The 57,671-nt window shown below is 30.7% G+C and carries 48 protein-coding genes, 1 tRNA gene and 1 pseudogene; 33 read left to right on the top strand and 17 right to left on the bottom strand.

Going from position 1 to position 57,671, the window contains the following annotated elements; all coding sequences use genetic code 11:
• Positions 1 to 30: 30 nt before the first annotated feature.
• Positions 31 to 1,053: a DUF4407 domain-containing protein gene (locus tag EAH69_RS11375; protein WP_121935330.1), complete on the bottom strand. Its 1,023-nt coding sequence runs from the start codon at positions 1,051 to 1,053 to the stop codon at positions 31 to 33.
• Between the two features lie 103 nt (positions 1,054 to 1,156).
• Positions 1,157 to 2,224: a branched-chain amino acid aminotransferase gene (locus tag EAH69_RS11370; protein WP_121935329.1), complete on the bottom strand. Its 1,068-nt coding sequence runs from the start codon at positions 2,222 to 2,224 to the stop codon at positions 1,157 to 1,159.
• 81 nt (positions 2,225 to 2,305) lie between these two features.
• On the opposite strand from EAH69_RS11370, the gene mnmD reads away from it, so the two are divergent.
• A complete protein-coding gene (gene mnmD, locus EAH69_RS11365; RefSeq protein ID WP_121935328.1) occupies positions 2,306 to 3,019 on the top strand; it encodes a tRNA (5-methylaminomethyl-2-thiouridine)(34)-methyltransferase MnmD in 714 nt (237 codons plus the stop codon).
• The gene (locus EAH69_RS11360) at positions 3,012 to 3,443 is read left to right on the top strand and encodes an NUDIX hydrolase (protein ID WP_121935327.1); all 432 of its coding nucleotides are present in this window, start codon (positions 3,012 to 3,014) and stop codon (positions 3,441 to 3,443) included. Before mnmD ends, EAH69_RS11360 begins: the two co-directional genes overlap by 8 nt.
• Here EAH69_RS11360 and EAH69_RS11355 read toward each other — a convergent pair.
• Genes EAH69_RS11355 through greA form a run of 4 tightly spaced genes read right to left on the bottom strand, consistent with a single transcriptional unit; the run spans position 3,440 to position 5,304 of the window.
• Positions 3,440 to 3,823 carry a hypothetical protein gene (locus EAH69_RS11355; RefSeq protein WP_121935326.1) on the bottom strand — a complete coding sequence of 128 codons (384 nt, stop codon included), beginning with the start codon at positions 3,821 to 3,823 and terminating at the stop codon, positions 3,440 to 3,442. The two genes, EAH69_RS11360 and EAH69_RS11355, sit on opposite strands and share 4 nt — an antisense overlap.
• 5 nt (positions 3,824 to 3,828) lie before the next feature.
• Positions 3,829 to 4,404, bottom strand: a complete 576-nt coding sequence (locus EAH69_RS11350; RefSeq protein ID WP_121935325.1) for a DUF2892 domain-containing protein — start codon at positions 4,402 to 4,404, stop codon at positions 3,829 to 3,831.
• 8 nt (positions 4,405 to 4,412) lie between these two features.
• Positions 4,413 to 4,805, bottom strand: coding sequence for an HIT family protein (locus EAH69_RS11345; protein WP_121935324.1), 393 nt, complete (start codon positions 4,803 to 4,805; stop codon positions 4,413 to 4,415).
• Positions 4,806 to 4,824: 19 nt separating this feature from the next.
• Positions 4,825 to 5,304, bottom strand: a complete 480-nt coding sequence (gene greA / locus EAH69_RS11340; RefSeq protein WP_121935323.1) for a transcription elongation factor GreA — start codon at positions 5,302 to 5,304, stop codon at positions 4,825 to 4,827.
• 123 nt (positions 5,305 to 5,427) lie between these two features.
• On the opposite strand from greA, the gene EAH69_RS11335 reads away from it, so the two are divergent.
• From EAH69_RS11335 to EAH69_RS11300, 8 genes and pseudogenes are all read left to right on the top strand, one after another.
• Positions 5,428 to 5,868, top strand: coding sequence for a hypothetical protein (locus tag EAH69_RS11335; protein WP_121935322.1), 441 nt, complete (start codon positions 5,428 to 5,430; stop codon positions 5,866 to 5,868).
• Positions 5,869 to 6,135: 267 nt separating this feature from the next.
• On the top strand, positions 6,136 to 7,428 hold the full coding sequence (eno, locus tag EAH69_RS11330) for a phosphopyruvate hydratase (RefSeq protein ID WP_121935321.1): 1,293 nt from the start codon (positions 6,136 to 6,138) through the stop codon (positions 7,426 to 7,428).
• Between the two features lie 82 nt (positions 7,429 to 7,510).
• On the top strand, positions 7,511 to 8,794 hold the full coding sequence (locus EAH69_RS11325) for a citrate synthase (RefSeq protein ID WP_121935320.1): 1,284 nt from the start codon (positions 7,511 to 7,513) through the stop codon (positions 8,792 to 8,794).
• A gap of 122 nt (positions 8,795 to 8,916) precedes the next feature.
• Positions 8,917 to 9,585, top strand: a complete 669-nt coding sequence (locus EAH69_RS11320; protein ID WP_121935319.1) for a sterol desaturase family protein — start codon at positions 8,917 to 8,919, stop codon at positions 9,583 to 9,585.
• A gap of 86 nt (positions 9,586 to 9,671) precedes the next feature.
• Positions 9,672 to 10,580 (top strand): M28 family peptidase, encoded by a 909-nt coding sequence (locus tag EAH69_RS11315; protein ID WP_121935318.1) that lies wholly within the window; start codon positions 9,672 to 9,674, stop codon positions 10,578 to 10,580.
• A 5-nt stretch (positions 10,581 to 10,585) separates the two neighbouring features.
• Positions 10,586 to 10,771: a hypothetical protein gene (locus EAH69_RS11310; protein ID WP_121935317.1), complete on the top strand. Its 186-nt coding sequence runs from the start codon at positions 10,586 to 10,588 to the stop codon at positions 10,769 to 10,771.
• A 66-nt stretch (positions 10,772 to 10,837) separates the two neighbouring features.
• Positions 10,838 to 11,353, top strand: coding sequence for a DUF421 domain-containing protein (locus EAH69_RS11305; protein WP_121935316.1), 516 nt, complete (start codon positions 10,838 to 10,840; stop codon positions 11,351 to 11,353).
• A gap of 16 nt (positions 11,354 to 11,369) precedes the next feature.
• Positions 11,370 to 11,921, top strand: a pseudogene (locus tag EAH69_RS11300) (DUF1572 family protein).
• A 55-nt stretch (positions 11,922 to 11,976) separates the two neighbouring features.
• Here the strand turns inward: EAH69_RS11300 and gcvP are convergent.
• The gene (gene gcvP, locus EAH69_RS11295; protein ID WP_121935315.1) at positions 11,977 to 14,838 is read right to left on the bottom strand and encodes an aminomethyl-transferring glycine dehydrogenase; all 2,862 of its coding nucleotides are present in this window, start codon (positions 14,836 to 14,838) and stop codon (positions 11,977 to 11,979) included.
• A gap of 353 nt (positions 14,839 to 15,191) precedes the next feature.
• Here gcvP and hisE point away from each other — a divergent pair, with 353 nt between their 5' ends.
• From hisE to EAH69_RS11280, 3 genes are read left to right on the top strand one after another with little or no spacing between them, the layout of a single operon-like run.
• Positions 15,192 to 15,530 (top strand): phosphoribosyl-ATP diphosphatase, encoded by a 339-nt coding sequence (hisE, locus tag EAH69_RS11290; RefSeq protein ID WP_121935314.1) that lies wholly within the window; start codon positions 15,192 to 15,194, stop codon positions 15,528 to 15,530.
• Between the two features lie 24 nt (positions 15,531 to 15,554).
• Positions 15,555 to 16,337 (top strand): M48 family metalloprotease, encoded by a 783-nt coding sequence (locus EAH69_RS11285; RefSeq protein WP_121935313.1) that lies wholly within the window; start codon positions 15,555 to 15,557, stop codon positions 16,335 to 16,337.
• A 3-nt stretch (positions 16,338 to 16,340) separates the two neighbouring features.
• Positions 16,341 to 16,748, top strand: a complete 408-nt coding sequence (locus EAH69_RS11280) for a hypothetical protein (protein ID WP_121935312.1) — start codon at positions 16,341 to 16,343, stop codon at positions 16,746 to 16,748.
• On the opposite strand, the gene EAH69_RS11275 is transcribed toward EAH69_RS11280, so the two are convergent.
• Positions 16,745 to 17,146 carry a thiol-disulfide oxidoreductase DCC family protein gene (locus EAH69_RS11275; protein ID WP_121935311.1) on the bottom strand — a complete coding sequence of 134 codons (402 nt, stop codon included), beginning with the start codon at positions 17,144 to 17,146 and terminating at the stop codon, positions 16,745 to 16,747. The two genes, EAH69_RS11280 and EAH69_RS11275, sit on opposite strands and share 4 nt — an antisense overlap.
• Positions 17,147 to 17,220: 74 nt before the next feature.
• Between EAH69_RS11275 and EAH69_RS11270 the strand changes: the two genes are divergently transcribed.
• Together EAH69_RS11270 and EAH69_RS11265 are read left to right on the top strand one after the other, a co-directional pair.
• Positions 17,221 to 18,603 carry an HTTM domain-containing protein gene (locus EAH69_RS11270; RefSeq protein WP_121935310.1) on the top strand — a complete coding sequence of 461 codons (1,383 nt, stop codon included), beginning with the start codon at positions 17,221 to 17,223 and terminating at the stop codon, positions 18,601 to 18,603.
• Between the two features lie 34 nt (positions 18,604 to 18,637).
• Positions 18,638 to 19,159: a DUF2314 domain-containing protein gene (locus tag EAH69_RS11265; protein ID WP_121935309.1), complete on the top strand. Its 522-nt coding sequence runs from the start codon at positions 18,638 to 18,640 to the stop codon at positions 19,157 to 19,159.
• 30 nt (positions 19,160 to 19,189) lie between these two features.
• On the opposite strand, the gene EAH69_RS11260 is transcribed toward EAH69_RS11265, so the two are convergent.
• Together EAH69_RS11260 and EAH69_RS11255 are read right to left on the bottom strand one after the other, a co-directional pair.
• Positions 19,190 to 19,495: a hypothetical protein gene (locus EAH69_RS11260; RefSeq protein WP_121935308.1), complete on the bottom strand. Its 306-nt coding sequence runs from the start codon at positions 19,493 to 19,495 to the stop codon at positions 19,190 to 19,192.
• Positions 19,496 to 19,676: 181 nt separating this feature from the next.
• A complete protein-coding gene (locus EAH69_RS11255) occupies positions 19,677 to 21,809 on the bottom strand; it encodes a Tex family protein (RefSeq protein ID WP_121935307.1) in 2,133 nt (710 codons plus the stop codon).
• Positions 21,810 to 22,150: 341 nt separating this feature from the next.
• On the opposite strand from EAH69_RS11255, the gene EAH69_RS11250 reads away from it, so the two are divergent.
• Together EAH69_RS11250 and EAH69_RS11245 are read left to right on the top strand one after the other, a co-directional pair.
• The gene (locus EAH69_RS11250) at positions 22,151 to 22,570 is read left to right on the top strand and encodes an acyl-CoA thioesterase (RefSeq protein ID WP_121935306.1); all 420 of its coding nucleotides are present in this window, start codon (positions 22,151 to 22,153) and stop codon (positions 22,568 to 22,570) included.
• Between the two features lie 47 nt (positions 22,571 to 22,617).
• On the top strand, positions 22,618 to 23,823 hold the full coding sequence (locus EAH69_RS11245; RefSeq protein WP_121935305.1) for an RsmB/NOP family class I SAM-dependent RNA methyltransferase: 1,206 nt from the start codon (positions 22,618 to 22,620) through the stop codon (positions 23,821 to 23,823).
• 40 nt (positions 23,824 to 23,863) lie between these two features.
• Here EAH69_RS11245 and EAH69_RS11240 read toward each other — a convergent pair whose 3' ends face one another.
• Positions 23,864 to 26,101, bottom strand: coding sequence for an OmpA family protein (locus EAH69_RS11240; RefSeq protein ID WP_121935304.1), 2,238 nt, complete (start codon positions 26,099 to 26,101; stop codon positions 23,864 to 23,866).
• Between the two features lie 104 nt (positions 26,102 to 26,205).
• Here EAH69_RS11240 and EAH69_RS11235 point away from each other — a divergent pair, with 104 nt between their 5' ends.
• The 4 genes from EAH69_RS11235 (at position 26,206) to EAH69_RS11220 (ending at position 31,004) form a co-directional block, all read left to right on the top strand.
• Positions 26,206 to 27,072, top strand: a complete 867-nt coding sequence (locus EAH69_RS11235; RefSeq protein WP_121935303.1) for a cupin-like domain-containing protein — start codon at positions 26,206 to 26,208, stop codon at positions 27,070 to 27,072.
• 164 nt (positions 27,073 to 27,236) lie between these two features.
• A complete protein-coding gene (locus tag EAH69_RS11230; RefSeq protein WP_121935302.1) occupies positions 27,237 to 28,559 on the top strand; it encodes a Na+/H+ antiporter NhaC family protein in 1,323 nt (440 codons plus the stop codon).
• 63 nt (positions 28,560 to 28,622) lie between these two features.
• The gene (gene mnmA / locus EAH69_RS11225) at positions 28,623 to 29,816 is read left to right on the top strand and encodes a tRNA 2-thiouridine(34) synthase MnmA (RefSeq protein ID WP_121935301.1); all 1,194 of its coding nucleotides are present in this window, start codon (positions 28,623 to 28,625) and stop codon (positions 29,814 to 29,816) included.
• 144 nt (positions 29,817 to 29,960) lie between these two features.
• Positions 29,961 to 31,004 (top strand): alpha/beta hydrolase, encoded by a 1,044-nt coding sequence (locus EAH69_RS11220; protein ID WP_121935300.1) that lies wholly within the window; start codon positions 29,961 to 29,963, stop codon positions 31,002 to 31,004.
• Positions 31,005 to 31,033: 29 nt separating this feature from the next.
• On the opposite strand, the gene EAH69_RS11215 is transcribed toward EAH69_RS11220, so the two are convergent.
• The gene (locus tag EAH69_RS11215) at positions 31,034 to 31,525 is read right to left on the bottom strand and encodes a metallophosphoesterase family protein (protein WP_121935299.1); all 492 of its coding nucleotides are present in this window, start codon (positions 31,523 to 31,525) and stop codon (positions 31,034 to 31,036) included.
• Between the two features lie 34 nt (positions 31,526 to 31,559).
• Between EAH69_RS11215 and truA the strand changes: the two genes are divergently transcribed.
• From truA to EAH69_RS11195, 4 genes are all read left to right on the top strand, one after another.
• Entirely contained in the window at positions 31,560 to 32,315 is a 756-nt protein-coding gene (gene truA / locus EAH69_RS11210; RefSeq protein WP_121935298.1) for a tRNA pseudouridine(38-40) synthase TruA, read from the top strand.
• A complete protein-coding gene (locus EAH69_RS11205) occupies positions 32,302 to 34,068 on the top strand; it encodes an ABC transporter ATP-binding protein (RefSeq protein ID WP_230466796.1) in 1,767 nt (588 codons plus the stop codon). The genes truA and EAH69_RS11205 overlap by 14 nt, the downstream gene beginning before the upstream one ends.
• Before the next feature lie 65 nt (positions 34,069 to 34,133).
• The gene (locus EAH69_RS11200; RefSeq protein WP_121935296.1) at positions 34,134 to 34,538 is read left to right on the top strand and encodes a hypothetical protein; all 405 of its coding nucleotides are present in this window, start codon (positions 34,134 to 34,136) and stop codon (positions 34,536 to 34,538) included.
• A 142-nt stretch (positions 34,539 to 34,680) separates the two neighbouring features.
• Positions 34,681 to 35,631 carry a LysR substrate-binding domain-containing protein gene (locus EAH69_RS11195; RefSeq protein ID WP_121935295.1) on the top strand — a complete coding sequence of 317 codons (951 nt, stop codon included), beginning with the start codon at positions 34,681 to 34,683 and terminating at the stop codon, positions 35,629 to 35,631.
• A 51-nt stretch (positions 35,632 to 35,682) separates the two neighbouring features.
• On the opposite strand, the gene EAH69_RS11190 is transcribed toward EAH69_RS11195, so the two are convergent.
• A complete protein-coding gene (locus EAH69_RS11190; protein WP_121935294.1) occupies positions 35,683 to 36,147 on the bottom strand; it encodes a hypothetical protein in 465 nt (154 codons plus the stop codon).
• 79 nt (positions 36,148 to 36,226) lie between these two features.
• A complete protein-coding gene (locus EAH69_RS11185; protein ID WP_121935293.1) occupies positions 36,227 to 36,565 on the bottom strand; it encodes a cysteine-rich CWC family protein in 339 nt (112 codons plus the stop codon).
• A 104-nt stretch (positions 36,566 to 36,669) separates the two neighbouring features.
• Here EAH69_RS11185 and EAH69_RS11180 point away from each other — a divergent pair, with 104 nt between their 5' ends.
• Entirely contained in the window at positions 36,670 to 37,140 is a 471-nt protein-coding gene (locus tag EAH69_RS11180; RefSeq protein ID WP_121935292.1) for a nucleoside deaminase, read from the top strand.
• 499 nt (positions 37,141 to 37,639) lie between these two features.
• On the opposite strand, the gene EAH69_RS11170 is transcribed toward EAH69_RS11180, so the two are convergent.
• The 3 genes from EAH69_RS11170 to EAH69_RS11160 all read right to left on the bottom strand — a co-directional run bounded on the left by EAH69_RS11170 (position 37,640) and on the right by EAH69_RS11160 (position 39,400).
• The gene (locus EAH69_RS11170; protein ID WP_147439139.1) at positions 37,640 to 38,002 is read right to left on the bottom strand and encodes an acyl--CoA ligase; all 363 of its coding nucleotides are present in this window, start codon (positions 38,000 to 38,002) and stop codon (positions 37,640 to 37,642) included.
• A gap of 12 nt (positions 38,003 to 38,014) precedes the next feature.
• On the bottom strand, positions 38,015 to 39,172 hold the full coding sequence (locus EAH69_RS14135) for an RHS repeat-associated core domain-containing protein (protein WP_394338580.1): 1,158 nt from the start codon (positions 39,170 to 39,172) through the stop codon (positions 38,015 to 38,017).
• Between the two features lie 143 nt (positions 39,173 to 39,315).
• A tRNA-Ser gene (locus tag EAH69_RS11160) sits at positions 39,316 to 39,400 on the bottom strand.
• A 217-nt stretch (positions 39,401 to 39,617) separates the two neighbouring features.
• Between EAH69_RS11160 and EAH69_RS14095 the strand changes: the two genes are divergently transcribed.
• From EAH69_RS14095 to EAH69_RS11125, 7 genes are all read left to right on the top strand, one after another.
• Positions 39,618 to 42,404, top strand: coding sequence for a T9SS type B sorting domain-containing protein (locus EAH69_RS14095; RefSeq protein ID WP_121935290.1), 2,787 nt, complete (start codon positions 39,618 to 39,620; stop codon positions 42,402 to 42,404).
• A 210-nt stretch (positions 42,405 to 42,614) separates the two neighbouring features.
• On the top strand, positions 42,615 to 44,060 hold the full coding sequence (locus EAH69_RS11150; RefSeq protein WP_121935289.1) for a glyceraldehyde-3-phosphate dehydrogenase: 1,446 nt from the start codon (positions 42,615 to 42,617) through the stop codon (positions 44,058 to 44,060).
• Positions 44,061 to 44,201: 141 nt separating this feature from the next.
• On the top strand, positions 44,202 to 47,456 hold the full coding sequence (locus tag EAH69_RS11145; RefSeq protein ID WP_121935288.1) for a hypothetical protein: 3,255 nt from the start codon (positions 44,202 to 44,204) through the stop codon (positions 47,454 to 47,456).
• 229 nt (positions 47,457 to 47,685) lie between these two features.
• Positions 47,686 to 51,213 (top strand): putative Ig domain-containing protein, encoded by a 3,528-nt coding sequence (locus EAH69_RS11140; protein ID WP_121935287.1) that lies wholly within the window; start codon positions 47,686 to 47,688, stop codon positions 51,211 to 51,213.
• Positions 51,214 to 51,498: 285 nt separating this feature from the next.
• On the top strand, positions 51,499 to 55,212 hold the full coding sequence (locus tag EAH69_RS11135) for a T9SS type A sorting domain-containing protein (protein WP_147439138.1): 3,714 nt from the start codon (positions 51,499 to 51,501) through the stop codon (positions 55,210 to 55,212).
• 260 nt (positions 55,213 to 55,472) lie between these two features.
• Entirely contained in the window at positions 55,473 to 55,814 is a 342-nt protein-coding gene (locus EAH69_RS11130; RefSeq protein ID WP_230466795.1) for a T9SS type A sorting domain-containing protein, read from the top strand.
• Positions 55,815 to 56,390: 576 nt separating this feature from the next.
• A partial coding sequence (locus EAH69_RS11125) for a hypothetical protein (RefSeq protein ID WP_147439137.1) occupies positions 56,391 to 57,671 on the top strand: 1,281 nt, incomplete at its 3' end.

The raw sequence follows: 57,671 nt of genomic DNA, 5'->3' as shown, positions 1-57,671 counted from the left end.
GATAAACAATTTGAACGTTGATTTGATCAATTATATTTGACTAATTTCTTTTTGTATGCGTCGATCTGATTTTATATCCATGATTTCGATGCTTTCTTTTGCAAAGATTTTAAAACTATGTTCGTGTTTTTCTAACAAGAAATCATAAGGTCCTTTTGGTGCAATTAATTTGACTAAAACCGGAGCAGTTTCTAATGAAATAAAAACCAGAGCGATAAAAATAGCAGCTGTACCAAGAATTGGATTATTCGCACTTAATTCGTTCAAGGCCTGCATTCGAGCAGCAAAACCATTGTAGTTTTCTTCTGTTGGTTTTGCATCTGTCAATTCTTTTTCCTTTTGAGCGATTAATTTATCTATTTCTTTATTCAGTTCATCTAAACGAGGTTTCATTTGGTCAGCATATTGTTGCATTTCTGCAAATTTTTGCTCTTTTAATTCAGCCTTACGTTTTGCATTTGGACCGTAACCTTCGCGTCCAGTTGTAGTTTCAGTTTGTGTACCAACAACTTCTTTTTCTAATTCGGCAGAAGCTAAATTGTATTGATTACGGAGTGTATCAATTTGCGCGTAAATTTTCTTTCGTTCTTCATCAACAGGTTTTGCTAAATCAACATATCTGGCATCTATGCTTTTTTGTAATTCTGCTTTGTTTCGGTTGACGATTACGTTTAATTGCTTATTGATTTCTTTTTCGAAAATTTTTAATTCTAAAGGTTTTGAAATGACAATTCCTAATAAAATAGCAACGGCAATACGTGGTAATGCAATAAAAAATTGACGAAACCAATTCCCTTGTTTTTTCATTGAGGTTACGATATATCGGTCTAAATTAAAAATCATTAAACCCCATAATGCTCCAAAACCAACGGCAGCATACATATTATCAAAAATGGTATACAGCGCATATCCAGAAGATAATGCGGCTAAAATACCTGTAAAAAGAATAACACCACCAATCCCTACATGTTTGTTAACATCAGTTGGAGTTTTCTTTAATATTTCTGTGCTGCTACCTGAGCAAATCACTAAAAATTTTTGAATTACATTCATAAGTATAAAGATAGTACTTTGTATAACATAATAATAAAAATTGTGCCAAAAAAAGCTGACATCTAAAATGTCAGCTTATTATATTGTTAAATCTTTTCGAAAATTAAGCTGTTACACTTTCTTCGATTTTGATTCTCCATCCGTAAGGATCTTCAATTAATCCGTACTGAATGTCTTTTAATTTATTCTTTAAAATAGAAGCGAAAGATTCTGTTTCTGATAATAATTCAATTTCAGCTCTTTCTTCTCCAAATCCAACTGCATTATATGCATTAATAACAACAGCTGTACCACATCCGAAGACTTCTTTTAATTGACCTTCTTTGTGAGCGTCGTACATTTCTTGAACAGAAATTGGACGAACTTCTACATCTAAACCTGCATCTTTAGCTAATGTTAAGATAGAATCACGAGTTACACCATTTAAGATTCTTTCTGAAGTAGGAGCAGTTAATAATTTGTCACCGATACGTACCATTACGTTCATTGTACCAGCTTCTTCAATGTATTTGTGCTCGATAGAATCTGTCCAAATCACTTGGTCATAACCTTCTTTTTGTGCTTGCGTAGCAGGGTAAAAAGATGCAGCGTAATTTCCTGCACACTTAGCGAAACCAACACCACCTTGAGCCGAACGGCTAAAGTAATCAGCAATTTTTACTGATAAAGGTTTATCGTAGTAGTTAGGAGCATAAGCTAATAAAACTACGAACATGTATTCGTTAGAAGCTCTTGCAGAAACAGCTTCTTCTGTAGCGAACATTGTAGGACGAATGTATAATGAAGTTCCGTAATTTTTTGGAACCCATTGACGATCTAAATCTACGATTGTTTTGATACCATCCATGAAGATTTCTTCTGGAATAGTTGGCATATTTAAACGCTCTGCAGATAAATTAAAACGTTCAAAGTTTTTTTCTGGACGGAAAATAAAAACTTCATCATTTTCATTTTTGTAAGCTTTCATTCCCTCGAAAATTGCTTGTCCGTAGTGGAACGCCATTGCAGCAGGAGTAAATTCTAAAGGCCCGTAAGGCATAATTTTAGGTTCGCTCCATTGTCCATCTTTATATGTTGCCACAAGCATGTGGTCAGTAAAGTTTTTACCAAAAACTTTAGACTCAAATACTGAATCGTTAAATCTTGATTCAGCAATTTTCTCTATAATCATTGAAGTGTAAATTTGTTTGTTGCGATACCAAATATACGTTTATTTTGCTCCAAAACATAATAAAATTCATAACTTGACCCGATGAAACGAATAATCGTAGAGACAGAGGACGGTTCTAAAACCATTCATATTGAGGACTTGAACGAAACCTATCACTCTATTCATGGGGCTGTGCAGGAAGCTTTCCATGTTTTTATTAATAACGGATTAAATTTCTTTTTTGAACTAAAAAAACCTATAAAAATTCTAGAAATTGGCTTAGGTACAGGATTAAATTCTTTTATTACGTTGTTAGAATCGGAAAAAAAACAGTTAAATATTACATATATTGGTGTAGAAAAATATCCAGTTTCTGCAGAAGAATTTGAAGTCATAAATTATTTTGATGATGTTTTTAAATTTTATCCTGAGTTTGAATCTAGAAGAGAAGAATTTTATACTTATTATCAAAAAATGTTTAATGCTGAATGGGAAAATGAAATAAAAATTTCTTCAAATTTTACATTAAAAAAAGTTGAGAAAGATTTTTTTGATTTAAAAGATAGCTCGGATTCTGATTTTGATTTGGTTTATTTTGATGCGTTTGGATCGCAAGTTCAGCCTGATTTATGGGAAGAAGAATTGTTAACAATAGTAGCAAATTTAACCAAAGAAATTAGCATTATTACAACTTATGCAGCGAAAGGAACTTTTAAGCGTGGAATGAAAGCGAATGGTTTTACTGTTAAAAAACGACCTGGTCCTCCAGGAAAAAGAGAAATGATGGTCGCATTTAAAAATTTTACTTATGAGTAAACCTTTCAATGTACGTGTTTATGCATTGTTGGAGCATAAAGGCAAAGTTTTAATTATACATGAGCCTTTTCAAAATCAATTAATCTATAAGTTTCCAGGTGGAGGATTAGAATTTGGTGAAGGAACAAGAGATTGTTTGATTAGAGAATTTAAAGAAGAATTAAATCTTGAAGTTGAAATTGGAGAGCATTTTTATACGCAAGATTTTTTTCAGCAGAATGCGTTTAATTCAGCAGAACAAATTCTTTTGATCTACTATAAAGCCAAAACGACTGACGAAGCTTTAAAAGATTTGAAAGTTATAGATGAAGATATCCAAGCTTTAATTTGGCAACCAATTTCAGATTTAAATGCTGATGAGATGACTTTAGCAGCTGATAAAATTGTAGTTGATTTATATAAAAAGAAAAACTTCGAATCTTAAGATTCGAAGTTTAATATCTTTTGGTCTTCAAAGTATTGAATAACCGCATGTTTCATTAATAATGTTTGTTCGTTGGTTTTAAGTGGAGGTAACTCTTCTAATAACTCGAAGTGTGGCCATCCATCTGGATCTAATCCATCAAAACGATAAAAACCAAAAGGCTCTAATACGCGGCAAACTGCAATATGTAACAGGTTTAATTTATCGTCTTTTTTGAATTTGATTTTTCCTTTTCCTAATTCCTGAACACCGATTAAAAACAAAATGGTATCTAAATCTGGAGTCTCACCGTCTGTGAAGTTAGTTTCAAAAAATCCTTCAATTTTTTTCCACTTCTCATGATTAGATGGTTGTTGAAAATTAATTTCGTTTAAATCCATTTCGATTAAAATTTACGTCCTCTGTGACGCATGTTTGGATTCTGTAATTGATTTACATTTACATTAGAAAAACGTTTCATTTGATCATTCATCATTTTGATTTGATCAGCAAACATACCTTTTGTGTCGTTTTTCTTTGCTTCTTTAATGTAAGTTTCAGCATCACGTTTTTTACCTCTTGACATCGCTGCACCCGCTAAAGATAAGTTAGCCATAGCACGGTCGTGATCGAAAGATAAACCGAAGTCTAAAGCATCTCTCATATGTTTTTCAGAACCTGCAAGATCATTATCTTGTGCAGCAACAATTCCTTTCATGTAATTAAAGTATCCCATTTGTTTAGGAATTAATTGCGTTTCTGGATTTGTAATTCTATTTAACCAACTTTTAGTTTTTGGCATGTCTTCTTTGCGTAAGAACCAAAATGCTATCAAGATGTTTTCGTTTCTGAAGTAAAAAATAACTGGAAATACAGCTATTAATAAAGCACAAAATCCCCAACCGTATTCACGATCAGCAAATAAAAATATTGCTAAGGCTACTAATACAGTGGCGATTACTAATTTAATGTATTTATTCATTTTATAAATTATAAAGATGATTTGATTTTTTCTGCGATGACATACATTTGGGTTGAATCCAATTGTAGTTTAGGATTCTTAAAATTAATGTCGTCCATTGAGTTTAGTGGTACCAAATGTACGTGTACATGTGGTACCTCTAACCCAACAACTGCAACACCCACACGAAGACATGGGATTGCTTTTTCTATGGCTTTTGCAATATCGTAAGCGAAATCCATTAAACCAGAATAGGTTTCTTTATCCAAATCAAAGATTTTATCAACTTCTTGCTTAGGAATTACTAATACATGTCCTTCTACTAAAGGAAAAGCATCTAAAATAGCAATATATTGATCGTTTTCAGCGATTTTGTATGATGGAATTTCTCCGTTGATGATTTTTGTAAATATGCTAGCCATAAAATTTATATTTTAAATTTTAGCTCAAAGATATTTCTAAAATTTCGAATTTTAAAGTCATTCCGTTAGGTAAAGTAATATCAGCAATATCATTTACAGATTTTCCTAATAAACCTTTAGCAATTGGTGTATTTACAGAAATACGTGCTTTAGCTAAATCAGCTTCAGTTTCTGGTACTAAAGTATAAACCATTTCTTGGTTATTCGCTAAGTTTTTAATTTTAACAATTGATAAAATAGAAACTTTAGAAGCGTCTAATTTACTCTCGTCAATAATTCTTGAATTTCCAATGTTTTCTTTTAAACGAGCGATACGAACTTCCAATAAACCTTGGGCTTCTTTAGCAGCATCGTATTCTGCATTTTCAGATAAATCTCCTTTATCACGAGCTTCTGCGATTTGTTGTGAAATTTTTGGACGTTCAAATGTTTCTAACTCGTGTAATTCTGCACGAAGTTTATCTAAACCTTCTTTTGTTACATATTGTATATTTGCCATAATAATGTATTAGTTGTAAAATTTTTCGTTATTTCATAAAAAATAAATAATCCTACGCATAACAAAGTATGTGCAGGACTATAGAAGCAAAGATAGTAATTATTTTATTTGAAATTAAAAATTATGAAGTTTATTAAAACGATTCTAAATAAGGTTTTAGTTCTAATGTTTTTATTCGTAGCATTTTCATGTTCTACAGATGATGGAGCAGTAAGTTGTGTGCCTACAACAACAGTAAGTAGGTCTATTAATTTAAACTTACCTTTATATGTAAACCTTAATAATCCTGGAGGTTGGATTTATTTAGAAGGTGTTAATACAGGTACAAGAGGTTTAATTGTTGTAAATACAGGAGTAGGATATAAAGCGTATGACCGTAATGCACCGCATATTTGTCCTACTCAAAAATCTACTATATATGTAATAGATGATATTAAAATGTATTGTGAAGAAGATGGGGCTGAATGGATTTTAACGACAGGTCAACCAACAAAAGTTTCAAATCGTGCACCAAGAACTTATCAAGCAATTCGTAACGGAGATCAATTATTTATCACAAATTAATTTATAAATTTAATCATTTTTTATTCAGTTAAGACTGATGATTATTAATATTATATATAAATGATTTTACTTTTATATAGTTCTTTTTTGTTGTGTATCTATTTTGCTAAATTGTGTATTAAATAGTAAAATTATTATGCATGAATAGAAAATATTGATTATCTTTTCCCTCGGAAAAATTTAAAAGATTCTATTTTCGTTGTATAAAAAGTACATAATCGTTATTTTTGAAAGATTAAAATATTATCAAACAAAACATAACAAACTATGAGCATTATCTCTCACATTTTCGCAAGACAAATTTTAGATTCACGTGGTAATCCTACTGTTGAAGTTGATGTAGTAACTGAAAACGGAATTTTAGGAAGAGCTGCTGTTCCATCTGGAGCGTCTACTGGTGAACACGAAGCGGTTGAATTACGCGATGGTGGTGATTTATATTTAGGAAAAGGAGTATTAAAAGCGGTTGAAAACGTAAACGAAATTATAGCTCCAGAATTAATAGGATATTCAGTTTTTGAACAAAACTTAATTGATCAAATCATGATTGATTTAGACGGAACTGAAAATAAAGCAAAATTAGGTGCTAATGCAATTTTAGGTGTTTCTTTAGCTGTAGCTAAAGCAGCAGCAGAAGAATTAGGTTTACCATTATTCCGTTACGTAGGTGGTGTAAATGCTAATACATTACCAGTTCCTATGATGAATATTGTAAATGGAGGTTCTCACTCAGATGCTCCAATTGCTTTTCAAGAATTTATGATTATGCCAGTGGTGGCAGCATCTTTTTCTGATGCTTTACGTAAAGGAACGGAAGTTTTCCATGCATTAAAGAAAATTTTACACGATCGTGGTTTATCTACAGCTGTTGGTGATGAAGGAGGATTTGCTCCAACATTTGACGGAACTGAGGATGCATTAGACACAGTAATGCAAGCGATTGAAAAAGCGGGTTACAAACCAGGAGAAGAAATTATGATAGCTTTAGATTGTGCTTCATCAGAATTTTATGTAGACGGAAAATACGATTACACAAAGTTTGAAGGTGAAAAAGGAGCAATCCGTACATCTGAAGAACAAGCAGCTTATTTAGCTGAATTATCAGAGAAATATCCAATTATTTCTATCGAGGACGGAATGGACGAAAACGATTGGAATGGATGGAAAATTTTAACTGATAAAATCGGTAACCGAGTACAATTAGTAGGGGACGATTTATTAGTTACAAATGTTAAAAAATTAGAAAAAGCTATTGACGAAGAAACGGCAAACTCAATCTTAGTGAAGTTTAACCAAATCGGAACGTTAACAGAAACAATTCAAGCAGTACAAATGGCACAAAATTCGCGATACACTGCTGTAATGTCTCACCGTTCTGGAGAAACTGAAGATGCGACGATTGCTGATTTAGCAGTAGCGTTAAATACTGGACAAATTAAAACAGGTTCAGCTTCAAGATCAGATCGTATGGCGAAATATAACCAATTATTACGCATCGAAGAAATCTTAGGCGAAACTGCAATATTCCCAGGCTTAAAAGCTTTCAAAATAAAGCGATAGTGTAATTCCAACACTGATATTTATCAGTCCGGAATTAATAAAATATATTGTAAATTACGCGTTAAATAATATAAACTAAAAAATGTCAGACAAGGTAGTATTAAGTTACGATGGAAAGGAGTTGGAGCTTCCAGTTTCAACAGGATCAATGGACGAAAAGTCAATTGATATTTCTAAGTTAAGAGGTGCAACAGGATTAATCACAATGGACCCAGGTTACAAAAACACGGGATCTTGTGAATCTAAAATCACTTTCTTAGATGGTGAAGAAGGAAAGTTATTGTATAGAGGATATCCAATCGAACAAATAGCAGACAAATCTAACTTTGAAGAAGTAATGTATCTTTTATTAAAAGGAGAATTACCAACTCAAACAGAGTTAGAAGGATTTGTAGCTGATATTAGAAAAAATACTGAAGTTGCTGAAGAGTTAGTTCAAATGTTAAATGCATTTCCTGAAGGTTCTCACCCAATGGGAATTATTTCAGCTTTAACATCTGCTTTATCTGCGTTTAACCCAGAGAAAGTAAATGTTGCTACTGAAGAAGAAATGTATGATGCAGCTGTTACATTATTAGGTCAATTCCCAGTAATCGCAGCTTGGTCTCAACGTAAAATTAAAGGTTTACCATTAGTAAAATCAGATAGTTCATTATCATACGTAGAAAACTTCTACCAAATGTTATTCAATGATGGTTCTGAAGGTTACAAAGCTGATCCAGTAATTGTTGATGCATTTGATAAATTATTAATCTTACATGCTGATCACGAGCAAAACTGTTCTGCTTCAACTGTACGTTTAGTAGGTTCTTCTCATGCAGGTATCTTCGCTTCAATCGCTGCAGGTATCTCTGCTTTATGGGGACCATTACATGGTGGTGCTAACCAAGCAGTATTAGAAATGTTAGAAGCTATCCAAAATGATGGTGGAGATGTTGCTAAATTTATTGCAAAAGCAAAAGATAAAGAAGATCCATTCCGTTTAATGGGATTCGGTCACCGTGTTTACAAAAACTTCGATCCACGTGCTCGTATTATCAAAGTTGCTGCTGATAACGTATTAACTACTTTAGGAATCAACGATCCTATTTTAGATATTGCAAAAGGATTAGAGCAAGCTTGTTTAGAAGACGATTACTTCAAAGCTCGTAAATTATACCCTAACGTAGATTTCTACTCAGGAATTATTTACAAAGCATTAGAAATTCCAACTGAAATGTTTACAGTAATGTTTGCTGTAGGTCGTTTACCAGGATGGATTGCTCAATGGATGGAAATGCGTCAAACAAATCAACCAATTGGACGTCCACGTCAGTTATACACTGGTGCTGCAACTCGTGATTACGTTGAAATGTCTGCTAGATAATAAATTCTACATTATATTTTATAAAACTCCAAGATTAGTTTCTTGGAGTTTTTTTTGTGCTTTATAATTTTTTGAATTTTAAACGTAATTGTTTAATTTTAAGAGAACTAAAAACCTTAAAAATGAAATTTGAAAAAATAAATAATAAAGGACAAGCACAACTTTTTGAGAATAAATACTTAGAAATGTTAACCAAAGGACATCCTGCTGTTATTTGGGGAATGTATATTCCGATACTTTCCTATAGTATTTATCATGGATGCAAAACGTTTGAATTTTCTTTTGTACAGGTCGTTATTTTATTTTTTGGAGCAATGACTTTTTGGACATTGTTTGAATATTTTGCTCATCGATATTTATTTCATTGGACAACGCAACATCCAAAATTTCAGAGAATAGTTTATATTTTTCATGGAAATCATCATCATTATCCAAGGGATAAACAACGTTTGTTTATGCCTCCAATTCCTAGTTTAATTTTAGCTTCAATTATATTTTTGGTTCAATATGTAATATTAGGAAAATACACTTTCATTTTTTTTCCTGGTTTTATGATAGGTTATTTATTGTATGCTTCGATGCATTATTTGATTCATGCTGTCGCTCCTCCTTTTAAATTTATGAAACCATTGTGGCGCAATCATCATTTGCATCATTATAAAGATGAAGAGCTTGGTTTTGGAGTTTCGAATACTTTTTGGGATCGTGTCTTCGGAACAATGTTCGATTTAGATAAAGAAAAAGAAGATAAGGAGAAAGTTAAAGATTTGATGTTTGAAAAGAAAAAGTAGTCTAATACTTTTGATTATTCCCTATTAGTAAGATGCAGGGAATGTTTAATTAATTTTAATTATCTTTCAACAAATAAAAAAACACAATGAATAAATTCACATTTCTATTAATAGCAGGAGTTCTAGGTTCATTTGCTAATGCACAATATTCTAAAGAGAAACAAACAGAATATGTAAAAACATTAGCTTCTGATGAGATGGAAGGACGTATGTTTGGAACTGAAGGAGCTAAAAAAGCAGCAGATTATATCGCAACTCATTTTAAAAATAACAACTTAAAACCTTGTGTTGGAGATTCGTTCCTAATTACTTTTGAACATAAAGAACAAACTGGTTATAATGTATGTGGAATTCAGGAAGGTAAATCTGACGAAATTGTAGCTTTCGGAGCTCACTTTGATCATGTTGGTGCTAACGGAAAAGGAGAAGATAAAATCTTTAATGGTGCAGATGATAATGCAAGTGGAACTTCAGCAGTAATGGCAATTTCTGATTATTATAAAAAGAAAAAACCAAAGAAAACGATTATGTACATGGCATTTGATGCTGAAGAAATTGGTTTGATTGGATCAGGGAAATTAGTAGAAAATCCAGATTTCGCAACTTATTTGCCAAAAATGGAAGTGATGTATAATTTAGAAATGTTAGGAACAGTTTCTGAATTTGGATCAGGGAAAGTTTATATGACAGGTAGTGATCGTTCAGATTTAATGAAAATAATGAATGATAATACGTGTAAAACATTTTCTGTAAATGATGATCCTTATTTAGGTCAGAATTTATTTATGCGCTCAGATAATGTTCACTTTTTTAAGAAAGGAGTTGTTTCTCACTCATTATCTTCTGTAAACATGAAAACTGCAAAACATTATCATCAACCAAGCGACGAGTTTAAAGTAATTGATATGGATAATTTATCAACAATTACAGAAGGTGTTGGTCGTGTTTCAAATAAATTAATCAAGAAAGGGATTAAGCCTTCTTACAACAAATAATATAAATGGTTAAAATATTAAACACAGCGAGTATTGCAATTTTAGTAATCTTGTTATTCGGATTCTTATCTGAAAATTTTTTTCCGATTGAAGGATTAGAATTATTTTACGAAAAGAAATTCTACTTAGCAATTATCTATATTGTGATGCGAGTTTTCTCTAATTATTACAAGAAAAAAGAAGTAAAATAAATAGTAAAATCCGTTCAGAAATGAACGGATTTTTTTATATATTCTACTGAAATTAAGTTGTTTATTATGGAAGGTTATTTTGGAATTATACTTCGCTGTGTATCCGTTTATTTATTCATGCTAATAGCATTACGAATTTTTGGTAAAAAAGAATTATCGCAACTTAATACAGCAGATGTTATTTTAATTTTATTAATAAGTAATGCCGTTCAAAACGCAATGGTTGGTCCAAATGTAAGTTTGGAGGGTGGATTATTAGCTGCTTTTATTTTATTCGTTTTGAATTTTGGTATGAAAAAGTTAATGTATAAAAATAAATCTTTCAGAAAATTAATTGAACAAGATCCTGAAATATTAATTCATAAAGGGAAAGCTAATTTTGAAAAATTGGGAATATTAGGAATTTCTTCAGATGAGTTATTTGAAGCAATGAGAGAGCATGGTGTTGAACATATAAAAGATGTAAAACTAGCAATGTTAGAAATTGACGGAAATATATCTATTATTTCTGGTGATGATAATTTAAAACAAACACATTATAAACGAAAACATAACCATAAAAATTTAGAAGGTGCAAATTAATTTACAAAATCAGTAAGTGAATAATATAAAGAATCAATTCTTATATTATAAGTTATTAGGAGAAAATACATTTGAACAATTAAGTGAGAAAGATTTTTTTGGCAATATAATAACGAATCTAATAGTATTGCGATTATTGTAAATCATATCGCTGGAAATATGTTATCGAGATGGACTGATTTTCTAACAAGAGATGGTGAAAAAGAATGGCGAAATAGAGATCAAGAATTCGAGAAAGATTTTTCATTCTAAAGATGAGGTTATCTCTTATTGGGAAAAAGGCTGGAGTTGTTTTTTAGACGCGATGGATCTAATAAAAAGCGATGAAGATTTAGATCAAATAATTTATATAAGAAATCAAGGTCATACGGTTTTAGAAGCTTTGCAACGTCAGTTGGCTCATTATCCTTATCATATTGGTCAAATCATATTTATCGGAAAGATGATTAAAAATGATGAATGGTTATCGTTATCAATTCCCAAAAATCAATCATCTAATTATAATCAAGAAAAATTTAATCAAGAGAAATCTAAAATACATTTTACGGAAGAGTATATTAATAAATAATAAAAAAAGCGTACTGAAATTCAGTACGCTTTTAATTTATATCTAAATCCTAAGATTAGTCTTGATCAATATAATCTTCGATTGGTGCACAAGTACACATTAAGTTACGGTCACCGTAAGCATCATCGATACGAGAAACTGTAGCGAAGAATTTACGCTCACGAACCCACTCTAATGGGAATGCAGCCTTAGAACGAGTATAAGGATATTCCCACTCATCAGCAGTTAATAAATGCTGTGGGTGAGGAGCATTGTGTAAAACGTTGTTGTCAACAGGGAAATCTCCATTTGCAACTTCATCAATTTCTTGACGAATAGCAATTAATGCATCACAAAAACGATCTAATTCAGCTTTAGTTTCAGATTCTGTTGGTTCAACCATTAAAGTTCCTGCAACAGGGAAAGAAACCGTTGGCGCGTGGAATCCGTAATCGATTAAACGTTTTGCGATATCGGTAACTTCAACTCCTACTTTCTTAAATGGACGACAATCTAAGATAAACTCGTGCGCTACTACATTTTGAGCATTCGTGTAAAGAATATCGTAATGACCTTCTAAACGAGTTTTCATATAGTTTGCATTTAAGATCGCACCTTGTGTCGATTTCAATAAACCTTCAGCACCTAACATTAAGATGTAAGTGTAAGAAATTGGTAATATGAAAGCAGATCCGTAAGGAGCAGCAGCAAATGTATTTGTAGTTTCTTTTCCTCCAGTTTCAATTAATGGAGATGATCCTAAGAATGGAGCTAAGTGTGATTTAACACAGATTGGTCCAACACCAGGTCCACCACCACCGTGAGGAATAGCAAATGTTTTGTGTAAGTTTAAGTGACAAACGTCTGCACCAATATTACCAGGAGAAGTTAAACCAACTTGCGCATTCATGTTTGCACCGTCCATGTAAACTTGTCCTCCGTATTCGTGGATCATTGTTGTTACCTCTTCAATATTGCTATCAAAAGCACCGTATGTAGAAGGGTAAGTAATCATTAAAGCAGCTAAGTTATCTTTGTGTAACTCACATTTTGCTTTTAAATCTTCTAAATCTGTTTCTCCAGATTCTAAGTTTTTAACAACTACTACTTTCATTCCAGCCATAGCAGCAGAAGCAGGGTTTGTTCCGTGTGCCGATTGTGGAATTAATGCAACATTACGATGTCCTTCTCCTTTAGATTCAAAGTAAGAGCGGATAACCATTAAACCAGCGTATTCACCTTGTGCACCAGAGTTTGGTTGTAAAGATGTCGCGTCAAAACCTGTAATTTCAGATAAGTAATCTTCTAAGTTTTTGATTAATGTTTGGTAACCTTCTACTTGTTCTTTTGGAGTAAATGGATGTACATTCCCCATTCTTTCCCAAGACATGTGTAACAATTGTGTAGCTGCATTTAACTTCATTGTACAAGAACCTAATGCAATCATCGATTGATTTAAAGCTAAATCTTTACGCTCTAAACGCTTGATGTAACGCATTAATTCAGTTTCTGTATGGAATGAATTAAAGTTTGGATGAGTTAAGAAATCAGTTGTTCTGATTAAGTCAGCTGGTAAAAATGATTCATCAACTTCAAATTCAAAACCTTCTTCTGTATTATTGATTGTAGCAAACACGCTTAAGATTTCGAAGATATCTTCTTCAGAAGTCATTTCATCAACAGTGATAGAAACTTTACCTTTCTCAAATCCGTTTACGTTAATTTCTTCATCAGCAAAAATCTTAACGATTTCGTCAGAATTTTCAACAGCGATTTGTACTGTATCAAAGAAATTTGTATTTACTAAATTGTAACCTAAGTGTTGTAATCCTCCGTGTAAAATTGCAGCTTTTGTGTGGATTTCTTCAGCAATGAATTTTAATCCATCTTTCCCGTGGTAAACCGCGTAGAAAGAAGCCATAACAGCTAATAATACTTGTGCAGTACAAATGTTAGAAGTTGCTTTTTCACGTTTGATGTGTTGCTCACGTGTTTGTAAAGCCATACGTAAAGCGTAGTTTCCTAAGCGATCTTGAGAAACTCCGATAATACGACCTGGAATTACACGTTTGTAATCTTCCGTACAAGACATAAAAGCAGCGTGTGGTCCACCGTATCCCATAGGAACTCCAAAACGTTGAGATGTACCAATAGTAATATCAGCTCCCCATTCACCTGGAGGTGTTAATAAAGTTAAAGCTAATAAATCTGTAGCAACTGCAACTTTAACTCCAACAGCGTTTGCTTTTTCTACAAATGATTTGTAGTTATTAATTTGTCCTCCTTTACCGATGTATTGAACAATAGCTCCGAAGAATTCTTCTGTAATTTCTGTAGTTTCAAAATTACCAATAACAACTTCAATTCCTAATCCGTGTGCTTTAGTTTCTAAAACAGCAACAGATTGTGGGAATAAATTATCAGCAATAAAGAATTTATTTACATTATTTTTCTTTTGATCTCTAGAACGAGATTCAAATAACATGTGCATTGCCTCACCACATGCAGTACCTTCATCTAATAAAGATGCATTTGCAATAGGTAAACCTGTTAAATCAGATATAACAGTTTGGAAGTTTAATAAAGCTTCTAAACGACCTTGAGCAATTTCTGCTTGGTAAGGTGTGTAAGCAGTATACCAACCTGGATTTTCTAAAACATTACGTTGAATTGGAGCTGGTAAAATTGTACCATAGTATCCGTATCCTAAATAATTTTTAACTTTTTGGTTCAATGAAGCTAATTCAGCTAAGTGATTTGTTGCTTCAAATTCTGATAACGCCTCTGGTAATTCTAATTCTTTTTTTAATCTAATATTCTGAGGTAATGTTGCCTCTACTAAAGAATCGATAGAATCTTTCCCGATCACAGCAAGCATCTCTGCTGCTTGCTTAGCATTATTTCCAATATGACGAATGGAAAAGTCGTTTGTGTTCATTGTTTGCGCTTGTTTTATTTGAGCGTAAATTTAAGATTATTTCTATTCATTATAAAATTTGGAAGGATAAATCGTACTTTATATAGCGTAATAATATTTAAAAAATAAAGAAACCACGTGTTATCACTATTGTAGCGTTTAAATTGATTAAATTTTTGATAAAAAATAATAGTTTTTATTTGTTTTAAATATTATTTAACTTGAATAAATTAAGTTTTAGGAAGATTTAAATAGGTTCTAAGTTTTTGATATTGAAGTATAAAAATGAAATTATTTTAAAGAAATCACATTTTGGCAAATAAATTGTTGAATTTACTTCTGATTAATTAATTTTACTCAAGGAAAACAAACCTATGGATTTAAATAATCTACATAATATAGAAACTACAGAAGTCAAGAAGGAAAAAAAGTTTCCTTTTTTGAAGAAGTTAGAGCTGATGATGGAAGAGGCAAAACTTCAGGACGCAAAAAAATCTAAAATGAAGCGTGTGCATAAAAAAGGTACATCTCAGATTGCTAAAAAAATGGGAGAAGAAGCTGTAGAAATGGTTATAGCGTCTTCGCAAGATGATGACCAGGCTTTTTTAGAAGAATCTGCTGACGTATTTTTTTACTACTTAATGGCTTTGCACGATAGAGGATTTGAGTTAAAAGATGTTCTTGAAATTTTAAAAAAAAGACATAAAAAGTAAAATAATTACCAACACTAATAGACTATGCAAAAAGGCGGTTCATCATCAATAAAATTTCTTGTAGCAGCTGCTATCGTTATTTTTTCTGTTGTTAAATATTTCGCTAGCTCGGAAGTAAACGAGATAACTGGAGAAAAACAATATATTTCTCTATCAAAAGAGCAAGAAGTAGCGATGGGAATAAATTCTGCTCCACAAATGGCGCAAGAATTTGGTGGATTGTCTCAAAATTCTCAATATCAACAATTGGTAAAATCCATTGGCGAGAAAATAGTAAAAACAAGTGATGCAGGGAAAACACAGTATCCATTTCAGTTTTATGTATTGGCTGATCAACGTACTGTAAATGCTTTTGCTTTACCTGGTGGACCAATTTTTATCACTGAAGCTTTATTGACTCGCTTACAAAATGAAGATCAATTAGCAGGAGTATTAGGTCATGAAATTGGGCATGTAATTGCTCGTCATAGTGCTGAACAAATGTCGAAACAAGAATTAACGCAAGGAATTGCTGGTGCGGCAGGTGTTGCAGCTGGCGATGTTAATTCTGCATACTACGCACAAGTTGTAGCCAATATGGTAAACATGAAATATGGTCGTGAAGATGAATTGGAATCTGACGATTTAGGTGTTCGTTTTATGATTCAGGCTGGTTACGATCCTACTGCATTAATTGGTGTAATGCATATTTTAGAAGAAGCGTCTGGAGGAAGTAATGTTCCGGAATATCAAAGTTCGCATCCATCTCCAGCAAATCGTCGTGCAAAAATAGAAGCTTCAATAGAAAAATATAAGAACAGTTTTTAGTTAATGAAAATTCATTTTTCAATTATAGAATTTCTTTACCTTGTAATTTTAATTACAAGTTATCTTTTTCTATATCATTCTACAGGTTTGGGATATGATGATGGTCTAGAATTTAGATATGTAACAGAGTTACATTCTTCAGGGAGTGATGATGATGCTTTTGCATTTTTAGCAGGAACGTCTGCTTTATTTTTCTTTCTAATAAGTATTTTCGTCAAAAGAAAATATTACGTTTTAGGAATTGCACTAATCTTTATTAATTTTTCATTTATAATTCCACAAATGGGAGATTATTTTACTACGATAGAAAACGGAAATTTTATATTACTTTTTTTAGTTTCAGCTGCTATTTTATTGAATATTTTATTCGTTAGAAGAGTGATTCTGTATATAAAGAATGCTCTATTTTAATTCAAAAACTTATTTTTTAATTCTTCAGTAGGAATCCAACAACTTTCTTGTTTTCCGAAAAACTTGTACCTATTTTTTGCAATTAAATCATATCCAAAATCTCTTAAAAATTGGGGTAGAATTAAAAAAAGATTGAAATACTTTATTGGTGATTGAAGTTCTTTTGCGATTCGCAAAGCAGCATCAGATTTTTGATAAATTTTATCCTCATCAATCAAAATAATCGAATCGAAATTTTCTTCGTTGAGGTTGTTTTCTTTCAATATTTTTTGTCCAAAATCTGATTGTAAAGAAGAAAAAAGAAATACGTTTTTTGTATCTCGTTCAATTATAAACTGAACGGAAGAATTACACAGATTACAAACGCCATCAAAAAGGATAATTTTCTTCGTTTTCATGGAATAAATATATTGAAAAGTATAACAATACACCTACTGTAAATTTATAAATTAGCGCAAAACAAAACATAAACATGTTTAGCGAATATTTATTTAGAAAAATTGATAATTCTCCGTTGGTGATTTTCCGAATCTTATTTGGATTATTGATTGTTGCAGAATGTTGGGGAGCAATTTTTACAGGTTGGGTAAATGCTAATTTAGTTGAACCTAAATTGACTTTCACATTTATTGGATTCGAGTGGTTAAATAACTTATTGGGTCCAAACATGATTTACTATTATGGAATAATGGGATTGTTAGGAATCTTTATTGCAATAGGTGGTTTATACAGATTTGCGATTATATCTTTTGCGATCATGTGGTCGTTAAGTTATTTTATGCAAAAAACGAGTTATAATAATCATTATTACTTGTTCATGCTAGTTTCGTGGATGATGACTATTATGCCTGCACATCAGTTTTTTTCAATAGATAGTTTAATATTTCCGAAATTAAAACGCTTAACTTGTAAAAATTGGGTTAGAGTATTATTTATCGCTCAGTTGTTTATCGTTTATACTTTTGCAGCTTTACAAAAGTTATATCCAGATTGGTTTAATGGTGTTTTTTTAAATCAACATTTTGTTAATTACGAATATATTTTAAGTAGCAAATACCAATTAAATGGTCTAGCACAAATCGTAGGAAGTTTAGAATTTTCGCAAGTAATCGCTTGGTTAGGTTTCTTTTTTGATTTATTAATTATTCCGGCAATGTTAGCGCCTCGTACAAGAGGTATAGCGATAAAATGTGCAATATTTTTTCACTTATTCAATTCAGTTATATTCGGAATCGGAATTTTCCCGTTCTTTTCATTAGCAATGATGATTTTCTTTTATGATCCAATTAAAGTACAAGAATTGTTCTTCAAAACGAAATCATTTATGATGGATCGTAATGATGAGGATGGGTTGATTAATACTCGTAGAATAGCCTTTTCTTATTTGGTAGTCTTTTATATTATTTGGCAAATATATTTGCCAGTGCGTCATTTACATATTCCTGGAAATGTTTTTTGGACAGAAGAAGGGCATCGACTTTCTTGGCGAATGATGTTAAGAAAAAAATCTGCTGATGTACATGTTTATGTTTCTATTCCAGACAAAAATGGAAAATATCAACCAAGAGAAAAAGTCAACTTATCAAATTATTTAACATATAAACAAGAAAAAAGATTTGCGATTTCTGCTGATATGATTTGGCAATTTGCTCAATTTGTTAAAGCAGATTACGATAAAAAGGGTATTAAAAACGTAAAGGTTTTTGTTGATAGTAAAGTTTCTATTAACGGAAGTAGTTATTATCAATACACGAATCCAGATGTTAATATTGCAGCCATGAAATGGAGTTATTTTGGACATCAGAATTGGTTAAAGAATAAACCTAAAGAACTAAATTTATCGTATCTTTATTAAAATACTTAACTTTATAAAAAATAAATTCCTTACTATGAAAAAAACACTTTTAGTATTGTTAGCAGGTTTTGCTTTAGTAGCTTGTGATAAAAAGAATATTGCAAAAGACGCATATAAAGGTTTAGAGAAACAAGAAAACGAATTAGCGCAATTAGATAGTATTACACAAGAGGCGAGACGTACTTTTGATGACTTTAAATTGGCTTTAGAAATGAAAGACTCTACAATGACTAATTTTATTGTTAAAGAAGAGTTTATTGTAAAAAATGGAGATCGTAGCCAACAAGAGCATTTATGGATTCGTGATGTGCATCAAGATGGAAATGTTTTAAAAGGTATAGTTGATAATCAACCACAAGTAACGAAAGAAGTAAAGTTAAACGATACAATCGTTATTGACGAGAAAAAGATTTCGGATTGGATGTTTTATAAGTTAGAACCAAACGATACTGTAGCACGTATGATTGGTGGTTACTCTGTAAAATACATGAGAAATCAATTGTCAGATGCTGAAAGAGTAGAGTTTGATAAACAATACAAAGTAAAATTTGACTAAATCATATTTTATTATAAAAGAAAAGCCACTTCAGTTTTGAAGTGGCTTTTTTGTGATATATGCTATTGTGTTGTACGAAGCTTCGTGATATTTTGGAACAAAAATATAGTAGGAGGTTGTGTCGTCTACATTTCGTTTTAATTCGATTTCATAATCTTTATCTAATTGAATTATAATTTCTTGATCAGTATTAGTTTTACTTCTGGAACTTTGAATTATATCATATGTTTTAAAATCAATTTGAAGATTAGATTTAGCTTCTATTTTTGAAATAAATTTGGCATAGACTTTTTTATCATAGACATCATAAACAACCATTCGTGCAAGAAAATTCATTAATAAAATTGAAAGAGGAATATAAAACCATTTGTTGGAAACATGTTTAATGAAGTTTTCAATTTTTTCTTCACTCGATTCATCATTATTAAGATTTGAATTAAATAGTAAATATCCAAATATAATAACGACAGTTATTACAAAAATAAAATTCTTAATATATAATCTAAAATCTCAATCATTAATCAATAAGTGACAATTGTATTTTTCTTTTTTCTGTGTCAATTCCAATTACAGTAACTTCAACTTGTTGTTGTAAATGTACTTTAGTTGAAACATCAGAAATAAATTCGTTACAAATTTTAGAAATATGTACCAATCCATTTTCCTTTAAACCTATATCAACAAAACAACCGAAGTTTGTAATGTTATTGATGATTCCAGGAACTTTCATGCCTAAACTCAAATCTTCAAATTTCTTTAATCGGCTATCAAAACTAAACACTTTGGCTGTCGAACGTGGATCTAAACCTGGTTTTTCTAACTCTTTTAAAATATCTTCTAAAGTCGGAATTCCAACTTCATCTGTAATATATTTAGTAATGTCAATTTTAGCGATTAACTCTTTGTTTAGTATCAAATCTTGTACATCAACTTTTAAATCTTTCGCCATCTTTTTGACAATAGAATAAGATTCTGGATGAACTGCTGAATTGTCTAATGGATTTTTTGCGTCTTTAATTCGTAAGAAAGCAGAAGCTTGCTGAAAAGCTTTTCCACCTAATCGAGGAACTTTTTTAAGTTCTTCACGACTTTCGAAAGGACCATTTTCAGTTCGATAAGTTACAATGTTTTCAGCTAATTTTTCTCCAATTCCAGAAACGTAATTCAGTAAATGTTTACTCGCAGTATTTAGATTTACACCAACTTTATTTACACAAGACGAAACCACTTCATCCAATTCGTTTTTCAATAAAGTTTGGTCTACATCATGCTGGTACTGACCAACTCCAATTGATTTTGGGTCAATTTTAACCAATTCAGCTAACGGATCTTGTAAACGTCTTCCTATAGAAACAGCACCACGAACGGTAACATCTTTATCTGGGAATTCTTCACGAGCAATTTTTGATGCAGAATAAACTGAAGCTCCAGCTTCATTTACTACAAAAACTTTTAAAGGTCTGTCAAAAGCAATATTTTGAACCAAGTTTTCAGTTTCGCGAGAGGCAGTTCCATTTCCGATTGAAATTGCTTCAATAGAATAGGCATTAACTAACGATTTTAATTTTTTAATTGCACCAGTTTTATCATTTTGTGGGGCGTGTGGATATATATTTTCATTGTGTAATAAATCTCCTTGTTCGTCTAGACAAACAATTTTACAACCTGATTTATATCCTGGGTCAATAGCTAAAATTCTTTTTTCTCCTAATGGTGGTGCCAACAATAATTGGTTCAGATTTTTAGAGAAAACATTAATAGAAGTGATATCTGCGTTTAATTTAGCCTCTTTTAAAACTTCATTTGATATAGAAGGAGATAATAATCGTTTATAACTATCTTTTATAGCTTCCTCTATTATCCAAGAAATTTCTGGCTGAAGCGATTTTACTAAAGTGTACTCTAAGAATTTAAAAGCATCTTTTTTGTCAATGTCTACAGATATTTTTAAAAATCCTTCACGTTCTCCACGTAACATAGCTAATAAACGATGCGATGCACATTTTTTTAAAGCTTCTTCATGCTCAAAATAATTAGAATATACTTTCGCATCTTCTTCATTAATTTTTGCTTTTACAACTTTGGATTGAATTGTCGCTTGTCGTCTAAACATTTCGCGTAAGCGATGACGAACATATTCATTTTCATTAATCCATTCTGCTATAATATGATTTACACCCTCTAAAGCATCTTCGTTAGTAGGAACTTCATCAGTAATATATCGACTAATTAACTCGTCTAAATCATTAATGTTATTTTGTTTCATTATGATTTTAGCCAAAGGTTCTAAACCTTTTTCTTTTGCAATTGTCGCTTTAGTTTTTTTCTTTTTCTTATATGGTAAGTAAATATCTTCCAATTGATTTGAATCAAAAGATTTATTGATTTTTGATTCAATTTCACTTGTTAATACATTTAATTCTTTTAATGTTTCAAGTATAAATTCTTTACGACTGATAATTTCTTCGTAATTAGATTTTAGTTTTTTAATTGTAGAAATTGCAACTTCATCTAAGTTTCCAGTCATTTCCTTGCGATATCTAGCAATAAAAGGAATAGAGAAATCTTCATTTAAACATTTGATAACGTTTAAAATAGATTTTTCAGAAACCGTTGGTAAAGAATTTTTAATAAAGTTAGTCAAATCCATATAGAAAAATTAAACGTGCAAAGTACAAATTTTTAAGAACTATTAATATGGAATGTCTTATAAATAGAGGTTTTTTTATGTTTTGATCAAATCATGAAATTAATACCTATATCTAGGTATTTATGAATTTTTGCTAAAAAATATTGAATTTTATTGTGTAAATATTTTGTAAATAGAATTTTACGTTATAAATTAGCAATAGGTAGTAGAGAGTAAGATTGATTTTTTTTAATGTTAAATTATGCTTGCGAGAGTAAGTTTAAAAATCAATTGGGTTTTAGTTGTAAAACTAAAACCCTTTCTTTTTTATAGTATATTTGAGATCTAAATTTTACACTAAAATGGCTCGAATAAAAATAAATCTACCTTCAGAATTTCTTTTCAATACAACAATTCCAGTACGAATAACAGATCTTAATTATGGCAATCATTTAGCTAATGATAAAGTTCTGTCTATTATCCATGAAGCAAGAGTTCAGTTTTTTAATCATTTTGGATGGAACGAAATGAATTTAGCAGGCGTTGGATCAATTATGGCAGATGTAGCAATAGAATATAAAAATCAGGCTTATTACAATGATCAGTTAGAAATTTCAATAACTGCAGGAGATTTTACAAGAGTTAGTTTCGATTTGTTTTATCAAATAACATGTGGAGATAAATTAATAGCTAAAGTAAAAACCGGTATTGTAACCTTCGATTATCATAAAAATAAAGTGGTAGAAGTACCAGAAGAAGTGAAAAAAGCATTTAAAAACTAAATTGATACAAACAAAACAATTTAGTCTTTGTAAATTTGCAGTGAATTATGAAGATTTTACCATACAAAAATTTGTTCATCGGGATTACCGGTACATTAAATAATATTTTCTTTGAAGGAAAATATGCTGATAAAGAAGTTGAACGTACTCTAAAGTCAAATAAACAGTGGGGAGCAAAAGATCGTGCATTTATTGCTGAAACAGTTTATGATTTAGTACGATGGAAGAGATTAGTAGAAGGTGCAATGGCAAGACCATTATCACCAGATACGTTATGGGAATTTGTAGGAACTTGGTTTGCCCTAGATCCTGAAGAAAAATTACCAATGTGGGAAGAATTCGCTCGTATTAACCACAAAGAAATTTTAAAAAGACACCATCAATCTGCTAAAAATCCAGCTGTAGCTGAATCTTATCCAGATTGGATGTTTGAAGTTGGAAAAGCTGAATTAGGTGATCGTTGGCTAGAAGAAGCTCAGGCGATGAATATTCCTGCACCAACTGTATTACGTGTTAATAGTTTAAAAACTGATCGTAAAGAATTACAGAAGTTATTAAAGCAACGTCAAATTAAAACAAAAGTTTTATCTAAATATCAAGATGCATTAGAATTAGAAGAGAAAACAAATATCTTTAGAACTGATGAATTCCAGAATGGATTTTTTGAAGTTCAGGATGCAGGTTCTCAGATGATTGCACCATTTTTACGTGTAGAGCCAGGTATGCGTGTTGTTGATGCGTGTGCTGGAGCTGGAGGAAAAACATTACACCTTGCTTCTTTAATGAATAATAAAGGGCAAATTATTGCAATGGATATCCACGAGTGGAAATTAAAAGAGCTAAAACGTCGTGCTTCTCGTAATGATGTTCAAAATGTTCAGACTAGATTAATTGAAGCAAAAACAATTAAAAAGATGGCAAATTCTGCTGATCGATTATTAATTGATGCGCCATGTTCTGGTTTTGGAGTTTTACGTCGTAACCCAGATGCGAAATGGAAATTAGATCAACCATTCTTAGATCGTATTAGAGAAACACAAGCAATGATCTTAAACGATTACGCCAAAATTATTAAAGTTGGTGGATTAATGGTTTATGCTACATGTTCTATTTTACCATCAGAAAATCAAGAGCAAGTTGAGAAATTCTTAGCGAATAACGAAAACTATAAATTAATTAACGATAAAACTTACTATCCTTCTGAAAACGGATACGATGGTTTCTATATGGCGTTAATTGAGCGTGTTTCTTAAGAATATACTTATAGATATAATAAAAGGATTGAGTGTAAGCTCAATCCTTTTTTATTTTAAATTCAACTCGTCTATTTTGTAAGTTTTTCCAAGCTTCACATTTTTCAGCTGGTCTACACGTGGGATGTTTCAATTCTGTATCGCCTTTTCCGATTATCGTAAATCGATTTTTATCTAAACCTTTAGAAGCAAAATATTCAACAACAGCTTTGGAACGATTAAGAGATAAATTCTTGTTGTATTCGCTATTTCCCATAGCATCTGTATGTCCTTCAACATAAAATTTAAGATGCGAATTAGCTTTCATACTCTTTACAATACGATCTAAAATTGGATAATCAATAGGTCGAATAAATGTTTGATCAAAATCAAATTCAATCGTTCTAATTAATTCATTCGAAAAATCTTGTACATACACATTTTTCGAGTTTCCTTCCAATTTTTCAACAGGACAACCTTTTGTTAATAGAGTTCCTTTTTCGTTAATACATTCGTCAAACCAATCAGCAATTCCGTCGCCATCTGTATCATAATCTTGATTGAAATTCGTAGTATCATTATTCTGAATCAAAACAGTGTAAGGAGTTGATAAATTGAATGACATACCAATCTTTTCAATTTCTTTTCTGTATCGGCCATCTTTTTGGCAAATTTCACCGCAACGATCTTCATCTTTCAATAAAAAATCAATTTTTTGTTTCGCCCAATAAAACTTAATAGCTTCAGTTAGATTAGAGGAATTTGAGTTTTTAATATCGAATTTCTGATTGTAGTTATCAATTCCATTTTTAGCTGTAATTTCTAATTGTTTTGGATAGACTTTTTTACAATCTTTCGAAACGAAATGAATCGGATTTGTTGATAAAAATCCATTGAAATTTTTCGGATATGTTTCTGAAAGATTTAATGTTTTAGACTGAACTTGTACATTTCGTAATAATGGTCTAAGAATTTGTTTTTGAAATTGAGAAATTTTAAAACCTAACTCATATTCGTTGTTAACTACCAATGGTTGCGTTCCTGTAGTTAATGAAAGAAAATTCATCGCGCGATAATCAATCGAATTTCCTATTCCTAAAATAAAAAATTGAGCTGATTTTAGGTGAGATTTAATCGAGAGATGTAAATTCTGATTAATATCTAAATCACCATCAGAAATAATTGTGATGATTCTGTTATGATTAGAATTTGCTTTAAAAGTCTGAATACGATCAATCGCTTCATTCAACTTTGTAGTACCTCTACCATATTCTTTGTCTATATAAATAATCGCTTTATCAACATTTTCTTTTGTGGCTTCTATAGAAGTTGGAGCAAAGTTTTCTTGATTCGTTCCATATAATACGATGTTGAATAATTCGTTTGTTTTTAATTGTTTCAAAGTTGAAGTCATCATTTTCTTGACTTCCGTAATAGGACGACCTTTCATCGAGCCTGAAGCATCTACAACAAAAATATATTCGCGCGGATAAATTACTTTTGAATCCTTAGGAGGCTGAACGATTCCTAAAATATAATCGCAACCATCTTCTGTAAAATGTTGTATGGCCGAATTAATCTGTTTGGCTTCGTAATTATATAAAATAGATTCTTTTTTTGTGGTATTCTTTTTTGTTGTCCAATTGAAATTAGAAGTTTTATTTATAGACGGATTTTGATCATTTATTAAAACAGCATTCAAAGGAATACTTCCTATAAAATTATAGGTTTGATAAGCTTTTGTTGGTAATCCAACTTGTTCGTTGATTCCTAAAGATGTGAATTGTTCAGTACGGATAGTTTTTATTTCAGGAATTTCAACTTGATAATCTAATGTTGAGGTTTCGATGATTTTAGAAACCTTAAGAGAAACTGTAATAATTTCTCCGGCTTTCACTTGATTCAGATTCAGAATTAAATTTTGTGTTTTAGTCTGATTATCGTACCCACTTTTTGATTTTAAGCTTTTAATTTCTTGTCTTACCGTTACAATAGGCTTTGCTGACAAATTTGATTCTTGATTATTATAATTTGCAGCCAAATGATACACGTTTTGCGAATGATGTTGCGGAACAATAAATCGTAAATCAACCGTTTCATTTGAAATATTTTTATAATAAAATGTATGTTGAATGTCGCCTAAAAAATGATTGAATTGATAGGTTGATTGAACAGAATCTGAGCTAATTTTAGCAATATCTTCGTTGTTTTTTACCTCTAAATAAGGGAAAGTAGATTGTGCGTGAGTAAGATGTAAATTTCCTAATAATAGAAAAATAAATTGGAGTAAAAACCGCATAAAAGTTAGCTATAGATTTTTTTATATATTTCGATTGACAAGAATAATTATAATAAGAAAATTTAACAAAAATCTTTATTAATTTTGTGCAAATTTTTAATAAAATGGGATTTAATTTCACTGAAGTTGAAAGAGTAGAAACGATTTCAGCAAAGGATTTCCAGAAATATTATGTAAAACCACAAAAGCCAGTAGTAATTGAACGGATTACAGAAGATTGGCCAGCGTATGAAAAATGGAATTTTGAATATATAAAGCAGGTTGCAGGTGATAAAATTGTACCATTGTACAACAATGATCCCGTAGATTATTCTAAGAAAGTTAACGAACCTGTTGCAAGAATGAAAATGTCTGAATATGTTGATCTTTTACATAATGGACCAACAGATTTACGTATTTTCTTATATAATTTAATGAGCCAAGTTCCTGAATTACAAAAAGATTATAAAATGCCTGATTTAGGTTTGAATTTATTCAAATCTATGCCTATGCTATTTTTTGGAGGAGCAGGTTCTAATGTTTTTATGCATTACGATATAGATTTAGCGAATATTTTACACTTCCATTTTGCAGGAGAAAAGAAATGTGTAATTGTTCCGCCACAAGATTCAAAATACATGTATAAAATTCCTTATTCGGTAATTTGTCGTGAGGATATTGATTTCGATAATCCTGATTTTGAGAAATGGCCAGCCCTAAAAAATATTAATCCTATGGTTGCTGATTTAAAGCATGGAGAAATGTTATATATGCCAGAAGGTTGGTGGCATTATATGAAATATATAACTCCAGGATTCTCTGTAAGTTTACGTTCATTAGCTCATAAACCAAAGAATTTTTCAGAAGCAATTTACAATATTTTTATCATGAGAAATATTGATAACGTAATGAGAAAGTTAAAAGGTCAAGCTTGGATTGATGAAAAGAATGAAAGAGCAATTATAGATACTAATAAATTAATTACTAAATAATTTAGTAAACACCGAAAAATTTTCAACAGAACGGAATATCATAACAGATATTCCGTTTTTTTTGTTTGATATACTTAATTAACATCATTACTAATATTTTAGCATTTTTAATTTCGTGCTAGAAATCTCATCTTTGTCGAAATTTTTTCGGTAAATAACACTTTATGAAAAGTAAAAAAGGAAATTTTTGGGCATTATTACCTTTAATCGCATTTATTTTAATTTATTTCACATCATCAGTAATTCTTAACGATTTTTACGCAGTTCCAGCTATTGTAGTTTTTATGGTTGCGTTAATAATTGCAATGGTTCAATTCCCTAAAGTTAGCTTTAATGCTAAAATTGAAGCGTTTTGTAAAGGCGCTGGTGAGGAAACAATTGTGTTGATGATTTTAATATTTCTTTTGGCTGGTGCTTTTGGTAGCTTGGGTTCAACTACTGGTGCGGTTGCTTCAACAGTTAATATGTTTGTTTCTTTTTTACCACCAGGTTTTATTGTAGTTGGATTCTTTTTAATTGCTTGTTTTATATCGGTTTCAATCGGGACTTCGGTTGGTACAATTGTTACTTTGGCACCAATTGCGGTAGAAATGGAAAAAATGATTCCGGGTTCTATGGCAATGTTGCTGGGAGCTGTTGTAGGAGGAGCTATGTTTGGTGATAATTTATCTTTTATTTCGGATACAACGATTGCTGCTACACGTACACAAGAGGTTGATATGAAGTCTAAGTTTAAAGCCAATTTTAAAATTGTTTTACCTGCGGCAATCTTCTCAATACTATTGTATTATTTTTTATCTCAGAATTTTAACGTTGTTAATATAGAAGGAAAGAATCTTGATTATGACTTATTAACTATTGTTCCATATTTATTAGTTTTTGGATTAGCAATAGGTGGAGTTAATGTTATCTGGTCTTTAATTATCGGAATTTTATCATTTTTAGCTATCGGAATTTTTTATCAATCTATACCATTTTTAGAATTAGTTACAAGTATTAATAACGGTTTTACAGGAATGTTTGAATTAAGTATTCTTTGTCTAATCATCGGTGGAGTTGTCGGAATCATTCGTTATAACGGAGGTTTAGAATACATTATTGAGAAATTAACGAAGAATATCAAATCAAAAAAACAAGCTGAGTTAAGTATTGCAGGTTTAATTGCATTAGCTGATGCGGCTTTGGCGAATAATACAATTGCAATTTTAATTGTTGGTCGTGTAGCAAAAGAAATCTCAAACGAACATGATTTAGAGCCAAAACGTGTGGCAAGTATTTTAGATACTGTTTCATGTTTTGTTCAAGGTGTAATACCTTATGGAGCACAGATTTTAGCAGCGGTAGCTGTAACTAAAATAGCTAAGGACAATACGTTTATGGTCTCGCCTTTAGACGTTATTTCTAATTTATATTATCCTTTTCTTACAGGTATTTGTGTGTTAATTTTTATTTTGTTTATTAATAAAAAATCATCAAAACCAATCTAATTGATTTATGATAAGACTGCATCGAATAATATTTTGTAATTTTGTAGTCTGAAAATTAATAGAATGAAAAGAGTTGTCGTAGGACTTTCTGGAGGAGTAGATTCAAGCGTTACAGCATACCTTTTAAAAGAACAAGGTTATGATGTGATTGGTTTATTTATGCGTAACTGGAACGATGCTTCGGTGACATTGGAAGATGAATGTCCATGGATCGAAGATAGTGCAGATGCTTTATTAATTGCTGAAAAGTTAGGTATTCCTTTTCAGGTAATTGATATGTCTGAATCGTATAAGGAGCGTATTGTTGACTATATGTTTAATGAATATAAGCAGGGTAGAACGCCAAATCCAGATGTTTTATGTAACCGCGAAATTAAATTCGATTTATTCTTAAAAACAGCTTTAGGATTAGGTGCAGATTATGTAGCTACAGGTCATTATGCTCGTAAATCAACTACTGTTGATGCGAATGGTAACGAAGTTTTTCAATTACTAAAAGGTGTTGATAATAATAAAGATCAATCGTATTTCTTGTGTCAATTATCACAAGAGCAATTATCTAAAGCATTATTCCCAATTGGTGAATTAGAAAAACCAGAAGTTCGTCGCATTGCGAAAGAACAAGGTTTAGTAACTGCAGATAAAAAAGATTCTCAAGGTTTATGTTTTATTGGAAAAGTAAGTTTACCAGAATTCTTACAGCAACAATTAAAAGCTAAAAAAGGAGAAATTATAGAAGTAGCTAAAGATTGGAAAGGTTTTGAAAGAGAAGTTCCGACTTTTAATAATAAATATGAAGCTTTAGATTTTGAAGCTCGTGGTTTTTCTTACACTAAAGATAGTGGCGAAGTTGTTGGTACACACCAAGGAGCGCACTATTTTACAAGAGGACAACGTAAAGGTCTTGGTGTAGGAGGAAAGGTAGAGCCTTTATTTGTGATTGATACAGATGTAAAAGAAAACATCATCTACACAGGACAAGGTGCTAATCATCCAGGATTATTAAAGAAAGCTTTATTTATCAAAGAAGAAGAAGTACACTGGGTTCGCGAAGATTTAGCTTTAAAAGAAGGAGAAACAATGGAAGTGATGGCGCGTATCCGTTACCGTCAACCATTACAAGTTGCAACTTTACACAAAGCAAAAGAAGGAATGTATGTTGAATTCTTAAATCCTCAATCTGCAATTACTGAAGGTCAATTCTGTGCATGGCATATTGGTGATGAATTAGCAGGTTCTGGAGTTATCAATTATTAATAAAAAGATTTTAATCAGATATATTTAACCGTTTGAAAATTATTTCAAGCGGTTTTTTATTATATGCTATTATCTTAAATTTGGGTTTGAAATTTGATGAGATTTAATTTTTTTTATTTTAAAATCAATAGTTAAACTAATCCTATGAATTTAAAAAACTTTATATATTTTACCTTACTTGCAGTATTCATTACATCATGTACAGTTTCTCATAATGTACCGACTTCTCAAGTTCCGAATAATTTTATTAATCCAAACATAACAAGTAGTTATGTAGATCAGAATGGTAATTTTTTTCCAAATCAATGGAAAACGAAGTACGGAACGCCACCAAAAAATGCAACTCGTAAAGAATATTCTTTGATGAAAATTGCAACAGAAAGTGGTTTTGAAGCTGATTTAACAAAATTTGAAACGACGCAATTAAAAGGATTTGCAGATCGCGTAAAAAATAAGAAACGCATCATCATCTTTGTACATGGTATCAATAACGATTATATGGCGAGTTTAACCAATTATAACAAAGCCAGAACGTATATGGATCTAAATCTGCAAAAAGATGAGGTGGTTAATTTCTATTGGGATGGTCTAAAGACATCGAGTATTTTCGGTGCAGCAAAAGTTTGGATTAGTGCAACTACAAATAGCCAATTAGCAGGAGAATTTGGATTAAGAAGAATTTTAAATTCGATTAAAAACAAAGAGATTTACATTATCTCTCATAGTAGAGGAGCTTCTGTTGTATTAAGTGCGTTAAAAAATCCAGTTTTATCTTCCACAGAAAAAAGAATTGCTGAAAAATTCCACCATTTAGATATTGTTGAAGATCAAGAATTGAAAGAAAATGGGAATAAAATATATAGTATAATGTTAGCGCCAGCAATTGGTGAAGACGACTTTAAAGATGATCAAGGTGTTTTTAAAGTTTTTACGCCACAGCTTAAAACAATACATTCTACGATTAATAAAACAGATTTTGTTTTAGGAAAAGGAAAAACAGGAATCTTATCGAAAAGATTAACATCGACAGATTTTGGTTTTGATCCAGAGACACAACAAAAAATAGCTTCGCAGTATAATTTATGCGATGCAACAGATTTTACAGGTCAAAAATCCCATGATTTCAAAGATTATATCAATAATCCTAAATTCAAGGAAATTCTAAAGAAATTCAAATTAGCGAAATAAATAAAAGCGACTCTTTGAGTCGCTTTTATTTATTTCTTAAATTCAATAACTTCTAAATTCTCTAATTTTCCATTACTTACTTCAAATCGAAGCATTGTTCTTACTTGATGAAAACCATGTTTACCAACCGCACCAGGATTTAGATGAATTAAACCTAATTGTTTGTCAGGAATAACTTTCAGAATATGCGAATGCCCACAGATAAAAACTTTAGGTGGATTTTCTGTAATTTCTTTCCTAATTTTCGGATTGTATTTCCCAGGATATCCACCAATATGTGTAATCCAAACATCTACACCTTCTATCGTAAATCGATTATTTAATGGGTAAACAGCTCTTACTGTTTGGTCATCAATGTTTCCATAGACAGCACGTACAGGTTTTATTTTTTCTAACTGATCCATTACATCAATATCCCCAATATCTCCAGCATGCCATATTTCGTCAGCTTGTTCGGCATATGCTATAATTCTGTCATCGATGTAAGAATGTGTGTCTGAAAGTAAAAGAATTTTCTTCAAAAGGTTGTATTTTTGCTATTCAAATTTACAACAATTGCGTTACTTTTTAGAATTAGCATATAACGGAAAAAACTATTTTGGTTGGCAAGTTCAGCCCAATCAAATTTCTGTTCAAGAAGCTATCGAAACACGTTTATCAAAAATATTAGGTCAAAAAATTTCAATAGTAGGAGCGGGTCGAACAGATACAGGTGTACATGCAAAGAAAATGTATGCTCATTTTGATTTTGATGGCGAATTGAAAAAAGATTTAGTTAGGCATCTAAATTCATTTTTGCCAAAAGACATAGCTATTTATAAGATTCATGAGATGGACCCAGAAGCTCATGCTCGTTTTGATGCGACTTCACGTTCATATAATTATTTTATTTCTCCACAAAAAAATCCATTCACTTTCGAAGGAGCATGGGTTTTTAATCGCGAATTAGATTTAGATAAAATGAATGATGCGGCACAATTGTTAATTAAGAAGGGAGATTTCGGAAGTTTTGCTAAATTGCATACAGATGTTAAAACGAATATATGTGATGTAAGGGAAGCTTTTTGGCGTGTAAATGAAGAAGGACAATTTGTTTTTCAGATAACTGCCGATCGTTTTTTACGTAATATGGTTCGTGCAATTGTTGGTACTTTAGTTGAGGTCGGAATTGGGAAAATTACAAAAGAAGATTTAGTCCAAATCATCGAAGATCAAAACCGAGGATCAGCAGGAGCATCTGCACCAGCACAAGGTCTATATCTTGTAGATGTGCAATATCCAAAAGAATTATTTAGAAATGAGTTCAAATAAAACGGGACAATCGTTTGATTTTACAGGTTTAAAACGTGTTATTGCATTAGGGCTTTCGCAAAGTAAAGGTCTGTTTTTAACTGTAATTTTTATTGCAGTTTTCAGTGCATGTTTTTCTGTTTATCGTCCATATTTAACAGGAGATGTAATTGATAATTACATTTTAAATAAAGATTTACTAGGTTTAAAATCTGAGATAATTAAGTTGATAATTATTTTGGTTTTTGAAGGTATTCTTGCATTTTTTACGGTTTATTTAGCTAATGTCGTTGCACAACGTGTTATACGCGAACTTCGTGTACGATTATATAATCATTTAATCAAATTCAAATTAGGTTACTTTGATAAAACTCCAAATGGAGTTTTAGTTACGCGTTCTGTATCTGATGTTGAGACGATTGCGGAGGTTTTTAATGATGGGATTTTAGTACTTTTAGGAGATGCATTAAAAATTATTTTTATTGTTGCGATGATGTATTACATGAACTGGGTTTTGGCCACGATTGTAATTGTAATTCTGCCGTTAATGATGATTATTACGCGTTATTTTCAGAAAGCTTTAAAAGATGTTTATCAGGACGAAAGAACGTTAGTAGCGAAGTTGAATACTTTTGTTCAAGAGCGATTAACAGGAATGAATATTATTCAGGTTTTTAATCGTCAGCAAGCAGAATATGATAAGTTTGTTTCAATTAATAATGATTTAAAAAAGAATTATTTAAAAACAGTTTTATATTTTTCCCTTCTTTTTCCGGTAGTTGATATCGTTTCGGCTTTAGCAACAGGAAGTTTAATTTGGTTTGGAGGATTAAGAACAGCTGTAGCTGGAGATGTTACTGTGGGTAATTTAATTGCTTTTACACAGTTTATTACGATGCTAACTACGCCAATGCGCGCAATTGCAGAACGATTTAATTCGATTCAGCGTGGATTGGTAGGAGCAGATCGTGTATTTAATATTTTGGATGCAGATGAAACTTTACCAGATAACGGAACTAAGAAATTAGAAAAAGTAAAAGGTCAGATTGATTTTGAAAATGTAGTTTTTTCATATGTTCCAAATAATCCTGTTTTAAAAGGAATTAATTTTTCGACAAAACCAGGAGAAACAATTGCAATTGTTGGTTCTACCGGAGCAGGAAAATCTACGATTATTAATCTTTTAAGTCGATTTTATGATATTGATTCTGGTTTAATAAAAATTGATGGAGTTGATATCTATGAAATGGATTTGGTGAGTCTTCGTAAACACGTTGCCGTTGTTTTACAAGATGTTTTCTTATTTAATACGACTATTTTTGATAACATCGTTTTAGGAAATAAAGAGATTACTTTAGATCAAGTAAAGGCTGCAGCGAAAGTCATCGGAATTCATGATTTTATTGAATCTTTACCAAAAGGCTATTATGCTGAAGTATCGGAGCGTGGAAGTACACTATCAGTAGGTCAACGTCAGTTAATTTCATTTTTACGTGCATATATTTACAATCCAGAAATTTTAGTATTAGATGAAGCAACTTCTTCAATTGATTCAAATTCTGAAGAAATGATTCAACGTGCGACAGAAAAATTAACGGAAGGTAGGACATCAATTATTATTGCGCACCGATTAGCAACTATTCAGAATGCAGATCAAATCATTGTAATGGATAATGGAATGATTGTTGAAAAAGGTACACATGAGAGTTTATTGGCTGCTAAAGGTTACTATTCTAATCTATACGAAGTTCAATTTTCTAAAATTAACAATTAGCTTTTGTTAATTGTCTGATTTATAATAAATAAAACCCTTATATTTAATAAATAAACACACCAACAATGAAGAAAATATTATTAACAGCTACTGTATTAGGAGTAGTATCATTAACATCTTGTAAATCTGAAAAAGAGAAAGTAGTAGATAACGTAAATCAAACACAAACAGCTATTGAAGAAACAGCTAATGATGCAGTTGTTGCTGCACAAGAGACTTCAGCTGCTGTAGCAAGTGCTTTACCAACTTTTACAAGTCCAGAAGCTGCTGCATACGCACAAAAATTTTCTGATTATGTAGGAGATTTAAAAGCTGTAGCTGCAAAAGGAGATCAAGCAAAATTAACTGAATTAACAGCTAAAGCAGTTGATTTCCAGAAAGAATTACAAGGTATTACTCAGAAATTATCAGCAGAAGATGCTAAAAAATTACAAGATTTTGTAACTGAGTTACAAAAAACTGTACAATAAGACTTAAGGAAATAAGTTATTGGCTCGGAATTATTTCCGAGCTTTTTTTATTATAAATATTTATGATATAATTATAAGTTATTCATATAATAAGTTTTATCTTTATCACAAAACTTTATAAGGGGTAATTTTATTCATTATTATGACATTAGTACAATTACAATATGTATTGGCGGTTGCTGAACACAAGAATTTTACAGTCGCAGCTGACAAATCATTTGTTACTCAACCAACGTTAAGTATGCAAATTCAGAAGTTGGAAAAAGAGTTAAACATCGAAATTTTTGATCGTACATCGCACCCTATCAAAATAACGCAAATAGGAGAGAAAATAGTTTCTCAGGCTAAAATCATTCTGATGGAAGCTAATCGTATGAAGCATTTAGTAAACGAAGAGAAAGGTTTACTAGAAGGTGACTTTGTTATTGGAGTAATTCCTACGATTTTACCATCTTTAGTGCCTTTATTCTATAAGACATTTCAAAAAAATAATCCAAAATCCAATTTGATCATTAAAGAATTGCAAACGGATAAGATTATTAAAGGAATTAAGGATGGATCATTAGATTTTGGAATTGTTGTATCACCTCTTTATGAGGATCAGATCGTTGAAAAACCATTATACTATGAACCATTGGTTGCTTATGTGCCACCAATTCATCGTTTACATGATCAGGAAAAGATTTTAGAAACGGATTTAGACTCGGCTGATTTATTAATTTTACAAGAAGGTCACTGTTTCCGTAATAATGTTTTGGCATTATGTGATTCAAGTAAAATGAAATTACGCCCAATTAAATTAGAGAGTGGTAGTTTTGAAGCTTTAATCAAACTATCTAATGATGGGTATGGAATGACATTGTTACCATCTTTAGTGGCTGAGGATTTGCCAGAGAATTTAAAGAAAAACGTGAAAAGTTTTGAATCTCCAGTTCCGACTAGAGAAGTTTCTTTAGTTTTCCACCAATCTCAATTAAGAGATTCTTTCGAAAAAGAATTAATTAATACTATACAAAGTATTTTAAGAGGGAAAATCTTCTTAGAGAAAGATGCAAAATTAGATTCGAACCTTATTTCTTTACCAAAGAAATAATTTGATATAAAAAAACCGCTTCAAATTTGAAGCGGTTTTTTTATTTATTTTTTAGTTGAAAACGTATTTAAATCCTAAAGAGAAACGTCCTGCTTCAAAATTAGATTCATTTGTTAAATTCCACCAAGGTTTCCAGTCAAAATGCATTGCTAATGGAGCAGATGGAATTTTGTACTCTAAACCAACTTGTGGACGAATAGCAAAGTATGTTTTATCATCATATCCGTGATCTACGAAAGATAACTGAGGTCCAACTCCTACGTACCATCCTAATCCGTTTGTTCCTGAGAAGTTTTGATTGTATGTGTAATCAGCACCTAAAACAGTAATATTATCTGCAAACATTACTTGTACGTTACCTGCGTTTTTACCATCAAAAGAGTGCTTGTATTGAGGACCTACTAAAGTTTCCCCATCACCTAAATCAACAACTACACCTAATGCGTTGTTGTAATTTTGAGCATTTAATTGTCCTACACCTAAAGCTAAGATAGAAGCGAATAATAATTTTTTCATTTTAGATTATTTTTTATTGCTACTCACAATAACTATGCTAAAATTTAAATAAAAGTTAATTTTAAAAGATTCTAAATAATTATTTACCAAATCCGTAAGCGCAATGTCTGCAATTATTCTTGCAACAACTTCCTTTTAGGTAATGATAGTAATTTGTAAAAACCCAGTAATTTCCTTCAATATAGTAATGTATACCTTCTATATATTTTGATGGATGATTAGGAAAAGGATATTGTTTTTCTAAATTAGAATAATTATTTATTTCTTCTAAGCAATTAGTGCATAAACAATCGTAGTTAGTTTTAGAGAGGTAATTTTTTGATTCTTTTGTTAGCTCTATATTCTTACACGAGCAATTTTCAATTTTATTATCTGAACAGTCAAAATTTTCACTGCATCGTTGACATTTTTTTTTCATTTGTAATTTTTATTCAAATAAAGATTAAAATATAATTTCTTAAAAATACTTAAAATACTTTTGTATTTTTAGTTTATTGAAAAATAATAAATTAACACTTTAGTATGAATACAAATGAATTTTTCATGAAAAAAGCTATAGCTTGTTCATGTGATAATATTAAAAATGATGGCGGACCTTTTGGAGCTGTAATCGTAAAAGATGGAGTAATAATAGCTGAAGGATCTAATAGGGTTACGGCAAATAACGATCCAACAGCGCATGCTGAAGTAGTAGCTATTAGGAATGCTGCAAAGTATTTGAATAATTTTAATTTATCAGGTTGTGAAATCTATACTTCCTGTGAACCATGCCCGATGTGTTTAAGTGCGATTTATTGGGCAAGAATAGATAAGATATATTATGCAAACACCAAGATAGATGCAAAGAATATTGGTTTTGACGACTCTTTTATTTACGATGAGATTGCTTTACCTATACCTGAACGAAAGATACCAATAATTCAAATGATGCGAAATGAAGCAATACAAGCATTTAATTTATGGGAAGATAAAGCAGATAAAACGGAATATTAATTTTATTCCATAAAAAAAGCCTCGAAGTAAACTTCAAGGCCTTTAGCGGAGAGTGAGGCTCCGTAACTATATTTTGAAAGTACCATTAATAGCTGAATGAAAACCTTCGGTTTTAAAAGGTCGCTATTTGGTCGCTTATTTCTAAAAATTTATGTAAAATGAACTTCTTGATTGAGTTACAAAGGTACAAATTCTAATGTTTTTATTGTGATTTACTTAGCCAAAATTTGGTAAGGTAATCGTTAAAAATTATGATGTAGAATATTATTTCCTAGTAAAGACATCTAACCATTCTACCACAGCAAAATTGACAAAATATAATCCGTTGGGATTATGAAATTTATAATTTCTGCTCATTAGTCTTAGGTATTTAGTTGAAGATATTAAAAAATAATAGTTTTTATAAAATAACAAACCCCACAAATATTACTTTGTAGGATTGTTTTATTATTACTTGCCACACGATACAATCGTGCGGGAGCGGAGTTTTGTTTAATTATTATCTTTTTAAAATTTCAATAAATTCTCCTTTTTTATTTGATTTATCTTTTACTTTTAAAATAAGGTTCTTTTTCTTAATTAAAAAGAAATTATCTCCTTTCTTTTTATAAACAGTGTCTCCTATTTCTATTGAATCACTAATACTAGAAAACCATCTTCCATCCTCAAACGTATCTATTTTATTTGTTTCTGGATTTTTTCCTATAATTGAAAAAAAAGGAGGCTGGAATCTATCATCTTTATAATTTTTATTAGAAATAATATTTACGGAATATTCTAATTCTTTTTCTTTAATATGTTTATAATCAATTTTACAAGAATATAAAAATAATATAATACTAAAAATAATTAATCTATACATCATTATCTAAATTTAATATGTTATACCTGTTACTAAAGAGATAATTCGTGTTTCTGAAACTGAAACTCCTGCACCAACTCCTGAAAATTTTCCAACTCCTAAAGTTATTGTATTACTCATAGTTCCTCTGCTATCTAATTCTTTTCGCTCGTCTAAGCTTCGCCCATGACTATATCCAATAGGTCCACCATCTATAAAGGCATTAACAGAAGTACCAGCTATATTCTTTAACATATTTTTTTGATCATTACCTTCTAGTCTATCGTGATATCCAATATTCACCCCATGAAATCCTATTCCAGGTGTTGTTCCGTATCCCCTTGAAATTGAAGAAGAAGAATATAATCCTATATCTCCAGGAGCAAAAATAATTCCTCCTTCAAATGAATAGCTAACATTATACTTGGTTAGAGTAACTCCTGTTCCTAAACTCAAAGCATCAGGATTGTATGGTGAAAATCTAGAATCATAATTACCACTCATGTAAGCTCTGCGGGCAAACCCTGTCATTGAGGTATCATTATCTATATTTGATATTACAGTTCCTGCCCCTGTTTTAAATTCACTACTCATAGATGAACCTTGATTATCTATAACTGAACCATCAGCATTTAAGGAATAGTTATAATTACCATCAGCTTCACCATTTGTTGTACTAAATATATTTCCCGATTCCATATATTCAGAAAATCCTAAACTTTCAAAATTATCTTTAGTTATATGTTTACTGTATTCCCAATATGACGTACCATTTTTATCTATTCTATTACCCCAACCTTCAGCCTGCATCCCATCAGGGTCTATGAAGAAAACGGGATTATTAAAAGCGTAGTTGTAAGGCGAGTGGCGTCTCATTTTCTCCGCCAGCGGGTCAATGTTGAACCAACGTCCAATTGCAGGATCGTAGTTTCTTGCGCCGTAGTCGTAAAGATTTATGTTGAACTCCTCTTGTAGTTCTTTACCATTGTATTTGTAATTGTACGTTGCAGAACCTGTAATAGGAGTATTTTCAATTAAACCAAAATCACCACCAATAGCAGCTTTAGCAACAATTGATGTACGCGCACCATTTATTGGATCTGTTGGTGTAATAATTACTTGTTGTAAAGGTTGATATCCTGTGTGTTTTAAACCGAAAGGAGATATTATATTTAAACTTAAAATCCTCAATCATTAAATTTTACGATAAGATAAATATAAATATTTAAAATTAATTTCGGTAAGGGTTTATTACAAATTTGTAATAGGGATGATTGATGAAGTAATTTTATTCCATAAAAAAAGCCTCGAAGGATAAACTTCAAGGCTTTTAGCGGAGAGTGAGGGATTCGAACCCCCGGAGGTATGACCCTCAACAGTTTTCAAGACTGCCGCATTCGACCACTCTGCCAACTCTCCAGTTGTAAACGCTGGTCTATTGCGTTATTGCGAGTGCAAATATAGAACGCTTTTTTGTTTTTGCAAATGTTTTTGATGAAAAATATTATATTATTTTAAATAAAATATTTAATCAATTGTAGAACAGTAATATAATAGATAAAGTTTTTCTTTAGATATATAGACTAAAAACGAATGATTCATATAAATTTGTAAATAATTAACATTTATATCATTTATGACTTTTAAAAAATACTATTTTCTTCTTGTAGTATTATTATGTTCTGGACTTCAGGCACAGTTAGAAACTGTGAATTGGTATTTTGGTCAATACATGGGCTTACGTTTTGAAGGGAATCAAGCAATACCTGTTGAAGGAGGTCAATTATATACAGGCGAAGGATGTGCTTCAATTTCAGATAAGCAAGGAAATTTACAGTTTTATACAGATGGAACTACAGTATATAATCGCAATCATCAAGTGATGTTATACGGTACCAATCTTAAAGGTAATTCTTCAAGTACCCAATCTGCAATTGTAGTTCCTTATCCAGAAAATGAGAAGAAATACTTCATCTTTACGGTTGGTGCAGATGACCGTGCAACACCGGAATACACAACAAATGAAGGATTGAATTATTATATTGTAGATATGCAATTAGATGGTGGTTTAGGAGCTGTAATTCATCCTGCAAATAATAATCTATTACCCTTAGTATCTGAAAAAATAGCTGCAGTAAGGCATCGTAATCTGAAAGATTTTTGGGTTGTTACTCATTTTGGTGATAAATTTTATAGCTATTTAGTTACACGTAATGGTGTTTCTCTCAGTCCGGTTTTATCTAAGATAGGACCTGATATTGATATTCGTTCATACCCTGTAAATGCACGTGGGTATTTAAAGATTTCACCAAATGGTAAGACGTTAGGAATTGCACATTTATCTAACTTAAATTATGATAAAATTCCGTTTGGAAATATGACAGTAACTGATGATTATTATCCGACGAATGGTCCTTATGCGAATTCGTTTCCAGGTTATTTAGGTTTATATCGATTTGATAATTTAACAGGAATAGTTTCTGATGAAACCATATTAGATAATACTGGCTCTCCATATGGAATAGAATTTTCTAGTAATAATGAGAATTTTTATGCCAATATAGATTATCACACAATTAGTTCGAATAATGTTGGAGAATGGCATCATGGCGAATTAATGGTATTTAAAAATTTATTAAATGATCAAAGTTATTTGGGCGGAGCAGATCCGATTAAGGCAACAAAAAGAATTTTAAGAAATTATACAGATTTAGATACATCGAGTAATTTATTTTCAGCTCGTGGTGCACTACAATTGGCAATTAATAAAAGGATATATTTAAGCAGGGAATACAAAAATCATTTATCGCACATTAAAGACGCTGATAATTATGGTTATCCTCAGTTCGAAGAAGTAGGCGTATTGTTTCCTTTTTATTCATACAATGTTAATACACGCTATGGTCTACCTCCCTTTATCAATTCTGGAGCATACCATATAGAATCTGTACCATTAGGAGGTTTATCAGCAATTTGTTTAGGAAACGGAGTTCAATTTTCTTTCTTTCAGGAAGAAGATATGACCATTACATCATATAAATGGGACTTTGGAGACGGAGAAACATCTACAGAAGAAGCTCCAATTCATTATTACACAAGTGCTGGAGCTTTTAATGTGCAATTAACCGTTAATACAGTTGAATTTGGATCGTTAGATGTGCATCATATTACAATTGTATATGGTAATCCTGTAGCTTCTCCGGCTGAATTGATTGCGTGCGATTCAGATAATGATGGTAAAATTATATTTGATTTGAATCAAGCTAAAAGTCAAATTTCGGATGAGAATTATTCATTTTCCTTTTACAAAACTGAACAGGATGCGATTGATCAAGTGAATGAATTACCAGCTTTTTATGAATCTACTACAAATAATGAGGTGATTTGGGTTCGTGTTTCGTCAGTAGCTTTATGTACAACCTTTACAACAATTACGTTGAAACATTCTACTAATTCATTATACCAATTACAGCCAGAATATATTTGTGTTGATGAAAGTCCTACTTTAGTTTATCTTACAAATTATAATGTCAAGATAGAAGAATTATTAAATAATTCGTCTATTATAAATATTGATTATTTCGCTTCTGTAGCTGATTTAGATTTAAATCGAAATTCTATTTCAACACTTTCTGTTTTTGATCGTGAAGTAAAAATTTACGCGAGAGTAAAAGTGTTTGGATCTGTTTGTGATGATGTAATCGAATTAACTTTTAAACCTTCAACTATTCCAAATATTGTAATTCCAGATGTAATTAAATGTGCTAACGAATCAATTCTAATTACTGCTCCAACAGGATATACTTATCAGTGGCATGGATTAAATGGTATTGACATAGAACAACCATTGGATGAAAAAGAAATTAAAGTAATCAATCCGGGTACTTATACTTTGGTATTAACAAATGAGTATGGTTGTCAAAAATCAGTATTGTTTACAGTCTCAGATTATCCCCCAATTGAAATAGTCGATATAAAAGTCTTAGATAATAATCAGATAGTTGTAACAGCAAATGGAAATGGTATACAGTATAGTTTAGATGGTTTAAACTGGCAATACGAAAACGTTTTCGTAAATCTTCAGCCAGGAGTTTATACTGTATTTATTAAAAGTGATAAAGGCTGTGTGATAACGCAAAAAAATATAGTTATCTTTTTGTGGGTTAACTTTTTATCACCAAATTCAGATTCGTATAATGACGTATGGAAACTTGATGGTTTAGAGTTATTTACTGATGTTGAAGTACAGATATATAACCGTTATGGTAAAATACTAGTTGATAAAACAATGAATAATGAGAATGTTGTTTGGGATGGAACATATAACAAAAAACTCCAATTGTCAGATAGTTATTGGTATATAATTAAGATTCCTGGTTATACTAATTTTACGGGTAGTGTATTGCTTAAATATAAAAATTAACAGTCTGAAAACGAATGGTTTGGTTGGTTGATTTGAGTGTTTAATTTATTGTTAGTGATTAAATTATTTAATTTAATCACTTAATTGTTATATACTTTTTTTACTCATTAATATGATTATTATTAGATATCAAAAAAATATGTCACGAAATCGTTATAATTGATTATTTTTGTGTGCAAATAAATAATAACACAATAAAACAAATCTGTAATGAGTAATACTTCTTATGAGCAACAACTTGCTTTACAAACAGAGAAGAATAAAAAGGTTGTAGAATTCATCAAAATCGTATCTGATTTATGGTATGATCAAGCGATTGAATTAGTTATTTTCCGTAACACAATCGTAGATCGTAATGTTAGTGACATTATTAACTTACATCAATATGCTGAAGAATTTGTAGGAAAAGCAATTTCAATTGATGATACATTAGCAATTGCAAAAGCAATTGCAACTACTCAATTACCAGCTTCACGTTTAGATATCGGAAAATTAGCTGCTGAATATGTAGCTGAAAAAGATGCTTTTGATACAGTTGAAGCATTTGTAACTGCAAAATTAGGTGAAAGCCAAAATTATAAAGCAATCGCTCCTAAAGATGTTGTATTATACGGATTTGGACGTATTGGTCGTTTATTAGCAAGAGAATTAGCTACACAAGCAGGTAAAGGAGGGCAGTTAAGATTAAGAGCTGTTGTTACTCGTGATAAAATGGATGCTGTTTTATTAGAAAAACGTGCTTCCTTATTACGTTTAGATTCAGTTCATGGTGATTTCAATGGAACTGTTGAAACTGATATTGAAAACAATGCATTAATCGTAAACGGAGTTCCTGTTACTATGATTTCTGCGGCTCAACCAGAAGATATTGATTATACAGCATACGGAATTAACGATGCGTTAATCATTGATAATACAGGTGTATTTAAAGACGAAGCGGCATTATCTCGCCACTTAGTTGCAAAAGGTGCATCTCAAGTTTTATTAACAGCTCCAGGTAAAGGTGTTCCAAATATCGTTTATGGAGTTAACCACGATGAGTATAATCCAGAAGAAGTTAAGATTTTCTCTGCAGCATCTTGTACTACAAATGCAATTACTCCAATCTTAAAAGTTGTTGAAGATAATTTAGGTGTTGTTAAAGGACACTTAGAAACTATCCACGCGTATACAAATGACCAAAATTTAGTAGATAACATGCACAAAAAATACCGTCGTGGTCGTGCAGCTGCTTTAAATATGGTTATTACAGAAACTGGAGCAGGAAGTGCAGTAGCAAAAGCGTTACCAGTTTTAGCTGGAAAATTAACGTCTAACGCAATTCGTGTACCAGTTCCTAACGGATCTTTAGTAGTTTTAAACTTAGAAGTTGGTAAAGATACTTCGGTTGAAGGTTTAAACGAGATTATGAAAAATGCAGCTTTAGAAGGAAATTTAGTTGAACAAATTAAATATTCTTTAAACAACGAATTAGTATCATCTGATATCGTTGGAACTTCTGCACCATCTATTTTTGATAGTAACGCGACAATTGTTTCTGCTGATGGTAAAAACGTGGTAATGTACGTATGGTACGATAACGAGTACGGATATAGCCACCAAGTTATGCGTTTAGCGAAATACATTGCTCAAGTAAGAAGATATACATACTATTAATAGTATTTTTTCCCTTTATTTAATAGAATCCGTTGGTTATGCCAGCGGATTTTTTTTATGAAAAATTATTTGAAGATAAATGTTTAAAAAGATTTTATTTATGTATAATTCATTAATTTATAGTCGATTAAGTTGTGTGGTATGAATTGTAATTTTACTTTCCAAATTTTTAGTTTCATAGTTTTTGTTTTTCTTGGAATAGAAATTAATGGACAGAATTATGAAAGTAATTTTGGTCAGTCATCAAATCAATCTGGTTATACAGAAAATGTAAGTTTTATTTTAAATAATAAGCCTTGGAAATCAAGTGCTAGATATCATCAGGGAAATGATTTTAGATTAGGAAGTAATACTCGAGTATATGTTTCGGATATATTTTTTCCGACAACCAGAGAAGGTTCTTCACTTGAAATGGAATGGGATATAGCTTATCCTAAAACTATTTCTATCAAAACAGCAACTAATTATGGAAAACCGAATGAATTGCATTTGTTTGAATCATTAAATCAAGGGCAAACATGGGATTTAGTTACTACTAAAATATATGAAGAAAATTTAAGATGGTATCATATGAATGTAGAACCTAAGCCAATGGCTAGGTATGCATTTGTTGTTACAGGGACAGATTCACCAAGAATTAGATTAACTGATGTTTTGATAGAGTCTGAAGCTCCTACACAAGAAATTCCACAATACTTAGGCAGTTCAGTTTTAAATCTTAAGTATAATAAACCGATTAATTTCGAATTACATTATACCAATTATCCATCAACAATTGATGTACAAGGGTTAGCAATTGATGGTGTTTTTTATAATCAAGATCATCAAACAATAACTGGTATTCCTTTGCAATTGGGGTTAAATACAGTTGTTTTGCAGGCCGAAAATCAATATGGTACATCCGCGTCTTCATTATTAACAATTCAAGTAGAAAAAGGAGATCAGACCGTAACTAATCTTCAGAATTTAAATCTAAAATTCAATACACAAACTTATCTATTACCAAGTCATACAAATCAAGAAGCTATTATATCTTATCAATCTTCAAATTTAAATGTAATAACTGTAAATGGTAATGAACTTACAATGCAGGGAGTTGGAGATGCGATTTTAACTTTTTCAGCTGATGAAACACAAAATTATTCAGCTTTACAAGGTCAGGTTACGATTCGAGTTGAAAAAGGAGTACAAACTTTAGAAACTCAATTAATAGATGTTTTTGGAAGTATAAATCAAGTAAGTAATGTACCTAACTTAATAACAGAACAAGGAATAGAAATTACATATCAATCTTCTAATAATGATATAGTAGAAATAATAGATAATCAATTGGTGTTTAAGTCTCCTGGAACTGCTACAATAGATGTGTCAGCAAACGGTACTGACAATTATAATAGTTTTAATCAGCAATTTAGAGCAGATGCACTTGCTGAAAACGTTTGTTATTTCGAGAATTTCTCATCTAATCAAATACCAAATAATTGGGTTTTTATAGGAGTAAATATTACAAGCGGAAGTTTAAATTTTAATACGCATAATGGTAGTGTTGTCTTACCTGTTCCGCCGAATTCGTTGCATTTACAATTTGATTTATTACGATCTAGTACAGCATCTTCAAGAGTTTTAAATGTTTATACTTCTGAAGATGGAAATAGCTTTGAGATATTACGTCAATTTACAGTTTTTGATACAGATCAATTTCAAGAAGTATTTTTGCATTTGCCTGTCAATACAAATTTTATCAAATTAGAAAAAGTATCAAATACAACTGCTTATTGGCGTGTAGATCATCTTAAAATTAACTGCGAAGAAGATAATCTTGTAACCATTATAGAGCATGGATATTGGTCTAATGGTTTACCTGCAATAACAAAACCAGTTGTTTTAAGAGATGCTTATGTGATTGGTGAATTTTATCCTGAAAATGTTTTTGCAAAAGATATAACAATAGAAAATGGAGGAAGTCTTTTACTGAAATCAAATTCGAATTTAACGGTTGAAAATAGTATTATTTCTTCTCAGGATCCTCTTGATTTTATTGTAGAGCCAAGAGCAAATTTAATACAGTTAGCTGATGTACAAAATGAAGGTTTGGTTACCATACAAGAGCTAAGTCAGCCAATGATGCGAAATGATATGACGCAATGGGCTTCGCCAGTAACAGGGCAATATATTCGTCAGTTTTCTCCAGGAACATTGTACAATCGTTTTTGGGTGTATAATGAAACAACTTCTTTATATAAAACAATTTTTACTACAAATGACAGTGATGATGTTGTGTTTAATCCTGCAAAAGGTGTAGCGATACGTTTAAAACATGGTGTAGCTGAGGATTACAACGAATCTACATTAGCAGAGTTTAAAGGTGTACTAAATAACGGAACTTATTTGGTTGATGTTACTAAAGAATATGAAGGTTATAACTTGATAGGAAATCCATATCCTTCTGCTATTAATTTGTATGGAGAGCATTCTGTTTTTGCAAACCCTAATATATCTACTGTCTATATTTGGACGCCTTATTTTAAAATTAATTCGAGCAGTTTTGGAAATAATTATATCACAATTAACAGAGTTGGTAGTACATCTCCTAATGCAGATAGTGATGATGTAACCCAAATAGCAAAAGGGCAAGGTTTTTTTGTGAAGTTGATTGAAAGTACTTCAGTACCGTTTGAATTTAATAACTTAATGCGAAGTATAGAACCTACAAGTTTACATTTTAATACAAATACTTTACACGATAGATTTTGGATAAGTTTAGGTAAAAATAACGAATTAGTAAATCGTATTTTGATTGGTTATATTGATGGAGGTACAAATTTAGTAGACGAACAATATGATGCAAAATCGATTGAAGCTGGCGATAATTATTTGTATTCGTTAATCAATCAAGATAAATATTCTATTCAAGGAAGGCAGTATCCTTTTGATCGTATGGATCAAATAAATTTAGGTTTAAAGGTTAACCAAGCAAATGAATATGTAATTAGATTAGAAAAAGTTGAAGGTATTTTTGATGCAACACAACAAGTTTGGTTAAAAGATACAATTACAGGTAAAAACCATAATTTATCTCTTAAAGATTATGTTTTTTGGAGTGAAGATGGTCAGTTTGATAATCGTTTTGTTATAGGTTACAAAGAAGCCTTAGCTACTGATGAAAAGAATATTGATGATGAAGTTTTAATTTATAACATGAAAAATAAATTATGTTATAAATCTTTAACTGATAATAATATACAACAGATTAAACTTTTTTCTATTAACGGCGCCCTTGTTTATAAAGAATTTACAAAAGAGCAAGAGAAATGTTTTTCAGCAGAAAAAGGATCATATATTATTCAGTTAAAAACCGTAAATAATTTACATACCGCTCCAGTGTTGGTTTATTAGTATGGTATAATCGTTTATTTTTTTAATATAATGGCATTAGCTAGTTTGATACTTCTTTATTTATGGAGAGCATTTATTGTGTTTTTATAGTTTATTGTGTTAATTTTTTTATGATTTAATTATATAATATTTATACTTTTGTAACAAAATGTAAAACAATATGTTGGTTGCTATTTGTGTAACTTTATTATTGTGTTGCCAATTAACCTAATTTAATTATAATAATTCGATGAAAAAAAATCTACTTTTTAGCCTCTGGCTAACTATACTTACTTTGTTTTCTACCCATTTGTATGGGCAAGACACTTTTATATTAGTAAATGATGTTAATAATTTATCTGTAGATGATGAAATAATCATAGTAGCTAAGGAAAATAGTACAAGTGATAATTATCATGCTTTAAGTACAGATCAAAATAATAATAATAGAGGTTCTATAAGTTTGGGAAATTTTTCTTCACTACCAACATCTTTACAATTTGTAAATAATTTGGAAGTAATAACACTTGGAAGAGGATTTGATAATGAGAAATTTTCTTTAAAAGTAAATTCCAATGGAGGGGTAAAATATTTGTATGGTGTTGATAATAAAAACTATCTACGTTCAAATGAAGAACTAACAGAAGATGGTACTTTTACTATAGTTATTAATTCCACTACAAAAATAGCTGAAATTAAACTTGAAAAAGTTAATAATAGGTTATTGAAATTTAACAATGGTAATAGTCCTAAGATATTTTCAATGTATACAACAGGTCAACAGTCTGTTTACATATATAAAAAGGAAAGTGGTTTTCCTATATTAAAATTAACACCATCAACACTTGTAGATTTTAGCAGTTACAAAGGGTATGCTTCATTACCTCAATCGGTTGCGGTTAATGGTTCTAATTTAGATGGTACAAATGTTTTACTAACAGTTTCATCAGATTATGAGATAAGTGGTAAAGGAGAAAATGCGTATACCCAGCAGTATACTTTATTTTCAGCAAACGGGAAAATTACAAATCAAGAATTTGATATACGATTAAAAGCTTCATCAGTAGAAGGTGTAAAAAGCGGGACTTTAACACTTTCGGGAGGTGGTGTAGAAAATGATGTAGTTGTAAATTTATCAGGATTGGTAAAACCTTTACCTGCTGTACCAGTTGTAATGAATACTGCAACATTAAATGGAACATACCAAGTGCCTTTTGAAGAAGTAATAGATGCTGAAGGAGAAATTGTTACTTATGCAGTGTCTAATTTACCATCATGGTTAACTTTTAATTCACAAACTTTTGTAGTAAGTGGTACACCTACAGCAGTAGGGACGTTTAATTTTGATGTAACAATTACAGATGTAGTTGGCAGAACAAATACGAAAACATTTACATTAAACGTTGCAAAAGGAATTCAGAATTCTACATTGGCTTCTAATTATGATAATGGGATAGGTAATCCATTAACGCTTCCTACATCTACAGCACAAAACAATGTACTAACATATACAGTTGTAGAAGGGACAAATGGGGCAACGAATCAAAATACATTTACAGGTTCAGATGCAATTATTTATTTAGTTAAAGCAACTGCTCCAGCTAATGAACTTTATGCAGCATACGAAAAGCATTTTACTGTTAACCAAGCATTAAAAGATGCAACAGTTTTAGCTGGATGGCATTTTCCTACAGCATCATCAGTACAACTTGTTACTGATTCTGATTGTGGTAATGGTAAAATCTATTTAAATGGAGAGTATGGTTCTAGTACTTTTACGATTGTAAATGAAGGAGAAAATTTGACTAATGTTGTAACAGGGTCTTATAATGGGTTAACTGGTATAAACGTATGTGGGAATACAATTAGCTCAAAATCTTTATCTATAGTCGGAAGAAATTATAATAATAGTAATATCGTAGTAGAAGTATCTACTTTAGGGTACAAGGATATCATATTAAATTATAATGTACAAAAATCAAATACTGGATACAATACTCATCAATGGGATTATAGTACAGATGGTATAACTTATACACCAGTCGAAACTAAAACTATATCAAGTACTACACAAACTGTAGATTTGTCAGCAATTACAACTGTTAATAACCTATCTAATATTTATTTAAAATTAACAGTTTCTGGTGCAACAGTTAATGATTCTCAAAATAACCGTTTAGATAATATAAAAATTACAGGAAAATCTATCGTAGAACCTATAGATGACAGAAGTATTTGGAATGGTACAACTTGGATAAATGGTGCGCCAACAGAAGTTAAAGATGCGTTAGTGTTATCTAACTTAACAACTGCAGCAGGTACTCATATCAAAGCCAAAAAGATTTTTGTTTACAATAATGCAATTGTACCAAGTAATACAACTATAGAAGTAGAAGATAACATAGAAATTGCAGATAATGCAACATTAACTTTCGAGCCAGAAGCTTATTTCTTACAAAATAATGAAACGGCTGTTAATACAGGAAATGTAGTTTACAAAGTACGTTCGCAAAAAATGATGCGTAACGATATGTCGCATTGGTCGTCTCCGGTAACTGGGCAATACATCCGTGCATTTTCGCCAGGTACTTTATATAATCGTTTCTGGACATATAACGAGAATACATCTTTATATAAAACAATTTTTGCAAGTAACACTGCCGCAGATCAATTATTTGAAGCTGGTAAAGGTGTAGCAATGCGTGTAAAATTTGATATTTCGTCTAACTACAATAAACCAACAATTGGAGAGTTTAAAGGACAATTATTTAACGGAGATTTAACTGTTGCGGTTACTAATAATAAAGATGGTTATAATTTAGTTGGTAATCCTTATCCGTCGCCAATCGGAGTAACAGAGTTTTTTAATGCAAATCCTAATGTAGATAAGTTATTTATTTGGACACCATTTCACAAAATTAATCATCCAGAGTTTGGTAATAACTACATTACAATTACAAGAGCTGGAGCAACAAGTCCGCGTGGTAGTGCAGTTACAATGAACCAGATTGCTGCAGGACAAGGATTCTTTGTGCAAGTTACAAGTGCAGGAACAATTACGTTTAATAACGCAATGAGACAAGGAGCTGCGACAACTTTCCAAAGAAATGAAGAAGAAAATAGATTTTGGTTAGGTTTAAGTAAGAATGATGTACAAACAAACGAAATTTTAGTTGGTTATAGTGAAGGAACTACAGAAGGTGTAGATTTCCAATACGAGGCAGGCGCAGTAGAAACAGGAGCATCAAGATTATATACTATTATTGATAATGCAGCATACTCTATCCAAGCAAGACCTTATCCGTTAAATGTGAATGACAGAGTTAGATTAGGATTAGTAACAAACGAAGCTGGTCAGTTAACAATTGCTTTAAATAATGCGCAAGGTATTTTTAATACATCGCAAGAAATATTTATCGAGGATAAAAAATTAGAAATTATTCATAGTTTATCAACTTCTCCTTATGTATTTACAACTGAAGAATTAAATGTTAACGATCGTTTTGAAATTATTTATTTAGATAAAACATTAAATGTTTCGGAAGTTGCAGCGAATAAACAAGTACAGGTTTATCGTGACGGAGAGTTAACAGTAATAAAATCTACAGATGCAAATATTCAATATATATTGGTATACGATAACAATGGTAGATTAGTTAAAAAAGTAGATAATATAAGAGGTAAAACAACTCAGTTAAATTTAAATAAAGGAGTTTATTACTTAAATGTTATTTTAGATGATAATATAAAAGAGTTTAAAAAAGTATTAAGCAATTAATGTATTTTCCATGTTTATTAAGAAGCGTTTCCAATAGGAAACGCTTTTTTTTTGAATTTTTATTCATTAAAAATCACTGCTTTTTTCTATGGAAAAATAACTATATAATATAGGTAATCAATTGTTTACAAGTGTTTGTAATTGATTTTAACTTATTTATCTATTTGGTAAAGATAATATTAGGTTTTTATCTCCTGTTTTTTTTCAATATTTTCGCGTGTATAAGCTAATTATAATAATCATTAACATTACATGAACTAAGATTATGTAAAAAGAAAAAACAAAATGAATAAAAATCTATTTTTTACCTTATTAACCACCTTACTAACTACTTTTTCGACCACTATTTTTGGACAAACCACTTTTGTACATTGGAATTTTGGTACTAACCAGTCAAATGCCAATTATACTACAAACTACGTGAATCAGAACTCTGTAAGATTATCTGATATTAGTTCAAAAGCTGTAATCAGTAATTTTGTAGTCACGGGAGGCCGAGGATTGCAAGCAGATTCAGACCATAGATCAAGTGGATGGCCAGTTTCTCAAAGTGAGAATAGATACATGGAGTTTTCTATTACTGCAGACAATGAATATACTTTTGAGAATGATGTGTTAAAATTAGATTTATCAACTTTGGTTGATGATTTGACAACATCACCAAGAAATATTCTTGTTAAATATAGATGGGGAACAACTGGTAGTTTTTCGAATGCAGGACAGGCTATTACAGAGATTAGTGATTTAACAACTGGACCTACTTTGGTATCAAGAACAATTGCTAGACCAGGAAATGTAACTACGCAAAAATTAACAATTCGTTTACATGTTTACGGAGGATCTACAGGGATTATACGTGTTAGAGATGTGAAATTAACATCTGCAAGTGATTTAAAGCTAAACGTATTTGATAAACCTGTTGTTAAAAAACAAACGAAAACGGATTTTGCGTATGGTACTTTAATGAGAGATACTTTTCAGGCATCAAATTTCCCAACAAGTTGGAATATATCAGCAGAAGATCAAGCTGTGTTGCAAGGTTATGGTATTTTAATAGATACAAAAACTGGAGCATTATCTGGACAGGTAAGTGAAGTTGGATCTACTACAATTTCTGTATCTGCGACTAATGTCTTAGGACAAGGTTTACCAGAGTTATTTACATTTAATTTTATTAAGGCAAATCAGGTTCTTATTGAAATGCCTAATGAAACAAAATACGGATTTGTATACGATTTATTAGAGTTACCTAATACGACAATTAATGAATCTAATACAAGTTTTGAAGCAAATACAATTTCTTATACATCTTCAAATCCTGATGTAGCAATAGTTTCAGGAGGGCAATTACTTTATTTATCTGAAGGGGTAGCTACAATTTCTTATGTTATTAATGATGAGCTTTCTGATTACTACAATAGCAACTTAGAAAATGGAGAATTTGAAGTTGTTGTTTCAAGAAAAGAACAAAGGTTAGATGATCTAGTAGATTTAGTAAAAGTTTACGGAGATAATCCAATCGAATTGCCATTAACAACTAATGATGGGGTTGTATTATCATACTCAACTTCTGACGCGAGTGTTGCAACAATTGAAGGAAATATTTTAACAATTAATGGAGCAGGAGAAGCTATTATTAATGCTTCAAATGAAGGAGATGTTGAATTTTTACCATTTGAAACTTCAGTAAATTTAGTAGTAAAACAAGCTGATCAAAAAATATTACCAGCTTTAACTGATATATCAGGTTATATCTATGATGAGGTTAATTTACCGAAATTTACAGTAGCAGGAGATGCGATTACTTATTCGAAAATTGACGGAACAGCAATTGATTTAGTAGCTAATAAAATCATTAATAAAGAAGTTGGAAGTGGAACTATAAAAGCAGTAGTGGCAGAAAACAGAAACTACAAAGCTTACGAATCTACTTTTACTGTAACTGTATATAATCCATACGCTGTTGCTGGTGAGTATAAAGGTGAAGGTATTTTTGCTTTAGTTACGAAAGTAACTGATTTAGTTGATGGGTATTATGTAATTACGAATGAAACTTCGGAATATTTAATGTCTATTGGTAGAAATAACAATGAAACAGCAGGGTACTTTTTACCTAAATTATCGAATGTTGACAATAGAAATTTAATTGTAAACCCATTAATAACTAATGTTTGGGAAATTAAATCAAATGGAAATGGTAGAACAATTTCTAATGCAACAACAGGAACAGAATTATTTGTAAGTTGGGCTACTGGTGATGGAGTTACTTTAGCCAATGCATTAACAGATAATACAAAATGGACTTTTAATTTCCAGAATGGGAAATTTACTGTAAATAATATAGCGAATTCTTCAAAACAATTATCTTATGATGCAAGTCTTTCAGGTTTTGCTGCATTTGATAACGGAAATAAGCAAGCTTTAAAATTATTTAAATTAACGAATACAACGATTTGGGATGGACAAACTTGGTCTATCGGTGAGCCTAATTCAACATTAGAAGCAATTTTAATGGGAGATTTGGTTAATGCTTCTTCTTATATTAAAGCTAAAAATATTAAAGTAGGAAAAGATGTAATCGTACCAAGTGGAACTGTTTTAGAAGTTGAGGAAAATATCGAAGTTGCTGATAATTTCAAATTAACATTTGAGCCAGAAGCATATTTCTTACAAAATAATGCAGATGCAATTAATGTAGGTAATGTTGTGTATAAAGTTCGTTCTCAGAATATGATGCGTAATGATATGTCGCATTGGTCTTCTCCAGTGATTGGACAACACATTCGTGCTTTTTCGCCAGGTACTTTATATAATCGTTTTTGGACTTACAACGAAAATACATCACTTTATAGAACGATATTCTCTTCTAACACTGCTACAGATAAATTATTTGAAGCTGGTAAAGGAATTGCAATGCGTGTGAAATTTGATATTCCGGCAGATTATAATGAACCAACAATAGGGGAGTTTAATGGTCAACTTTTTAATGGTGATTTAACTGTCTCAGTAACTAAAAATAAAGATGGTTATAATTTAATAGGTAATCCATACCCGTCTCCAATAGGAATTGCAGAGTTTTTTGAAGAAAATAAAGATGTAGAGAAAATTTTTATTTGGACACCTTATTTTAAAGTAGGTTCTGCAGATTTTGATAATAACTATATTACTATTACTAAAGCTGGAACAATTAGTCCAAGAGAAGGAGCGATTGTAATGAATGAAATTGCTGCAGGTCAAGGATTTTTTGTACAAACAGCAAATCAAGGAATTATCAGTTTTAACAATAGTATGAGAAAAGCAAATCCAACTGCTTTTCAAAGAGTTGCTAACGAAAATAATAGATATTGGATTGGATTATCAAAAGGAAATTCAAAATCAAATCAAATTTTAGTAAGTTATGATTCAGAATCTACTAATGGAGTAGATCATCAATATGATGCTGAGTCGGTAGAGAATGGAGCTACAAGATTATATTCATTAATAGAAGGAAAAAAATATTCAATTCAATCTAGATTATCACATACAGATGTTAATGAAGCGGTAATCTTAGGATATACTACAGATGAAAGTGGTAGATTGACTTTAGATATAGATCAATTAGAAGGAGTTTTTAACAATGGAGAAACAGTTTATTTAAATGATAAGGATTTAAATATTCAACATGATTTAACATCTTCGTCTTATACATTTGATACTACAGCAGGTGAGTTTAATGATCGTTTTGAAATTGTTTATGCTTCAAAATCATTAGCTACTACACCTGAGGTGACAAACTCTAATGAAGTTAAAGTTTATCAAACAGGTAACTTAACATATGTTGTAAGTGATAATGGTTTAATTGATTCTATTGATGTGGTTGATGTTTCAGGACGTTTAATTAAATCAGATAAATCTTTAAATCAAAATAAAGTACAATTGAATTTAACAAGCGGTGTTTATTATTTAAAAATAAAATTAAACACGGATAAAATTATATCTGTAAAAGCTTTAGTGAAATAATTATTAAAATAGAACATAAAAAAAGGACTCCATTGGAGTCCTTTTTTTTATGTTTTAATATAGGAATTTAAATGTATAATTTATGAGATGTTAGTTTGATAATGTAATAAGTGTTTAATTAAATGAATTTGAATTTTTAAAATAATTTGATTTAAGTAAGAAAGGTCTTGTGATTATTATAGTGAAAATTATAATCTTTTTTAAGATCTAATAAATTGTTTGATTATTAAATATATATAAATGATAAAGTTTTAGGTGTTGTGCATAATTTAACTGAGTCTCCTTATATATTTGATTCTGAGATAACGAAGTTTGATGATCGATTTGAAATTGTTTATAATTCGAAATCTTTATCTGTAACACCTGAAGTTACAAATTCTAATGAAGTTAAAGTATATCAATCGGGTGGTTTAACATATATCATAAGTGAGGATAAATTAATTAATGAGATAGAAGTTTTAGATGTTTCTGGGCGTTTTATTAGATCAGAAAAATCAATTAATAAAAATAAAGTGCAGTTAGTTTTACAAAGTGGAGTTTATTTTGTGAAATTAAAATTAAATAATAATGATCCCAAAGCTGTAAAAGTTTTAGTAAAGTAATTTTTTATGTTTAGTAAAATGAAAAAATATTTTTTGAAATAAAATAAGTGGAGCAGATTAAATTGCAATTTATAAAATAATCGGTTTGAAATAATAAATAACATAAAAAATATACAATTTTTTACTTAAATTTTTTTTATTTTTTAAATAAGTATATAATAGTTTATAGTAATTTTTATTTATCTGTATTAGTGTATTGTTTATTGTAGTTTTATTTCTATAGGTATCAATTTTAAAGGCTTCTTTATTCAGATGTTTTTGTCCTAATATGATATTTTTAAATAGTTATAAAAATAAATATAGCAATTAAATATTTGTTATTTGGTTAATAAAAACACATATGCACCTAGTAACCAACTGTTTATGTTTTGTGTGTAAAAAACAATAAAAATATTTTTGTATGTATAAAAACTGTGTATATTTGCAGGCCGAAAAATCAAGTAGATTTTATTAAAAAATGTGATTTAAAAGTTTGCAGTAATTAAGAGTAATTACTCCGATTTATGAGAAATGCATTTGAATTAATTTATTTGATTTTAGATGAAATTAACTAACAAAAAAATGTAATCCTACATTATGAAAAAAGAAATAACAAAAAGGTTTTTAATGACTTTTGTTTTACTATTAACTAATATTGTTTTAAATGCACAAAATTTTTACTCTCCTAATGGAAGGCTTTTGGGGTTTGAAATAAATGCATCTTCTGCTAAATTTGATAAACCTAATGCACATTCAGAGTGGTACCAAAATACACCTCAGAAACGTTTTAAATCGTTTAAAGTGACTAAGGATGTTTCCTCAATTATCTTTACAAGTCATCAAAGTTCAAATATTAGTAATACAGATATCTTAGATTTTTCTATAGTAAAGATAGAAGTTGAGTTTACTGAAAATATTATTGACCGATTTAAATTAGAAGTATCAAGTAATAATAATTTTGTTTTAATAAGTAATATTGTTGAAATTTTACCAAATAAAATTTCATATAAATTACCAGAAGATTCTAATTATAGATTTTTCAGATTAACTTCTGCAGAAAGATCAAGTGTTAAGGTTAAGTCAATTAAGGTATATTACAATATTCCAACATCAACAATTTGGAACGGAACTTCATGGTCTAATGGAATACCTAATTCAGAATTAGATGCTATTATTAGAGGAGGTTATAATTCTGGATTTGCAGATTCAAATGGAAAAGTAGTAGCTAAATCGTATAAAATAGAAAGTGATATCACAATTCCTAAAGGAATAACTATTGAAAGTGTTAATGAGTTTAATAATTCATTAAACAAAAATGTAATTTTTGAAGATAAATCTTATTTTTTACAAACAAATCCACTGGCAGTTAATTTAGGAAATGTTACGTTTAAAGTTAAGAGTCAGAAAATGAAACGTAATGACATGACGCACTGGTCATCACCAGTTACGGGTCAATTTATAAGAGCGTTTTCTCCAGAAACATTATACAATCGTTTTTGGTACTATAATGAAAATACATCAAATTATAAAACAGTTTTTACATCAGCTAATTCATCAGATGTAAAATTTGAGGCAGGAAAAGGGGTTGCAATACGTTTAAAACATGGAGTTGCGGTTGATTTTGAAGAGTCTATTGTCGGAGAGTTTAAAGGAGTTTTGAATAATGGAGAAATAAAAGTAACAGTAAATAAATCTGAAAATAGCAATGGCTACAATTTTATAGGAAATCCATATCCTTCAAATTTAAATGTTACTGAATTTTTTAAACATAACTTAGATGTAAATAAAATCTTCGTATGGACACCATATTTTAAAATAGATGATAAAAATTTCGGTAATAACTATATAACAGTAAATAGAGATGGTGTTGTGTCGCCA

This window comes from Faecalibacter macacae (assembly GCF_003687725.1).
Classification (GTDB): Bacteria; Bacteroidota; Bacteroidia; order Flavobacteriales; family Weeksellaceae; genus Empedobacter; species Empedobacter macacae.
Note: the sequence above shows the minus strand (reverse complement) of the source record. Positions and strands in the feature narration are given on the sequence as shown.

Bases quoted from the DNA above. Each gene is read 5' to 3' on its own strand.
- EAH69_RS11375 (WP_121935330.1), bottom strand. From the start codon at position 1,053: ATGAATGTAATTCAAAAATTTTTAGTGATTTGCTCAGGTAGCAGCACA.
- EAH69_RS11370 (WP_121935329.1), bottom strand. From the start codon at position 2,224: ATGATTATAGAGAAAATTGCTGAATCAAGATTTAACGATTCAGTATTT.
- mnmD (WP_121935328.1), top strand. From the start codon at position 2,306: ATGAAACGAATAATCGTAGAGACAGAGGACGGTTCTAAAACCATTCAT.
- EAH69_RS11360 (WP_121935327.1), top strand. From the start codon at position 3,012: ATGAGTAAACCTTTCAATGTACGTGTTTATGCATTGTTGGAGCATAAA.
- EAH69_RS11355 (WP_121935326.1), bottom strand. From the start codon at position 3,823: ATGGATTTAAACGAAATTAATTTTCAACAACCATCTAATCATGAGAAG.
- EAH69_RS11350 (WP_121935325.1), bottom strand. From the start codon at position 4,404: ATGAATAAATACATTAAATTAGTAATCGCCACTGTATTAGTAGCCTTA.
- EAH69_RS11345 (WP_121935324.1), bottom strand. From the start codon at position 4,805: ATGGCTAGCATATTTACAAAAATCATCAACGGAGAAATTCCATCATAC.
- greA (WP_121935323.1), bottom strand. From the start codon at position 5,304: ATGGCAAATATACAATATGTAACAAAAGAAGGTTTAGATAAACTTCGT.
- EAH69_RS11335 (WP_121935322.1), top strand. From the start codon at position 5,428: ATGAAGTTTATTAAAACGATTCTAAATAAGGTTTTAGTTCTAATGTTT.
- eno (WP_121935321.1), top strand. From the start codon at position 6,136: ATGAGCATTATCTCTCACATTTTCGCAAGACAAATTTTAGATTCACGT.
- EAH69_RS11325 (WP_121935320.1), top strand. From the start codon at position 7,511: ATGTCAGACAAGGTAGTATTAAGTTACGATGGAAAGGAGTTGGAGCTT.
- EAH69_RS11320 (WP_121935319.1), top strand. From the start codon at position 8,917: ATGAAATTTGAAAAAATAAATAATAAAGGACAAGCACAACTTTTTGAG.
- EAH69_RS11315 (WP_121935318.1), top strand. From the start codon at position 9,672: ATGAATAAATTCACATTTCTATTAATAGCAGGAGTTCTAGGTTCATTT.
- EAH69_RS11310 (WP_121935317.1), top strand. From the start codon at position 10,586: ATGGTTAAAATATTAAACACAGCGAGTATTGCAATTTTAGTAATCTTG.
- EAH69_RS11305 (WP_121935316.1), top strand. From the start codon at position 10,838: ATGGAAGGTTATTTTGGAATTATACTTCGCTGTGTATCCGTTTATTTA.
- gcvP (WP_121935315.1), bottom strand. From the start codon at position 14,838: ATGAACACAAACGACTTTTCCATTCGTCATATTGGAAATAATGCTAAG.
- hisE (WP_121935314.1), top strand. From the start codon at position 15,192: ATGGATTTAAATAATCTACATAATATAGAAACTACAGAAGTCAAGAAG.
- EAH69_RS11285 (WP_121935313.1), top strand. From the start codon at position 15,555: ATGCAAAAAGGCGGTTCATCATCAATAAAATTTCTTGTAGCAGCTGCT.
- EAH69_RS11280 (WP_121935312.1), top strand. From the start codon at position 16,341: ATGAAAATTCATTTTTCAATTATAGAATTTCTTTACCTTGTAATTTTA.
- EAH69_RS11275 (WP_121935311.1), bottom strand. From the start codon at position 17,146: ATGAAAACGAAGAAAATTATCCTTTTTGATGGCGTTTGTAATCTGTGT.
- EAH69_RS11270 (WP_121935310.1), top strand. From the start codon at position 17,221: ATGTTTAGCGAATATTTATTTAGAAAAATTGATAATTCTCCGTTGGTG.
- EAH69_RS11265 (WP_121935309.1), top strand. From the start codon at position 18,638: ATGAAAAAAACACTTTTAGTATTGTTAGCAGGTTTTGCTTTAGTAGCT.
- EAH69_RS11260 (WP_121935308.1), bottom strand. From the start codon at position 19,495: ATGAATTTTCTTGCACGAATGGTTGTTTATGATGTCTATGATAAAAAA.
- EAH69_RS11255 (WP_121935307.1), bottom strand. From the start codon at position 21,809: ATGGATTTGACTAACTTTATTAAAAATTCTTTACCAACGGTTTCTGAA.
- EAH69_RS11250 (WP_121935306.1), top strand. From the start codon at position 22,151: ATGGCTCGAATAAAAATAAATCTACCTTCAGAATTTCTTTTCAATACA.
- EAH69_RS11245 (WP_121935305.1), top strand. From the start codon at position 22,618: ATGAAGATTTTACCATACAAAAATTTGTTCATCGGGATTACCGGTACA.
- EAH69_RS11240 (WP_121935304.1), bottom strand. From the start codon at position 26,101: ATGCGGTTTTTACTCCAATTTATTTTTCTATTATTAGGAAATTTACAT.
- EAH69_RS11235 (WP_121935303.1), top strand. From the start codon at position 26,206: ATGGGATTTAATTTCACTGAAGTTGAAAGAGTAGAAACGATTTCAGCA.
- EAH69_RS11230 (WP_121935302.1), top strand. From the start codon at position 27,237: ATGAAAAGTAAAAAAGGAAATTTTTGGGCATTATTACCTTTAATCGCA.
- mnmA (WP_121935301.1), top strand. From the start codon at position 28,623: ATGAAAAGAGTTGTCGTAGGACTTTCTGGAGGAGTAGATTCAAGCGTT.
- EAH69_RS11220 (WP_121935300.1), top strand. From the start codon at position 29,961: ATGAATTTAAAAAACTTTATATATTTTACCTTACTTGCAGTATTCATT.
- EAH69_RS11205 (WP_230466796.1), top strand. From the start codon at position 32,302: ATGAGTTCAAATAAAACGGGACAATCGTTTGATTTTACAGGTTTAAAA.
- EAH69_RS11200 (WP_121935296.1), top strand. From the start codon at position 34,134: ATGAAGAAAATATTATTAACAGCTACTGTATTAGGAGTAGTATCATTA.
- EAH69_RS11195 (WP_121935295.1), top strand. From the start codon at position 34,681: ATGACATTAGTACAATTACAATATGTATTGGCGGTTGCTGAACACAAG.
- EAH69_RS11190 (WP_121935294.1), bottom strand. From the start codon at position 36,147: ATGAAAAAATTATTATTCGCTTCTATCTTAGCTTTAGGTGTAGGACAA.
- EAH69_RS11185 (WP_121935293.1), bottom strand. From the start codon at position 36,565: ATGAAAAAAAAATGTCAACGATGCAGTGAAAATTTTGACTGTTCAGAT.
- EAH69_RS11180 (WP_121935292.1), top strand. From the start codon at position 36,670: ATGAATACAAATGAATTTTTCATGAAAAAAGCTATAGCTTGTTCATGT.
- EAH69_RS11170 (WP_147439139.1), bottom strand. From the start codon at position 38,002: ATGTATAGATTAATTATTTTTAGTATTATATTATTTTTATATTCTTGT.
- EAH69_RS14095 (WP_121935290.1), top strand. From the start codon at position 39,618: ATGACTTTTAAAAAATACTATTTTCTTCTTGTAGTATTATTATGTTCT.
- EAH69_RS11150 (WP_121935289.1), top strand. From the start codon at position 42,615: ATGAGTAATACTTCTTATGAGCAACAACTTGCTTTACAAACAGAGAAG.
- EAH69_RS11145 (WP_121935288.1), top strand. From the start codon at position 44,202: ATGAATTGTAATTTTACTTTCCAAATTTTTAGTTTCATAGTTTTTGTT.
- EAH69_RS11140 (WP_121935287.1), top strand. From the start codon at position 47,686: ATGAAAAAAAATCTACTTTTTAGCCTCTGGCTAACTATACTTACTTTG.
- EAH69_RS11135 (WP_147439138.1), top strand. From the start codon at position 51,499: ATGAATAAAAATCTATTTTTTACCTTATTAACCACCTTACTAACTACT.